General features: G+C 60.9%; 53 protein-coding genes and 1 pseudogene (1 of these 54 cut by a window edge). 25 read left to right on the forward strand and 29 right to left on the reverse strand.

Annotated elements, in window-relative coordinates:
- The 6 genes from C1X29_RS07205 to C1X29_RS07230 all read right to left on the reverse strand — a co-directional run.
- A protein-coding gene (locus C1X29_RS07205) for a TonB-dependent receptor (RefSeq protein ID WP_102717136.1) crosses the window boundary here: on the reverse strand, positions 1-2225 show its 5' portion. 205 nt of this gene lie to the left of the window's left edge; only the first 2225 of its 2430 coding nucleotides appear in the window; the start codon lies at positions 2223-2225; the stop codon falls past the left edge of the window.
- Positions 2226-2329: 104 nt separating this feature from the next.
- The gene (locus C1X29_RS07210; protein ID WP_102717137.1) at positions 2330-3319 is read right to left on the reverse strand and encodes a FecR family protein; all 990 of its coding nucleotides are present in this window, start codon (positions 3317-3319) and stop codon (positions 2330-2332) included.
- Positions 3316-3882 carry an RNA polymerase sigma factor gene (locus tag C1X29_RS07215; RefSeq protein WP_102717138.1) on the reverse strand — a complete coding sequence of 189 codons (567 nt, stop codon included), beginning with the start codon at positions 3880-3882 and terminating at the stop codon, positions 3316-3318. The genes C1X29_RS07210 and C1X29_RS07215 overlap by 4 nt, the downstream gene beginning before the upstream one ends.
- A gap of 1 nt (position 3883) precedes the next feature.
- On the reverse strand, positions 3884-4210 hold the full coding sequence (locus C1X29_RS07220) for a DUF3325 domain-containing protein (protein ID WP_085746973.1): 327 nt from the start codon (positions 4208-4210) through the stop codon (positions 3884-3886).
- The gene (locus C1X29_RS07225; RefSeq protein ID WP_102717139.1) at positions 4211-5800 is read right to left on the reverse strand and encodes a PepSY domain-containing protein; all 1590 of its coding nucleotides are present in this window, start codon (positions 5798-5800) and stop codon (positions 4211-4213) included. It lies immediately after the preceding gene.
- Positions 5797-6102, reverse strand: a complete 306-nt coding sequence (locus C1X29_RS07230; RefSeq protein ID WP_085746971.1) for a DUF3649 domain-containing protein — start codon at positions 6100-6102, stop codon at positions 5797-5799. Before C1X29_RS07230 ends, C1X29_RS07225 begins: the two co-directional genes overlap by 4 nt.
- Positions 6103-6277: 175 nt before the next feature.
- On the opposite strand from C1X29_RS07230, the gene C1X29_RS07235 reads away from it, so the two are divergent.
- From C1X29_RS07235 to fecA, 3 genes are all read left to right on the forward strand, one after another.
- Entirely contained in the window at positions 6278-6766 is a 489-nt protein-coding gene (locus C1X29_RS07235; protein WP_102717172.1) for a sigma-70 family RNA polymerase sigma factor, read from the forward strand.
- Positions 6763-7692 carry a DUF4880 domain-containing protein gene (locus C1X29_RS07240; protein ID WP_102717140.1) on the forward strand — a complete coding sequence of 310 codons (930 nt, stop codon included), beginning with the start codon at positions 6763-6765 and terminating at the stop codon, positions 7690-7692. The genes C1X29_RS07235 and C1X29_RS07240 overlap by 4 nt, the downstream gene beginning before the upstream one ends.
- Before the next feature lie 102 nt (positions 7693-7794).
- Positions 7795-10128, forward strand: coding sequence for a TonB-dependent Fe(3+) dicitrate receptor FecA (gene fecA, locus C1X29_RS07245; protein ID WP_102717141.1), 2334 nt, complete (start codon positions 7795-7797; stop codon positions 10126-10128).
- Positions 10129-10199: 71 nt separating this feature from the next.
- Here fecA and C1X29_RS07250 read toward each other — a convergent pair whose 3' ends face one another.
- Together C1X29_RS07250 and C1X29_RS07255 are read right to left on the reverse strand one after the other, a co-directional pair.
- Positions 10200-10607 carry an HPF/RaiA family ribosome-associated protein gene (locus C1X29_RS07250; protein ID WP_007957262.1) on the reverse strand — a complete coding sequence of 136 codons (408 nt, stop codon included), beginning with the start codon at positions 10605-10607 and terminating at the stop codon, positions 10200-10202.
- Positions 10608-10807: 200 nt separating this feature from the next.
- Entirely contained in the window at positions 10808-11755 is a 948-nt protein-coding gene (locus C1X29_RS07255; protein ID WP_011332523.1) for a LysR substrate-binding domain-containing protein, read from the reverse strand.
- A 135-nt stretch (positions 11756-11890) separates the two neighbouring features.
- On the opposite strand from C1X29_RS07255, the gene C1X29_RS07260 reads away from it, so the two are divergent.
- From C1X29_RS07260 to C1X29_RS07270, 3 genes are all read left to right on the forward strand, one after another.
- Positions 11891-13267, forward strand: coding sequence for an L-serine ammonia-lyase (locus C1X29_RS07260; RefSeq protein ID WP_102717142.1), 1377 nt, complete (start codon positions 11891-11893; stop codon positions 13265-13267).
- 63 nt (positions 13268-13330) lie between these two features.
- A complete protein-coding gene (locus C1X29_RS07265) occupies positions 13331-14632 on the forward strand; it encodes an HAAAP family serine/threonine permease (RefSeq protein WP_007957257.1) in 1302 nt (433 codons plus the stop codon).
- A 199-nt stretch (positions 14633-14831) separates the two neighbouring features.
- A complete protein-coding gene (locus tag C1X29_RS07270; protein ID WP_102717143.1) occupies positions 14832-15149 on the forward strand; it encodes a DUF3509 domain-containing protein in 318 nt (105 codons plus the stop codon).
- Here the strand turns inward: C1X29_RS07270 and C1X29_RS07275 are convergent.
- Positions 15146-15646, reverse strand: coding sequence for a phosphate-starvation-inducible protein PsiE (locus tag C1X29_RS07275; protein WP_102717144.1), 501 nt, complete (start codon positions 15644-15646; stop codon positions 15146-15148). The two genes, C1X29_RS07270 and C1X29_RS07275, sit on opposite strands and share 4 nt — an antisense overlap.
- A 293-nt stretch (positions 15647-15939) precedes the next feature.
- Here C1X29_RS07275 and C1X29_RS07280 point away from each other — a divergent pair.
- Positions 15940-16179 (forward strand): annotated as a pseudogene (locus tag C1X29_RS07280) (YebG family protein); the annotation flags it as partial.
- Between the two features lie 185 nt (positions 16180-16364).
- On the opposite strand, the gene C1X29_RS07285 reads toward C1X29_RS07280, so the two are convergent.
- Positions 16365-17384, reverse strand: a complete 1020-nt coding sequence (locus C1X29_RS07285) for a Glu/Leu/Phe/Val dehydrogenase dimerization domain-containing protein (RefSeq protein ID WP_085608113.1) — start codon at positions 17382-17384, stop codon at positions 16365-16367.
- A gap of 184 nt (positions 17385-17568) precedes the next feature.
- On the opposite strand from C1X29_RS07285, the gene C1X29_RS07290 reads away from it, so the two are divergent.
- Positions 17569-18372 carry a SirB1 family protein gene (locus C1X29_RS07290; RefSeq protein ID WP_102717145.1) on the forward strand — a complete coding sequence of 268 codons (804 nt, stop codon included), beginning with the start codon at positions 17569-17571 and terminating at the stop codon, positions 18370-18372.
- Here C1X29_RS07290 and C1X29_RS07295 read toward each other — a convergent pair.
- The 4 genes from C1X29_RS07295 to hmgA form a co-directional block, all read right to left on the reverse strand.
- Positions 18296-19693: an aromatic acid/H+ symport family MFS transporter gene (locus C1X29_RS07295; protein ID WP_102717146.1), complete on the reverse strand. Its 1398-nt coding sequence runs from the start codon at positions 19691-19693 to the stop codon at positions 18296-18298. The genes C1X29_RS07290 and C1X29_RS07295 overlap by 77 nt on opposite strands.
- An 81-nt stretch (positions 19694-19774) precedes the next feature.
- Positions 19775-20413: a maleylacetoacetate isomerase gene (maiA, locus tag C1X29_RS07300; protein WP_102717147.1), complete on the reverse strand. Its 639-nt coding sequence runs from the start codon at positions 20411-20413 to the stop codon at positions 19775-19777.
- A 12-nt stretch (positions 20414-20425) separates the two neighbouring features.
- Positions 20426-21730, reverse strand: coding sequence for a fumarylacetoacetase (fahA, locus tag C1X29_RS07305; RefSeq protein WP_102717148.1), 1305 nt, complete (start codon positions 21728-21730; stop codon positions 20426-20428).
- Between the two features lie 3 nt (positions 21731-21733).
- Entirely contained in the window at positions 21734-23029 is a 1296-nt protein-coding gene (hmgA, locus tag C1X29_RS07310) for a homogentisate 1,2-dioxygenase (protein WP_085746961.1), read from the reverse strand.
- A gap of 163 nt (positions 23030-23192) precedes the next feature.
- Here hmgA and C1X29_RS07315 point away from each other — a divergent pair, with 163 nt between their 5' ends.
- Positions 23193-23975 carry an IclR family transcriptional regulator gene (locus C1X29_RS07315; RefSeq protein WP_085746960.1) on the forward strand — a complete coding sequence of 261 codons (783 nt, stop codon included), beginning with the start codon at positions 23193-23195 and terminating at the stop codon, positions 23973-23975.
- 12 nt (positions 23976-23987) lie between these two features.
- On the opposite strand, the gene C1X29_RS07320 is transcribed toward C1X29_RS07315, so the two are convergent.
- The 4 genes from C1X29_RS07320 to C1X29_RS07335 all read right to left on the reverse strand — a co-directional run bounded on the left by C1X29_RS07320 (position 23988) and on the right by C1X29_RS07335 (position 33469).
- On the reverse strand, positions 23988-27437 hold the full coding sequence (locus C1X29_RS07320) for a DUF6543 domain-containing protein (RefSeq protein ID WP_102717149.1): 3450 nt from the start codon (positions 27435-27437) through the stop codon (positions 23988-23990).
- A gap of 161 nt (positions 27438-27598) precedes the next feature.
- Positions 27599-30145: a LuxR C-terminal-related transcriptional regulator gene (locus C1X29_RS07325; RefSeq protein WP_102717150.1), complete on the reverse strand. Its 2547-nt coding sequence runs from the start codon at positions 30143-30145 to the stop codon at positions 27599-27601.
- Positions 30146-30284: 139 nt separating this feature from the next.
- On the reverse strand, positions 30285-31652 hold the full coding sequence (locus C1X29_RS07330; RefSeq protein ID WP_102717151.1) for a DUF1329 domain-containing protein: 1368 nt from the start codon (positions 31650-31652) through the stop codon (positions 30285-30287).
- Between the two features lie 23 nt (positions 31653-31675).
- Positions 31676-33469 (reverse strand): DUF1302 domain-containing protein, encoded by a 1794-nt coding sequence (locus tag C1X29_RS07335; protein ID WP_102686885.1) that lies wholly within the window; start codon positions 33467-33469, stop codon positions 31676-31678.
- 709 nt (positions 33470-34178) lie between these two features.
- Here C1X29_RS07335 and C1X29_RS07340 point away from each other — a divergent pair.
- Together C1X29_RS07340 and C1X29_RS07345 are read left to right on the forward strand one after the other, a co-directional pair.
- Positions 34179-36350 (forward strand): S-type pyocin domain-containing protein, encoded by a 2172-nt coding sequence (locus C1X29_RS07340; RefSeq protein WP_256584329.1) that lies wholly within the window; start codon positions 34179-34181, stop codon positions 36348-36350.
- Complete coding sequence (locus tag C1X29_RS07345; protein ID WP_007957240.1) at positions 36347-36607, forward strand: hypothetical protein; 261 nt, start codon at positions 36347-36349, stop codon at positions 36605-36607. The genes C1X29_RS07340 and C1X29_RS07345 overlap by 4 nt, the downstream gene beginning before the upstream one ends.
- 44 nt (positions 36608-36651) lie before the next feature.
- Here the strand turns inward: C1X29_RS07345 and C1X29_RS07350 are convergent, their stop codons facing one another.
- The 5 genes from C1X29_RS07350 to C1X29_RS07370 form a co-directional block, all read right to left on the reverse strand.
- The gene (locus C1X29_RS07350; protein WP_085746954.1) at positions 36652-37563 is read right to left on the reverse strand and encodes an SDR family oxidoreductase; all 912 of its coding nucleotides are present in this window, start codon (positions 37561-37563) and stop codon (positions 36652-36654) included.
- Positions 37564-37715: 152 nt separating this feature from the next.
- Positions 37716-38618, reverse strand: a complete 903-nt coding sequence (locus C1X29_RS07355) for an alpha/beta fold hydrolase (RefSeq protein ID WP_102717153.1) — start codon at positions 38616-38618, stop codon at positions 37716-37718.
- Positions 38618-39400: a class II aldolase/adducin family protein gene (locus tag C1X29_RS07360; RefSeq protein ID WP_085746952.1), complete on the reverse strand. Its 783-nt coding sequence runs from the start codon at positions 39398-39400 to the stop codon at positions 38618-38620. The genes C1X29_RS07355 and C1X29_RS07360 overlap by 1 nt, the downstream gene beginning before the upstream one ends.
- Positions 39401-39532: 132 nt before the next feature.
- Positions 39533-40219 carry an LrgB family protein gene (locus C1X29_RS07365; RefSeq protein ID WP_102717154.1) on the reverse strand — a complete coding sequence of 229 codons (687 nt, stop codon included), beginning with the start codon at positions 40217-40219 and terminating at the stop codon, positions 39533-39535.
- Complete coding sequence (locus C1X29_RS07370) at positions 40209-40595, reverse strand: CidA/LrgA family protein (protein WP_085746950.1); 387 nt, start codon at positions 40593-40595, stop codon at positions 40209-40211. The genes C1X29_RS07365 and C1X29_RS07370 overlap by 11 nt, the downstream gene beginning before the upstream one ends.
- A 95-nt stretch (positions 40596-40690) precedes the next feature.
- Between C1X29_RS07370 and C1X29_RS07375 the strand changes: the two genes are divergently transcribed.
- Complete coding sequence (locus tag C1X29_RS07375; RefSeq protein ID WP_085746949.1) at positions 40691-41578, forward strand: LysR family transcriptional regulator; 888 nt, start codon at positions 40691-40693, stop codon at positions 41576-41578.
- On the opposite strand, the gene C1X29_RS07380 is transcribed toward C1X29_RS07375, so the two are convergent.
- Entirely contained in the window at positions 41568-42023 is a 456-nt protein-coding gene (locus C1X29_RS07380) for a flavodoxin (RefSeq protein WP_102717155.1), read from the reverse strand. The two genes, C1X29_RS07375 and C1X29_RS07380, sit on opposite strands and share 11 nt — an antisense overlap.
- Positions 42024-42176: 153 nt before the next feature.
- Here C1X29_RS07380 and C1X29_RS07385 point away from each other — a divergent pair, with 153 nt between their 5' ends.
- Both C1X29_RS07385 and C1X29_RS07390 read left to right on the forward strand, forming a co-directional pair.
- Positions 42177-42653 carry a PAS domain-containing protein gene (locus C1X29_RS07385; protein WP_085746947.1) on the forward strand — a complete coding sequence of 159 codons (477 nt, stop codon included), beginning with the start codon at positions 42177-42179 and terminating at the stop codon, positions 42651-42653.
- 54 nt (positions 42654-42707) lie between these two features.
- The gene (locus C1X29_RS07390; RefSeq protein ID WP_085608095.1) at positions 42708-43313 is read left to right on the forward strand and encodes a hypothetical protein; all 606 of its coding nucleotides are present in this window, start codon (positions 42708-42710) and stop codon (positions 43311-43313) included.
- Positions 43314-43316: 3 nt separating this feature from the next.
- On the opposite strand, the gene C1X29_RS07395 is transcribed toward C1X29_RS07390, so the two are convergent.
- On the reverse strand, positions 43317-44276 hold the full coding sequence (locus C1X29_RS07395) for a MerR family transcriptional regulator (protein WP_102717173.1): 960 nt from the start codon (positions 44274-44276) through the stop codon (positions 43317-43319).
- 213 nt (positions 44277-44489) lie between these two features.
- Here C1X29_RS07395 and C1X29_RS07400 point away from each other — a divergent pair, with 213 nt between their 5' ends.
- The 6 genes from C1X29_RS07400 (at position 44490) to C1X29_RS07425 (ending at position 47476) form a co-directional block, all read left to right on the forward strand.
- A complete protein-coding gene (locus C1X29_RS07400; RefSeq protein WP_085746946.1) occupies positions 44490-45059 on the forward strand; it encodes an antibiotic biosynthesis monooxygenase in 570 nt (189 codons plus the stop codon).
- Between the two features lie 56 nt (positions 45060-45115).
- Positions 45116-45826 (forward strand): dihydromonapterin reductase, encoded by a 711-nt coding sequence (gene folM, locus C1X29_RS07405; protein ID WP_102717156.1) that lies wholly within the window; start codon positions 45116-45118, stop codon positions 45824-45826.
- Positions 45827-45847: 21 nt separating this feature from the next.
- Entirely contained in the window at positions 45848-46408 is a 561-nt protein-coding gene (folE, locus tag C1X29_RS07410) for a GTP cyclohydrolase I FolE (protein WP_085746944.1), read from the forward strand.
- A complete protein-coding gene (gene folX / locus C1X29_RS07415; protein ID WP_007957207.1) occupies positions 46409-46780 on the forward strand; it encodes a dihydroneopterin triphosphate 2'-epimerase in 372 nt (123 codons plus the stop codon).
- Positions 46781-46848: 68 nt separating this feature from the next.
- Positions 46849-47145 (forward strand): DUF1244 domain-containing protein, encoded by a 297-nt coding sequence (locus C1X29_RS07420; protein ID WP_085608092.1) that lies wholly within the window; start codon positions 46849-46851, stop codon positions 47143-47145.
- The gene (locus C1X29_RS07425) at positions 47138-47476 is read left to right on the forward strand and encodes a HopJ type III effector protein (RefSeq protein WP_011332495.1); all 339 of its coding nucleotides are present in this window, start codon (positions 47138-47140) and stop codon (positions 47474-47476) included. The genes C1X29_RS07420 and C1X29_RS07425 overlap by 8 nt, the downstream gene beginning before the upstream one ends.
- A 202-nt stretch (positions 47477-47678) precedes the next feature.
- Here the strand turns inward: C1X29_RS07425 and trxB are convergent, their stop codons facing one another.
- Complete coding sequence (gene trxB / locus C1X29_RS07430) at positions 47679-48641, reverse strand: thioredoxin-disulfide reductase (protein ID WP_085746943.1); 963 nt, start codon at positions 48639-48641, stop codon at positions 47679-47681.
- 310 nt (positions 48642-48951) lie between these two features.
- Between trxB and cysZ the strand changes: the two genes are divergently transcribed.
- Entirely contained in the window at positions 48952-49704 is a 753-nt protein-coding gene (cysZ, locus tag C1X29_RS07440; protein WP_011332493.1) for a sulfate transporter CysZ, read from the forward strand.
- Between the two features lie 42 nt (positions 49705-49746).
- Complete coding sequence (locus C1X29_RS07445; protein WP_085746942.1) at positions 49747-50967, forward strand: glycosyltransferase family 1 protein; 1221 nt, start codon at positions 49747-49749, stop codon at positions 50965-50967.
- Here the strand turns inward: C1X29_RS07445 and C1X29_RS07450 are convergent.
- The 3 genes from C1X29_RS07450 to C1X29_RS07460 all read right to left on the reverse strand — a co-directional run bounded on the left by C1X29_RS07450 (position 50936) and on the right by C1X29_RS07460 (position 53287).
- Complete coding sequence (locus C1X29_RS07450; protein WP_064600676.1) at positions 50936-52039, reverse strand: NADH:flavin oxidoreductase; 1104 nt, start codon at positions 52037-52039, stop codon at positions 50936-50938. The two genes, C1X29_RS07445 and C1X29_RS07450, sit on opposite strands and share 32 nt — an antisense overlap.
- Before the next feature lie 157 nt (positions 52040-52196).
- Positions 52197-52679, reverse strand: coding sequence for a glutathione peroxidase (locus C1X29_RS07455; RefSeq protein WP_007959082.1), 483 nt, complete (start codon positions 52677-52679; stop codon positions 52197-52199).
- A 122-nt stretch (positions 52680-52801) separates the two neighbouring features.
- Positions 52802-53287, reverse strand: a complete 486-nt coding sequence (locus C1X29_RS07460; protein ID WP_011332490.1) for a peptidylprolyl isomerase — start codon at positions 53285-53287, stop codon at positions 52802-52804.
- On the opposite strand from C1X29_RS07460, the gene C1X29_RS07465 reads away from it, so the two are divergent.
- From C1X29_RS07465 to C1X29_RS07475, 3 genes are read left to right on the forward strand one after another with little or no spacing between them, the layout of a single operon-like run.
- Positions 53256-53594, forward strand: a complete 339-nt coding sequence (locus tag C1X29_RS07465; protein ID WP_085746941.1) for a DUF3565 domain-containing protein — start codon at positions 53256-53258, stop codon at positions 53592-53594. The genes C1X29_RS07460 and C1X29_RS07465 overlap by 32 nt on opposite strands.
- Before the next feature lie 60 nt (positions 53595-53654).
- Positions 53655-55754: a phosphate acetyltransferase gene (gene pta / locus C1X29_RS07470; protein WP_011332488.1), complete on the forward strand. Its 2100-nt coding sequence runs from the start codon at positions 53655-53657 to the stop codon at positions 55752-55754.
- Positions 55755-55758: 4 nt separating this feature from the next.
- Complete coding sequence (locus tag C1X29_RS07475) at positions 55759-56664, forward strand: acyltransferase (protein WP_102686875.1); 906 nt, start codon at positions 55759-55761, stop codon at positions 56662-56664.
- Positions 56665-56805: the final 141 nt, after the last annotated feature.

The raw sequence follows: 56805 nt of genomic DNA on the forward strand, positions 1-56805 counted from the left end.
GCGTTACCCGCTCGCTCACCGACATAGCGCGCGCCGGCGCCGACCCGAAGTTGATCGCCGCCGATCACGCTGCCGAAGTCATAGACCGCCGATAGCGAGCCAGTATTTTTCGCCACGTTTTGCAGCTTGTTGCCTTTGTAGTCTGGGTCTTCAGTGACCTCGGCGTCGGTGTAGGCGTAGCTGCCGATCATGCTCCAGCGGTCGCTGAGCTGGCCGGTCAGATCCACTTCCAGACCACGGGAACGCACTTCGCCGGCAGCGCTGTAAATCGTGGTCGGGCCTTCGGAATTGGCCACCAGCACGTTGCGTTTCTTGATGTCGAACAAGGCGATGTTGCCGGTGATGCGTCCCGGCATATCCAGACGTGCGCCCAGCTCCCAGGACTTGGCTTCTTCCGGCGCAATGCTGCCGTCGAGCACGGTACTGCTGCCGCTCAGCGGGGCGATGGTCGAGTTCGGTTTGAACGATTCGGTATAGCTGCCGTAGAACGACAACGCGTCGGTGTAGCGATATACAAGACCTGCGCGCGGCACCCACTTCTGGCCGTTGCTGTCGGTATTGGCCTTGAACGGCACGCCTTTGCCGGCGTACTGGTCGTACTCCTGGAAACGCCCGCCGGCCACCAGAATCCACTGGTCGTTGAGGTGGATCGAGTCCTGCAGGAACACCGAATCGCTGCGCAGTTCGTCGGTCTGCGCACTGTCCGCCGGGCTGACGGTGGTGCCTTCGACTTCGCGGCCGTAGACCGGGTTGACGTAGCTGAAGGTGCTCAGGCTTTTCTGGCGGATCAGGTCGGCGCGGTAGATCTTGCGGTACTCGTCATCGACGCCGAACACCAGGTCATGCTGCATGCCCAGCACGTTGACCTTGCCTTCGAGACTGGCGGTGGTGAAACGGTCGGTGCTGATCGCGCCTTGGGTGCCGTCCATGCTGCGGGTCAGGGTGCCTTTTTTGGTGTCGATCGCCGTTACGCGGACTTGGCTGGCGTCGTAGGTTTCGCGGTTCCAGCTGTAGCCGAAATGGGCTTTCCAATCGTCGTTGAGTTCGTGGTCGGCCTCGAAGTGATAGAGGTCAGAACGCCCTTCCATGTCGTTGAATTTCTCGTCGAGACGTTCGTTGCGCGAGATATCCAGCGGATGGTTGGTGCGCGGATCGATCAGGGTTCCACGATCGAATGGGGTCAGGAATTCGCGGTGCTCATAGGCAAACAACAGCTTGGTGCGCTCGCCATACCAGGCCAGCGACGGCGCGATCAGGGTTTCGCGATGAGTGCCGAAATTGCGCCAGTAATCTTCGTCTTCGTGGTCCAGCACCATGCGATACGCGAGGCCGGAATCCCCCAGCGCACCGGTGCTGTCGAAGGAGCCGCCGCTGCCATTCTTGCCGTCGCCGTAGGTCGAGCCGCGCAGGGTCAGCGCGTTGTACTGAGTCAGTTCAGGCTTCTTGCTGACCATGTTGACCACACCGCCCGGGTCCTGAATCCCGTACAGCAGCGACGCCGGTCCCTTGAGCACTTCGACGCGATCCACGGTCGCGTTCATGCCACGGCCCTGCACCACCGGCATGCCGTCGCGCATGATCGAGCCGTTGCGGTTGTCGCCGAAGCCGCGGGTCATCACCGAATCCTGGGTGCTGCCCAGCGTGTTGCCCTGGGTGATGCCGCTGACGTTGGCCAGTGCATCATCGAGATTGCGCGGTGCCTGGTCGCGAATGACCTGAGCCGGGATCACGTTGACGGTCTGCGGGATTTCCTGAAGCGAAGCGGAAGAGCGCATCACCGAACTGGTTTCCGGTGGCTGGTAGCTCATCGGCTGGTTGACCACCGAAGTGATGGTGGTCGCGCCCAGATTCAACGCACCTGCGGTCGGTTGCGGTTCGAGCGCCAGGGTATGGCTGTCGGTGCGGCGGAAGGTCAGGCCCGAGCCTGTGAGCAGACGTTGCAGCGCCTGTTCGGCGCTCATCTGGCCGTTGATCGCCGGTGCGGTCAGGCCGTAAGGCGCTTCATCGGTGTAGACCACGCTCTGCCCGGTGACGCGGCTGAAGTCGCTCAGGGCCTGAGGCAAGGGCTTGGCGGCCAGGGAAAAACTGAACTGCTTTTGTGGCTGACTGCTGACGGATTCAGCGGCCAGCGCCACGCTCACCGGCAACAGCGCCAACGCCGAAAAACTCAAGGCCGAAACGCCTAACCACTGTTTGACCGAACCCGATTTTGCCCTGGACTTCATTGCTCATGACCTGTGTAGAACCGCAACGGATGCGAATGACTCGCAGTTTCAGTCACTACACGGATGGCATCCGGGTTTACCTCACTACAAAGTTGAAAATATTTTCAGCGCAGGATGATCAGCTTGCCCAACACCTGATGTTGCTCGAATCCCAGCACCCCTTGCAGCGAATTCAGTACCGCTTGCGGATCCTTGCTCGGAAAGCTGCCGCTGACCTTGCGCGCGCCCAGCTCGTCATTGAGCAACACGATCCGTCCCGGGTAATAACGCCGCAAATCCTGCACCACATCGGCCAGCGTCGATTTGTAGTAAGTCAGCCAGCCCTGGCGCCACACCAGTTGCGCTTCGCTGTCCACGGCGTGGAGTTTTTCCGCGGTGCCTGCGCCGTACGCCACTTGTTGGCCAGCGGTCAGAACCTGCTGTTGGCCATCGCGGGATGGCGTCACGCCGACGCGTCCGGACAACACTGTCACCTGGGCACCTTGCGGTTGCAGGCGCACTTCGAACTGAGTGCCGAGCACCCGCGCCTGGCCCTTCTCGGCCTCGACCACAAAGGGATCGCCCGTGTGAGTCACGCTGAAAAATCCGGCGCCGCGGCGCAATTGCACATGCCGCTCGCCATGACTGAAATCCACGGCGATGGCGCTGTCGGCGTCCAGCGTCACCTGCGATTGATCGGCCAGGATCACGGTGCGGATCTCGCCCGGTGCCGACACGTAATCGGCGCCCAGATCATCGATCCAGCGCTGCGGCTGCCAACCTGTGCCGAGGCTGATCATCAACAACAGGCAGGCCGCCATGGCCAACGCGCCGGCCCAACGCCGGATCTGTGGACGACGCGGCCGGTCCATCGCATCGAGCAATCCCTGCAACGCCAGCGCGTCTTCGTCGGCCAAGGTGCGCGCCGGCCCTTCGCTCAATTCCCACACCACTTGCGCCTGGGCGTAGGCCTCGGCGTGGGCCGGATCAGCGTGCAGCCATTGACTGAACGTCAGTTGATCACCGGTGCTCGGTCGGTCATGCAGCAGGCTCAGCCAGGCGAACGCGGCCTGTTCCTGAGCGGGCGTCGGGATGACGCGGTCGGTGTGATTCACGGTGCTTTCCATGGCAGGCGTGGCGCGGGTTCGCGCAGGCTGGCCTTGCAGGCCTCGAGGGCGCGCATCATATGTTTTTCCACGGCGCTTTGGGACAGGCCCATGGCTTTGGCGATCTCGGCGTACTTGCGCCCGTGAATGCGATTGAGCAAAAAGATCTGCCGCGTGCGCTCGGGCAGCGCGCGCAACGCCGCTTCGACATGGCGCAAATCGTTGCCTGCTTCAAGTGCGGCTTGCGGTTCGCTGGCGCTGCTGTCCGGCTCCTCCGGTTGCCAGCCTTCGTTGACCCGCACCCGCGCGCCTTCGCTGCGCAAATGATCGATGGCGATATTGCCGGCGCAGCGCAACAGATAAGTGCTGAGTTCTTCGACCTGCACCAGCGGTCGACGCCAGAAACGCAGAAACAGGTCCTGCACCAGATCCGCCGCCGTCGCCCGGCAACCGACGCGCCGGCTCACCAGCGCTTCCATCTGCGAACGCTGGGACAGGAACACCTGAAGAAAATGCGCACGGGCGCCATGGGGTTCGCCGTCGCGATGCTCGGGAGGATGGCCGATCAACATGTCAGTTCAAGGCCCACGCAGCGACCGGGCTGGCGAGCAGGCTCAGTCCGGCCATGGTCAATGCCAAACGTGGTCGATAGGGCAACAACAGCACCAGAGTCAGCGCGCTGAGCATCAACACCGCGCACCAGTCGACCAGACCGAAGCTCCAGCCCTTCATGAAAACCGCCGCCCAGAGCGACAGCCCCAGCAACATCCAGCCTGCGAGCTTCAGACCTTGCCGACGGCGGGCCGAAGGTTTGTGGCCCAGCAGCTCTTCGTGATGCCGGGGCATCGCCAGGCACAGCGCGGTGAAAGCGGAATAACAGAGCAACAGCGCCAATAGCATTCAGTTCGCACCTTGCTCGAGGGTGATCGGCCGGGCCTTTTCGCGGGCTGGTTTTTTCACGCTGACGGTGTACCCGGCGCGCTGCATTTTTCGGGCAGCCCAGGCGAGGAAAAGGCCGCTACCCAGACACGTCAAGTCGAAACCGGCCAGGGCCCAGTCGCCTTCGGGCAATGTCACGCCGAGGTGATACGGGGAAGTCAAACCGTTAAGAAGCGGCACTGCGACAAACAGTGCGGCTCCCAGCGACAGCTGTTCGACCCAGGCCTTGCGGCCCGGTCGCGCCAGGGCGTGCACCACACTCAAACCCCAGGTGATGAAGAACGCGTTCACTTCCCAGTCGTCACGCCCGGCCAGACTCACCGGCAGCAGACGATTGGCCCAGAAGAACACGGCGACCGCTGCCACCAATCCGGCCATGCTGGCGATGTTCAGCACTTCCACCAGCCGCAGTTCGAAAGGCATCACTCCCGTCTTGGCGTGTTTGAGCTGACGCTTGCCGAGCCAGATCACCAGCCCGGTGCCGATCATCGCCGTGCCGGCCAGACCGCAGATGAAATACAGCCAACGCAGCACCGGCCCGGCAAAGTGCCCCATGTGCAAACCGTAGAAACTGCCGGCCACTGCCATCGCCATCGGCTGTTGAGATGGGGTGCCGATGATTTGCCCGCTGACGCCATTGAAAGTCACCGCGCTGCCGGCATCGTTCACCACCCGGTCGGAACCCGCACGGGACATCACCACCGAGGCGTTGGCATCGCCCGAATTGTTCACGCTGATACGCCCGACATGTCCACCCGACCATTGCTCGCTGGCCGACCGCAACAGTGGCGCCAGCGGTGCCAGTATCGCCGGTTGACCGGCAGGCTCGGGAACGTTGGCGGCGGGAAACACCTCGTCGTAAAACGCCCGGACATTGTTGCCGTACGAAGCCAGAATGCTCGCCGGCATCACCATCGACATGAAGATCACCAGGCTGCTGTAGGTGATCATCAGATGAAACGGCAGCACCAGCACACCCACCGCGTTGTGCCCGTCGAGCCACGAACGCTGGCCCTTGCGGGGGCGGAAGGTGAAGAAGTCCTTGAAGATTTTCTTGTGGGTAATGATCCCGGTGATCAGCGCGACGAACATCACCATGGCGGCAATCGTGGAGAGCCAGCGCCCCCACGGATAAGGCATTTGCAGCTGGAAATGGAAGCGGTAGAAGAACTCGCCGCCCATGCTTTCCCGGGCCTGCACTTCGGCGCCGGTTTGCGCGTCGAGAGTCTTGCTGATGAACTGGCCGCGCTCGCCGGGCCTGGCCGGGGCCGGTTGCCAACGCACACCCAGGCCAGGATCGCGGGCATCAGGCAGGTCGATCAACCAGCGTGAAGCACCGGCCGCGTGCTGTTGCAGGTAGGTTTGCGCCAGGGTCAGGCTGGCCTCGGCATTCAACGGGCGGGCGGGGATTTCCGGTTGCATCCAGTGACTGGTTTCATCCTTGAAATAGGCCAGGGTTCCGGTGAGGAAAATCGCAAACAACAGCCAGCCGAAAATCAGCCCGGTCCAGGTGTGTAGCCAGGCCATCGCCTGCCGGAAGCCCTCTTTCATGCCAGACCCAGACCGCGCGCAGCGCCGGAAACGGTGGCCAGAATCACGCTCGGCACCAGCAAACCGACCCACGCCGACCATGCGCTGCGACAGGCGAAACACCAGAGCACCGCCACCAGATAGACCAGAAACGAAACGGTCATGCCGGTCACGACCGCTTCGGCGCGGTTCAGCGGCAGCCACAGCGTCAGCGTGACACTGGCCAGCGCCGCGACCAGATAGCCGCCGAACACCGCCGCGAGCACCCGCGAAGTGACGGCCAGACGATAGGACATGGGAAGAGCGGCGAGTTTGGCTTTCATGTTTCGACCCTGAAACGGTTAACGCCCGGCCAACACGCCGAACGACAGGCGAGCAATATTAATGATAAATATTCTCATACGCAAAAGAGTCTGATTGCCGGCGGGCATTCACGACCCTACAATGCGAACCATTCTTGTTCTCTAACGCATCCCGCATGCGCCCGGAGTAATGCCGTTGTCGTCCGCCCATCCTGTCGAATCGCTGTATCAGGCCCACCACAGCTGGCTCACCGGCTGGCTGCGGCGCAAACTCGGCTGCCCGGACAGCGCCGCCGATCTGGCTCAGGACACCTTTATCCGAGTGCTGACCGCTCGCGAAACGCCGGTGATCATCGAGCCGCGCGCATTCCTCACCACCCTGGCCAAGCGCGTGCTGTTCAATCATTACCGTCGTCAGGATCTGGAGCGCGCCTACCTCGACACCCTGGCGCAGATGCCGGAAATGGTCGCGCCTTCGGAAGAAGAGAAAGCCATCATCCTGCAAACCCTGATGGAGCTGGATCAGTTGCTCGACGGTCTGCCGCGCGCGGTCAAACGTGCATTTCTGCTGGCGCAGGTCGATGGCCTGACCTATCCGCAGATCGCCGCCGAACTGGGCATTTCCGTGGCGACGGTCAAACGCCATCTGAATAAAGCGGCGATGCGCTGCTACTTCGCCCTGTGAATCCGCCGATGGATTTTTCCGCGCAGGTCGCCGAACAGGCGGTGCACTGGTTGCTGGAAATGCAGCAAGGTCAACTGAGCCCGCGTCAGCAACAAGCCTGGCAGCAATGGATCGACGCCCACAGCGAACACCGCCGTGCGTGGGAGCACATTCAGCGGGTCAATTCGCGGTTGCGCGGGTTGTCGTCGCCACTGGCCCACGCCGCGCTGAATGCGCCGAAGTCAGGCAGCCGTCGTCAGGCGCTGAAGTTGTTGCTGATTCTCGGCGCTGGCTCGGCGGTCACCTGGGGGATGCGCGAGCACAATCCGTTGCCATCGCTGCTGGCCGATTACCGCAGCCCGGTTGGTCAACGCCGCAAGATCTCGCTCGGCGCTGGCGGCCAATTGCAGCTCAACACCGCCAGCGCGGCGGATGTCCGGGGCGATGGCCTGATCCGTCTGCTCGAAGGCGAAATGCTGCTGACCGCCACTCAATCTTTCGAAGTGCAAACCGCGCAAGGCCTGCTGAAAACCCAGGGCGCACGAATAAACGTGCGACAGTTTGCCGACCGCACGCAGATTGCACTGTTTGAAGGTCGGGTCGAATTGAATGCGCAAGGTCGCGCGCCGATGCTGCTGCCGGTCGCCCGACAACTGAGTTTCAGCACCACCGGCGTCAGCGCGGCAAAACCGCTGGACGCCAACAGCGGTGCCTGGGCCGACGGCATGCTGGTGGCGGCGCACATGCGCCTTGGCGACTTCCTCGATGAACTGGGTCGCTACCGCCGCGGGCAGCTCCATTGCGATGCGAAAGTTGCTGAATTGCTGATCTCAGGGACTTATCCACTGGACGACAGCGAGCGGATTCTCGATCTGCTGGAAATCAGCCTGCCGGTGAGAGTGAAGCGTTTTACTCGCTATTGGGTGACGGTCGAAGCCAGAGCCTGATCGCTCCGCGCCCCTGTAAAAAATAAATGAGCCGTTTTTCAGATCTGGCGTGACAGAGAAGGAAAGCCCCCCCTTGATTCAACCTTCTCAGGACCGTCCTCCATGCACCCCACCCGCCTCACGCCGCTGGCCCGAACCCTGCGCAACCTTGTCCTCGGCGCCAGCCTGAGCTTCAGCGCCCTTCCCCATGCGCTGGCTGCCGACACCAAGGCTTACCACATCGCCCCGTCGTCGCTGGAGAATGCCCTCAACCAGTTCGGCCGCGAAGCCGGTGTGCTGATTTCGTTCGGCTCGCAGGTTACCAGTGGTGTGCAAAGCCGTGGCCTCGAAGGTAGCTACACAACCGAGCAAGGTCTGAATGCACTGCTTGAAGGCACCGGTCTGCAAGCTCGCGCCGAAGGTGGAAATGCCTTCAGCCTGCAACCGTCGAACGACAGCGCCCTGGAGCTGGACACCTCGAAAGTGGTCGGCGACTGGCTCGGTGAAGCCGCACAGGTCAACGTCTTCGAACATCCCGGTGCCCGTGACGTGATCCGCCGCGAAGAGTTCGAACGCCAGGGCGCGACCCAGGCCCGTGATGTGCTCAACCGCATTCCCGGCGTCAACGCCCCGGAAAACAACGGCACCGGCAGCCACGACATGGCGCTGAACTTCGGTATTCGCGGCCTCAACCCGCGCCTGGCCGCACGTTCGACGGTGTTGATGGACGGCATTCCGGTGCCGTTCGCGCCTTACGGTCAGCCGCAGTTGTCGTTCGCGCCGATCAGCATGGGCAACATGGACGCCGTGGACGTGGTGCGCGGTGGCGGCGCCGTGCGTTACGGCCCGCAGAACGTCGGTGGCGTGGTCAACTTCGTGACCCGGGCGATTCCGGACGAGCCGACCGTGAAAGGCGGTTTCCAGACCGAAACCAGTCCTTCTTCCAGCCATGACGGCTTCAAGACCAGCGCCAACCTGCTGGCCGGCGGCACCAATGCCAACGGTCTGGGCGGCGCGTTGCTGTACTCCGGCACTCGCGGTGGTGACTGGCGCGAACACAGCGATACGGAAATCGACGACCTGATCCTCAAGGGCAAATACCAGCTCGACGAGGCCAACAGTTTCAACGCCATGGCCCAGTATTACGAAGGCAAGGCCGACATGCCCGGCGGCCTCAATGTCGCCGATTACGATGCCGACCCGTATCAGTCGACCCGGCCGAAGGACCAGTTCTGGGGCCGTCGCACGATGTTCAATTTCGGCTATCGCTATCAGGAAGATCGCCGCGAGTTCACCGCCAATACCTTCTTCACCAAGACCCTGCGCAGCGGCTATCTGGATCAGGGCACGTTCCTGTCGCTGTCGCCGCGCGAATACTGGGTTCGCGGTCTGGAAACCCGCTTCGCCCAGGGCTTCGATCTCGGCGCCACCAGCCATGAAGTCGGCGTCGGCTATCGCTACATCAACGAAGCCGGTCACGAACTGCGCTACCGCACGCCGATCGCCAGCAACGAATACCCGACCACCAACAGCCGCAACGACCGCGACACGCGCGGCGGCACCGAGGCCAATGCGTTCTTCGTCGATGACCGGATCGACATCGGCAAGTGGACCATTACGCCGGGCGTGCGCTACGAGATGATCGAGTCGCAGCAGACCAACAACCTGACCAACGTCAAATACAAAGGTGACTACAACACCGCGCTGCCGGCGCTGAACGTGCTGTATCACCTGACCGACAGCTGGAACCTGTACGCCAATACCGAAGGCTCCTTCGGCAGCGTGCAATACAGCCAGATGCCCAACCGCGTGAGCAGCGGCGAAGTGAAACCGGAGAAGGCCCGCACCTGGGAAGTCGGCACCCGTTACGACAACGGCGCGCTGCGAGCCGAGATCGGCGCGTTCCTGATCAACTTCGACAACCAGTACGAAAGCAACCAGACCAATGATTCGGTGATCGCACGTGGCGAAACCCGCCATCAGGGCATCGAGACCAGCGTCAATTACGCTCTCGACGACTTGAGCCCGGCGCTGGCCGGCTTCGATGTCTACGCCACTTACGCCTATGTCGACGCAACCATCCGCGAAGACGGGCCGAACAAGGGCAATCGTGTGCCGTTCTCGTCCAAGCACAAAGGCACAATCGGCGTCGGTTACACCGAAGGGCCGTGGAAACTCAACCTGGACAGCAGCTTCCAGAGCGACCAGTTCGCCGACAACGCCAACACCTCGAAAGAAAGCGCCGACGGCAGCACCGGCAAGATCCCGGGCTACATGCTGTTCAGCAGCCGCGCCGGTTATGACTTCGGCCCGCAGCTGTCGGACCTGAACGTGGCGGTGGGGGTGAAGAACATCTTCAACACCCAGTACTTCACCCGTTCGTTCGATGACAACAACAAGGGCAAATATGTCGGTGAGCCGCGCACGGTGTACGTGCAGACCTCCGTCGCTTTCTGACCCCCGCTGAAAACAGAAAGGGCCTGCAATTGCAGGCCCTTTCTCATTGGGTGGCTTGGAAAATCAGCGCATCAACTGTTGATCGCTGCCTGTTCGTTCTCGTCAAACTCCTCCGCCAACAGCTTGTCATTGGCTTTGCTTGTGAATGGCACCACGGCGGCTCGCGGTTTGCCGCGCAGTTTGCCAAACAGGTGCTCCAGCGCGTGCTCCAGTTTTTCGGCTGCACCATCGATCGCCTGTTCCAGCGAATCGGCTTTGTGGGTGACGGAAATCGGTTGATGGCCTTTCGGCCGCGCTTCCAGTTGGCAGCGCAAGTCATGGGGACCCGGCTTTTCACCGTTCTCGTCGCTCAGATGGACTTCGACACGGGTCAGGTCTTCCTCATAACGGTCGAGCGTGCTCTCAATTGTGGTGCGTACCCACTCCTCCAGTCGTTTGCTGCTTTGAATATGGTTGTCGCTGTTGACTTGGATTTGCATAGTTCATCCCTTATTTCAGCTAGCTCGCAAGAGGCCTGGAACAGGATTTCGTGACCTCTTGATTACAACAATCGGCCCGCCGGACGAACATTTCAACCCCTTAAAAAAGATAAATATTCATTCGCAAAAAAAGCCGGACAACCGAGTAAAGCGCTGGTAAGGTCGGGAGTTGGGTCGCCCCGCCCCTCCGAAAAATCTGCTCACAATTGGCCATCACCCAACGGGTGCAGGCTGCGGAAAATCCCCGCCTCTTCCACCAGCCAGTCATGCACCGCCCGCACGCCCGGATGGCTCAACGCCCCCGGCGCGTAGAGCAATACATAGCGTTTGTGATTGGGCACCGAAATCCCGAATGGCACGATCAACGTCCCCCGCTCCAGCTCATCGTTGAGCAACGTGCGTCGGGCAATCGCCACGCCCATGCCGGCAATCGCCGCTTCGATGGTCAGGTGGTTGCGATTGAACGTGTGCCCGCGCCGCACATCGGCACCCTCGAAACCGATGGCATTCAGATAAAACTCCCACTCCGCGTATTCATAGCTGCCGCGCCAGGCGGTGATGTCATGCAACAGCGGGAAGTGCACCAGATCCGCCGGCCCGTGCAGCGGCGGCCGCCCGCGCAACAGACCCGGCGCGCACACCGGGAAAATCTGCTCGTCGAGCAAGGCTGTGGATAACAGGCCCGGATAACTACCGTCGTTCAGGTCGATGGCCAGGTCGAAATCCCCCTCATGCAATGGCACGCTGCTGTCCTCCGCCACCAGCCGCAACTGGATGTCCGGGTAACGCTGTTGCAGACGCGGCAGGCGCGGGGTCAGCCATTTGCTGAGGAACGATGGAATCGAGCGCACCCGCAGAATCCCGCTGATCATCCCCGCATCCAGCCGACGCAATTCCGCGTCGATGCTGCCGTAAGCCTCGTTGACCGTGATCGCCAGTCGCTGCCCTTCCGCGCTCAGCTCCACACCGCGCGCGCGGCGATGAAACAGGCGAAAGCCAAGACGTTCTTCCAGCTGTCGGATTTGCTGACTCACAGCCCCCGGCGTGATGTGCAGTTCCTCGGCACAACGGGTGAATGACAGGTGCCGCGCGGCACAGGAAAACACCTGCAGCCAGACGTAAGTCTGGGCGTGCAATTGACGACTCATGGTTTAGTCCTGCTAAAGGCTTACTTAGGAAGTTTCGTTAGTCACGTTGAAGCGAGGTAGGCAGTATCGCCGACATTGCGCTTGTCCTACAAAAAATGGCAGCGATTCCTACTCCATTGCTTGTAAGGGTTTAGCATGGCTATCAGTGTTTTCGATCTATTCAAAGTCGGCATCGGCCCGTCCAGTTCCCACACTGTCGGCCCGATGCGCGCTGCGGCGACCTTCGCCCAGGCGCTGATCGACCAGCATTTGCTGAACGATGTGCAGCGGGTGGAAATCCGTTTGTACGGCTCGCTTTCGGCCACCGGCGTCGGCCATGCCACTGACCGTGCAACGGTCATGGGCCTGATGGGCGAATGGCCGGACAGCATCGATCCGTCGACCATCGAGCCACGCATCCAGCAACTGCGCGAGACCGGCCAACTGTCTCTGGCCGGTGAACGTTCGATTGCCTTCAACTGGCAGCACGATCTCCTGCTGCTGGACGAGAGCCTGCCCTACCACCCGAACGCCATGTCGCTGACAGCCTTCGGTGCATCCGGGCAACTGTTCGAGCAAACGTACTACTCGGTCGGCGGCGGTTTCATCATCGAAGCGGCCGAAGCGGAATCGGGTGTGGCGCCGGCCGGCGACGTCGAGTTGCCTTACGAATTCTCCAGTGCCGTCGAACTGCTGGCGCTGTGCAAGCAGCACAACCTGCGGGTTTCCGAACTGATGATGGCCAACGAACGGGCCTGGCGCAGCGACGCCGAGATCCGTCAGGGCCTGTTGCACATCTGGTCGGTGATGCGCGAGTGCGTCGAGCAAGGCCTGCGTCACGAAGGCGTCCTGCCAGGCGGTCTGAATGTTCCCCGTCGTGCGGCGAAATTGCACCGCAGCCTGCTGGAAATCGGCAAGCCGAACGTCATCAGTTCGACCCTGTCGGCGATGGAGTGGGTCAACCTGTTCGCCCTCGCCGTCAACGAAGAGAACGCCGCCGGCGGGCGCATGGTGACTGCACCGACCAACGGTGCCGCCGGGATCATCCCGGCCGTTCTGCACTACTACATGAAATTCAATCCAGACGCGTCCGACGATGACGTGGTCGCCTTCTTTCTGGGCGCGGCAGCGGTCGGCATCCTGTGCAAGAAAAACGCCTCGATCTCCGGCGCCGAAGTCGGCTGCCAGGGTGAGGTCGGTTCGGCCTGCGCGATGGCCGCTGCAGGTCTGGCCGATGTGCTCGGCGCCACTCCGGAGCAACTGGAGAACGCCGCCGAAATCGGCCTGGAACACAACCTCGGTCTGACCTGCGACCCGGTCGGAGGGCTGGTGCAGGTGCCGTGCATCGAGCGCAACGCCATCGCTGCGGTGAAGGCGATCAACGCCACGCAAATGGCCCTGCGCGGCGACGGCAAACACTTCATTTCCCTCGACCGGGTGATCCGCACCATGCGCGATACCGGCGCCGACATGCATGACAAATACAAAGAGACTTCACGGGGCGGCCTGGCCGTGAGCTGGGTGGAGTGCTGAGGAGCACTCCCTGACCGCCCGTAACACGTGAGCCCGAGCAAGAATAATAACGAGGCAAAAACGATGACCGATGTACGCACACCTGCTGCCGAAAATCCCGCTGTAGACCGCACACGCAACAACGAAACCGCCCACAAGGGCTGGAGCAAATTCGACACCACCTGGATGCTCGGCCTGTACGGCACGGCCATCGGTGCCGGCACCTTGTTCTTGCCGATCAACGCCGGTGTCGGCGGCTTCTGGCCGTTGCTGATCCTGGCGTTGCTGGCTTTCCCGATGACCTTCTTCGCGCACCGGGGCCTGACCCGCTTCGTGCTGTCGGGCCGCTCCGGTGACATCACCGAAGTGGTGGAGGAACACTTCGGCATCGGCGCCGGCAAACTGATCACGCTGCTGTATTTCTTCGCGATCTTCCCGATCCTGCTGGTGTACAGCGTGGCGCTGACCAACACCCTCAGCAGCTTCCTCGAACACCAGTTGCACATCGCCCCGCCGCCACGTGCGGTGCTGTCGCTGGCGCTGATCCTCGGCTTGATGGCCATCGTCCGCTGTGGTCAGAGCGTGATCGTCAAAGCCATGAGCGTGCTGGTGTATCCGTTCGTCGCCGCGCTGCTGTTGCTCGGCATCAGCCTGATTCCGAACTGGAACGGCGCATTCTTCGCCAGTGCTCAAGAACCGATGGAAATGTCGGTGTTCCTCAAGACCCTGTGGCTGGCGATCCCGGTGATGGTGTTCTCGTTCAACCATTCGCCGATCATTTCCGCCTTCGCCGTCGAGCAGAAACAACGCTACGGCGACCAGGCCGAACGCAAGAGCAGCGGCATTCTCGCCATGGCTCACGGCATGATGGTGGTGACGGTGATGTTCTTCTGCTTCAGCTGCGTGCTGGCACTGTCGCCGGCGGATCTGGCAGCGGCCAAGGCGCAGAACATTTCGATCCTGTCGTACCTGGCCAACCACTTCCAGACTCCGGTCATCGCTTACGCCGCGCCGCTGATTGCGCTGGTGGCGATCACCAAATCCTTCCTCGGCCACTACATCGGCGCCAGCGAAGGCTTCCAGGGCATGATCGTCAAAAGCCTGCGCAGCCGTGGCCGGGTGATGTCGGCGAGCTGGCTGAACCGTGCGACCGCGCTGTTCATGATCCTCAGCTGCTGGGCCGTGGCGACCTTCAACCCGAGCATCCTCGGCATGATCGAAACTCTTGGCGGGCCGGTGATAGCCTGCCTGTTGTTCCTGATGCCGATGTACGCGATCCGCCGCGTGCCGGCCTTGCGCCAGTATTCGGGCCAGGTGTCCAACGTATTCGTGGTGCTGATCGGCCTGATTGCACTGTCAGCGATCATCTACTCGGTTCTGCCCTGAAACGGGCCGCAAACGAAGAAGGCGAGCCATGGGCTCGCCTTCTTTTTGGCCGGATTCATTGTTCGACAATATTCCCGGCATGTCCCTTGCTACATCGCTGAAGGAGACAGGACCACGGAAGGGCCGATGGTCAGGTTTGGCGAACCAACCCGATCAAGGCCGGTCAACAACTGCACGTTCAATCAGGCGGTGACGCATCATGGACAATCCTTTTCAGATCATTACCGATGCCTTCGCGCCGGACTATCAGATCAACCTGAGCATTCAGGGCCTCGACGGCAGCATCATGCTGACCCTCTCCAATGGCGGCCGGATCGTCGCCAAACGGATGATCAGCGCCGAACAGCGCAACGATCCCAAGCGCCTGAAGCGCCTGGTTCAGAGCATTCAATTCGGCATCGCCATCGAGCAGGGTCACAGCGCCATGGCGATCCTCGATGCCATGACCCGCGGCGACGGAATCGCTCCGCCACCGCGTCAGGCCAAACATCAGCCCCGGCCAGCCGCCGGCCTTTAAAGTTCGCCCTTCTCCACTTCCGGATGTTCACTGGAACCCGTGCCGATCTTGCGGTGCGGGTTCTCGATTTTCACCGAAGGGAATTGCGACGAGGCGTAACGCACCACCAGAATCGAGAACGCCAGCAGCAGAATCCCGCCGCACAGGTAGATAATGCCCATGTCCGGCGGGTTGTGGTGCGAGACGTTGGAGATCAGCAGGCGGGTCAGTGCGGTGATCGCCACGTAGATCAGGAAGCGCACCGGCATGTGGTTGGTCTTGAAATAAATCCCGACCATCGCCCCCAGTTCCAGATAGATGAACAGCAACAGAATGTCATCGATCTTGATGCGCCCTTCCTCGAGCATCCCGAGAAATTCCATCACCGCCGCCCACGCGGTCACCGCACCAATGGCGAACAGCGCCAGATAGTGGAAGGTCTCGACGAACAGGTTGCCCAGGGACTCGGCCAGTTGGTGCACGTTTTGCCGCAGTTTCTCGGCCCAGTTGATTTTCACGTTGAAGATTCCTTAGCCCGGTTCGAGCGGATGTTGCTTGCTGGACGTGACGGTTATTGCACACGTACGCAGATGCATGCAGAAAAGAGGCCACGCCATCATGGCGAGGCGGCACGAAACCCGCGCCGTGGCGTTTGGTCGCACCTGTGCGCAGGCATCGGGCTGACAAAATCCGAATCCGGTCTACATTGAAAAGCCACTACCCAAAGCGCAGGGATTCGCTTATCCTTTTCGCTGTATATAGATACAGTAGTCGCAAAGACAACTTAATGTGAAGGCATGTGAGGTGGTGAATGGCCGTCGAAGTGGTATACCGCAGCAGCCGAGATCTGGAGCGCTTGTTCATGGATAAAGCCGAAGCTGACCGTCATGACAAAATGCTCGAACTGGCCGAACTGTTGGCCGAAGTGCTGGAAAAAGCCGTTCCTTCGTTGAGCGAGCAGCAAGTGGAAGAAGTCGGGATCTTCATGGCGAAGAACCGCGATGTGTTCGCCCGGGCGTTCAAGAGCCAGCCTGATGCACTGTCGGAGCTGATCAACGCACCGGCGGCACCGGTTGTGGCAACCGAGCCGGCAGACGTGGCCGAACCGGCAGAAGCGCCAGCCAAACCTGCCAAAGCGGCGAAGGCTGCGAAGTAAGCGACACTTGGATTGAAGCCTCTGAATTGAATAGCCCCTGAGTTGAAAGACTCGGGGGCTTTTTCATGCCCGGACAAACCTCAGCGGTACAACACCTTCTCCGCCAGCTCGTCCGCCACCCGCGCGGGTGAACGTTTTTCCGCCTGGGCGTGGGCGAAGACTTCAGTCAGGCGCGAACTGATCTTCGACAGGTGCGCGGTGATGGTCGTCAGTTCTTCGCCCCGATGCTTGAGGGAAACGTAGATCAGACCGCCGGCATTGATCACATAATCCGGCGCATACAGGATTCCGCGCCGTTCGAGTTGATCGGCGACATCCAGGTGCGTCAGTTGATTGTTGGCCGAGCCTGCCACCGCCGAGCAGCGCAACTGGGTGACCGTGTGGCTGTTGAGCACACCGCCCAAACCGCACGGCGCGAGGATGTCGCACGGCGTGCTGAGCAACGCGTCGTTGGCAATCGGATGGGCGTTGAGCTGTTCCATCGCCAGTTGCACCTTGCCGTGGTCGATGTCGCTGACCAACAGTTCGGCACCGGCTGCGTGCAGCTGTTCAGCGAGGGCATAACCGACGTTGCCCAGCCCCTGAATCGCCACGCGCAAGCCTTCGAGGTTATCGCTGCCCAGCCGCGCCATGGCTGTGGCACGAATTCCGGTGAACACGCCCATCGCCGCATGCGGCGCGGGGTCGCCAGCCGAAGTGGTGCTGGTGACATGCTGGGTCTGCTGGGCGATGCAATCCATATCCGCCACTGACGTGCCGCTGTCGATGGCAGTGATGTAGCGCCCGTCGAGCTGATCGATGCAACGGCCGAAGGCTTCGAACAAGGCGCCGCGGTTTTCGACATGGGCCGGCCGCACGATCACGGCCACCCCACCGCCCTGGGCGAGACCAGCCAATGCGGCCTTGTAGCTCATGCCCTGGGCCAGGCGTATGGCGTCCTCGACCGCGGATTCGTCGTTCGGATAGGCGAGATAACGACACCCGCCCAGGGCTGGCCCGAGGCGACTGTTATGAATGGCAATGACCGCCTTCAATCCGGACACCGGATCAACGCTAAGGTGCAGCGATTCCAGGCGAGTGCTTTGCATGAGAGCGAACATCGGCAGGCTCCCGAATCACTTCTGGTAGACGCCAGTATAGGCTTGCGCCTGAAAATTGCTGAAGCGCACGGGAATAAGGCCCGACAGCGACCAATGCGTTGCGGCATAACCCGATGGCAGAGCGGCCCGGCACTGGACGAATGGCAAAGACGGGGCTAAAACGAGGCATGCCCCGGAGATTGAGATGAGTCCGCGCCAACGTTTCTTCGAGTGTCTGCACCGTTCACCGCCCGCGCTGTTCGAAGCGGCGTTGTGGATGGCTGCCGAGCACGACAAACAAGCCGATCCCGAAGCGCTGTTGCAGGAATTCAAGGAACTGCAGCAGCGGGTCAGCTATGGCTTGCCGTTGCTGCCGGTCAGCGAGCTGGCGCAACCGTTGCTGCGGCGCATGACCGATCTGGGGTTTGCCCAGGATGATTTCGTACCGCTGCGTCCGCAGGCCGCAATGGTGCACAAAGTCATGCAGACCAAACGCGGCCAGCCGCTGGCGCTGGCATTGATCGCCCTGGAACTGGCTCGTGGCCTGGAGATTCCGCTGGTGGGCGTGAACTTCCCCGGGCATTTCCTGCTGAAGGTTCCCGGGGCCGATCACCTGCTCGATCCGTGCGGCGGACGGCGCCTGTATCCGAACGACTGCCGCGAACTGCTGCACCGCCAGTACGGCCATCAGATGAAACTCAACGCCGACCACCTGCTGACTGCCGAACCGATGCAGATGCTTCAGCGTCTGTCACGCAACCTGCGCCAGCTGCACCTGACCCACGACGACTTCATCGCGGCGCTGATCGATGCCGAGCGCGTGCTCGAACTGGGCAACGCCAGCGCCGCCGACTATCTGGCCCGGGCCAGTCTGTACCAGCGCCTCGATTGCCCGAACGCCGAGCGTTTCGATCTGGAGCACGCGCTATTGCTCAGTGACGACCCGATTCAGCGACTTCGCCTGACGGAACGGCTGGGGCATCTGCCGCCGAACGCGGTTGTCCACTGAACAGCGCAGTGGCTGGCGAACGCACCTGAATGATCAGCAACGCCGCAATCACCGCCGGAATCGCGCAGAAGAAGAAAATCTGCTCCACCGGAATGTGCATCGCCAACAACAGGCTGCCGAACAGCGGCCCGAGAATCGAGCCGAACCGCCCTACTCCCAATGCCCAGCCGGTGCCGGTGGCGCGCACGTGCGCCGGATAGAAATTGCTGGCGAACGCGTTGAGCGTCAGTTGCCCGCCGATGATGCAAAACCCCGCCGCAAACACACAGGCCACCAGATAACGCGGATTGTCGTGATTCAGGCCCAGCAGGATCGTGCACACCGCCGCGCCAGCCAATACGCCGGACAACAGTCGTACTTTGCTTTTCAAACGGTCGGCGAACCACGCCATGCAAATTGCGCCGAGCGTGCCGGCGAACAGGAACATCGACGTCACCAGGTTCGCTTCATTGAGTTTCAAGCCACTTTCCAGCAGCAGTGACGGCAGCCAGCTGATCATGAAATACAGCAGGATCAGGCTCACGAAAAACGTTGCCCAGATCAGCAAGGTCGGGCGTGCGTAACCGTTGCGGAACAACTCCACCACGGTCAGTTTGCTGCCCTGCTCGCGTTCGTTCTGCTCGACCGATGCGGCCGGTGGCTGCCAGTCCGGCAGCATCCGCGCGGTGACTTTGCGCAGGCGTGCGTAGGGCGGCGCGTCACGCAGCAGTCGTGGCAAGGATTCCGGCAGCATCCACCAGAGAAACGGAAACAGCAGCAACGGCGTGACACCGCCGGCGAGGAACACTGCCTGCCAGCCGAAACGGTCGATGAAACCGGCCGCGACAAAACCACCCGCCGCACCGCCGAATGAAAAGCCGCACGCCGCCAGCGTGACCATCAACGTGCGCAGGCGAGGCGGTGAATATTCCGACATCAACGCCATGGCGCTGGGCATCGCGCCGCCCATGCCGATGCCGCAGATGAAGCGCGCGATCATCAGGGTATTCAGGGAATCGGCGAACACCATCAGGACGGTGAGACTGGCGTAGATCAGCACGCAGGCGAGCAGAATCCGTCGAACGCCGAAGCGGTCGGCCAGCGGCGTCACGGCGAGAGAGCCGAGGGTCAGACCCAGCAAGTTGGCGCTGAACACCGGGCCGAACGCGGATTTTTCCAGACCCCAGTCCTGCGCCAGCGCCGGCACCACGTAACCGAGCACCTGGGCGTCATAGCCGTCGGTGACCAGCAGTAAGGCAAGAAGAATCAGGAGTAACCACTGAAAGCGGGACACAGGACGGGCGTCGAGTGCCGCCCGGAAGCTGGCAATCTGGTTGTGCATCGCAAGGTACCTGTTTTGTTTTTATGATTTTTTGCGGGTAACCGGAATGGCTCCCGTGCGCTGCACGGGAGCCATCAAACGCTACTTCGGGGTGTCCGGCTGATTCGCCGGATGCGCCGCAATGAACGCCGGATGCTCAGCGGCCAACGCGGCCACCCGACGAATCCGTGGAAACGCCTCCAGCGAAACGTTGAACCGCTCGGCCGCGTACAGCTGTGGAATCAGGTACACGTCCGCCACGCACGGCCACTCGCCGAAACAGAAGCCGCTGTCGCCGATCAACTGCTCCACCGTCGCCAGCCCCTGACTGATCCAGTGGCCGATCCACTCGTTCACCTGCGGCTCGTCATGCCCCAGACCGCGCAGGCGATTGAGCACGCTGACGTTGTGCAACGGATGCACATCGCAGCCGATCACCGCCGCGACGCCGCGCACCTGGGCGCGGGCAACAAGGTCTTCGGGCAGCAACGGCACCTGTGGATAACGTTCCTCCAGATACTCGATGATCGCCGGCGACTGAATCAGCAACTTGCCTTCGTCAGTGCGCAGCGCCGGAACCCGACCCTGAGGATTGATCGCCAGGTACGCCGGTTGCCGATGCTCGCCACCCGGCGGTGCGATCAAATTGACCGGCAATGCCTGGTAGTCGAGGCCCTTGAGTGCCAGCGCGATCCGCACCCGGTACGACGAGGTGGAACGGTAATAGGTGTAGAGGTCCATGAGCCGCTCCTGTCAGCGCGCCGCCAGCAGGGTGCCACGGCATTCGCCGAAGCCGATCGAGGCAAAACCTTCGCGGGCGCAGCGGGCGCGCAGGATGATTTCGTCGCCGTCTTCAAGGAACTTGCGCACTTCACCGGACGCCAGTTCGATCGGCTTTTTACCGCCCTCGGTGATTTCCAGCAGGCTGCCGAACTGACCGTTTTCAGGGCCGGACAAGGTGCCCGAACCGAACAGGTCACCGGCCTGCAACTGGCAACCGTTGACACTGTGGTGCGCAACCATTTGCGCGACAGTCCAGTACATGTAGCGGGTGTTGCTCAGGGTCAGGCGATGGGCCGGCAGATTCTGCTCGCGCATTTTCTCGGTGAGCAGCAGCACTTCCAGCTCGATGTCGAAACCACCACTCTCCTGATCGCGCTTGTCGAGCAGGTACGGCAGCGGCTGCGGGTCACCTTGCGGACGCGCCGGCTGCGCGGTACGGAATGGCGCCAGCGCTTCGGCGGTCACCACCCATGGCGAGACACTGGTGATGAAGCTCTTGGACAGGAACGGGCCGAGCGGCTGGTATTCCCAGGCCTGGATGTCACGGGCGGACCAATCGTTGAGCAGGCAGAAACCGGCAATGTGTTCAGCAGCGTCACCGATGGCGATCGGCTCGCCCATCTCGTTGCCCTGACCGATCCAGATCCCCAGTTCCAGCTCATAGTCCAGCCGTGCGCACGGGCCGAAGGTCGGCTCGGTCGCGCCGGCCGGCAGGGTCTGGCCTTTCGGGCGGCGCACGTCGGCACCGGAGGCGCGCACGGTAGACGCACGACCGTGGTAGCCGATCGGCACGTGTTTGTAGTTCGGCAGCAGCGGGTTGTCCGGACGGAACAGTTTGCCGACGTTCTGCGCGTGTTCGATGCCGACGTAGAAGTCGGTGTAGTCGCTGATGCGCGCCGGCAGGTGCAGCTGGCAATCGGCAGCCAGCGGCAGCAGTTTCACGCCCTGGGCTTCAATGTTGCCGCGATGAGTGCTGCCCTCGCTGAGCAGTTCCAGCAGACGTTCGCGCAAGGCAACGCGGGCGTCGCGGCCGAGTTCGAAGAACGCGTTCAACTGACCGCCGCGCATGGCTTCGACAGCACTGCGCGCGACGCCGTCGAACAGACCGGCCTCCAGCGCCACTTGCAGATCGAAGATGTGTTCGCCAATCGCCACGCCCGCGCGCGGTGCCGAGCCGTCGATGCTGAACACGCCCAGCGGCAGGTTCTGCAGCGGGAATTCGGTGTGGTCGTTGGCCGAAGCGACCCAACTGCGGGTGATGGAATTCTGAGTCATGGGTTATCTCCGGGTCGGGTCGAACGTGGCGGGCAGCGTGGCCCAGCAGGCGTCGTAAGTGGATTGCAGTTGCGGGCAGTCGAGGGCGAAGCGGCTTGGGCGCAGCACCTGGCTGGTCTCGAACATGAAGGCCATGGTGTTGTCGATCTTGGCCGGCTTGAGGTCCGCGTTGATGGCTTTGGTGCAGGTCTCGCCGTCCGGGCCGTGGGCGCTCATGCAGCTGTGCAGGGACGCGCCGCCGGGCAGGAAGCCTTCGGCTTTGGCGTCGTACTCGCCCTGGATCAGGCCCATGAATTCGTTCATCAGGTTGCGGTGGAACCACGGCGGACGGAAGGTGTTCTCGGCCACCATCCAGCGCGGCGGGAAGATCACGAAGTCGAGGTTGGCCAGGCCGTGGACGCTGGTCGGCGAGGTCAGCACGGTGAAGATCGACGGATCCGGGTGATCGAAACTGACGGTGCCGATGGTGTTGAAGCGGCGCAGGTCATATTTGTACGGCACGTTGTTGCCGTGCCAGGCGACCACGTTCAGCGGCGAGTGATTGAGTTCGGTGCCCCACAACTGGCCGAGGAACTTCTGCACCAGGGTGGTCGGTTGTTGCAGGTTTTCGTAGGCGGCCACCGGGGTCAGGAAGTCCCGCGGATTGGCCAGGCCGTTACTGCCGATCGGCCCCAGATCCGGCAGACGCAATGGCGCGCCATGGTTCTCGGCGACGTAGCCGCGCGCTTGCGGATCTAGCAGTTCGACGCGGAATTTCAGGCCCCGTGGCAACACGGCGATTTCCAGCGGCGCCACTTCCAGTACACCCAGTTCGGTGGCGATGCGCAGGCGCCCGAGTTGCGGCACCAGCAGTAGCTCGCCGTCGGCGTTGAAGAAAACGCGCTCCATCGAACGGTTGGCGCAGTAGTGATAGATGCTGATGCCGGCCGGTTTTTCGGCGGCGGAGTTGGCCGCCATGCTCACCAGACCGTCGATGAAATCGGTCGGTTCGGCCGGGATCTCCAGCGGGTTCCAGCGCAGGCGATTGGGGGTCACTTCACCCAATGGTCCGCCCGCCAGTTGCCGCTCCAGTTTGACGAATGCCGGGTGATTGGCCGACGGCTGGATCCGGTACATCCACGTGCGCCGCGCTTCACTACGGGTCATGGTGAACGCGGTGCCGGAGAACAGTTCGGTGTACAGACCGTAAGGGGCTTTCTGCGGGGAGTTCTGGCCGACGGGCAGTGCGCCGGGCAACGCTTCGGAGCTGAATTCATTGCCGAAACCGGACTGGTAAGCCAGGGCTGAATCGAGGTTCATGGAGCCTCCTGAACAGGGAGTCGGCATGGCCGGACGCTCTGGATCGGAGGTCTTGGCACGCCGGGGTTATTTTTATCGTAATTCAATTACGCATAACGTAATTTGCTCGCTATCCAGCGTCAAGCTATAAAGACGCCCATTCGTTCCGAGACACGGCAGCACCATGGAAAAAACCAGCGACAGCAACGGCAAACAGAAAGTCCGCTCCGCCGAAGTCGGCACCGACATCCTCAAGGCCCTGGCCGAGTTGTCGCCGTCCACTTCGCTGTCGCGTCTGGCCGAACATGTGCAGATGCCCGCGAGCAAGGTTCACCGTTATCTGCAGGCCTTGATTGCCAGCGGTTTCGCAGAACAGAACACTGCCACCAACCACTACGGTCTCGGCCGTGAAGCGCTGCGCGTGGGCCTCGCTGCTCTGAACAGTATGGACGTGCTGAAAGTCGCCGCTCTGCCGCTGGCCGAGTTGCGCGACGAACTCAACGAAACCTGTTTCCTGGCGGTGTGGGGCAATCAGGGCGCGACCGTGGTGCACATCGAACCGGCGGTGCGCGCGGTGACGGTGGTGACGCAATTGGGCTCGGTGTTGCCGCTGCTCAGTTCCTCCACCGGTCTGGTGTTCGGCGCTTATCTGCCGCACCGGGAAACCGACGAATTGCGCGAACAGGAAATCGCCAGCGGCGGCCATCCGCTGGCAGACGAAAAAGCCTATGCGGCGTTGTGCGAGCAGATCCGCGAACGCGGTCTACATCATGTCCACGGCTTGCTGATGCCCGGCGTCGATGCCCTGTCGGCACCGGTGTTCAACGCCCTCGGGCAGGTCGCGGCGGTACTGACTATCGTCGGCCCGACCTCGCTGTTCCACGCCGACGAAAACGGCCCGGCGGCGCAGCGGTTACTGGCTGCGACGCGGGCCGTGAGCTGGCGGATGGGTTATCAGCCAGATTGATGAGGCAAGGGGTCAGCCGATGATTCGGGTTTTACTGTCCGCGATCACATAGGGAGAAGCCACGGCGGTGACATAACCAATGCCCACTGGCACCCCGGTCGCGGTCGATACGATCTCGGAAATATCCTTGACTCGCGACAGCAGCCCCACCGCCGAAACAGATCCGCCAACGCCAGCCACAATCCCCACATACAGGAGAATGGAGCTTCTCCAGGCCGAGGCGAGATGGTTCTTGCCGGCTTCGTCATCCCCCAGGCTGTAGGCAACGATGCCCTGGACGATCGACCGTGTGATGCGCACGATGCTGTTCACCAATCCCACCGGCGGGACAAACAGCGAGACGATATCCACCGCAAGCTCGGTGATCACCATGACCGTGTTCCAGAAACGCTCGGCAGGTGTGGTGGTTTGATAGTCAACGTCGCTGAGCACACGGGAAATCATGCTGTCGAATTCGAACTTGAAATGGGTCACTACAGAACTGTTGTTCAACGCCGGGGTTGGGAGAGCGCCTGACGCGTTCTGGCAGCGAATGACAAAGTTCTGTACGACACTCCTGTGTTCGAGCCTGGTCAGTGCAATAACGTGATTTCCCAGGTCGGCGTCCTTGAGCCCCAGTGTCAAGGACTCCAGCGGACGGAAACTCATGCCATCCGGAGCCTTCGGAATATAGACCAGCAGCTGCAGTTTCCCTGCCACCCGGCGTCCAAACGTATAAGCGCCCTCGATGCGTCGCCCTTCAAGAACCAGCGTGTAAATACCGTCCTGCGGGGTAGTGCCCGGCTTGAACGGATCCAGTTCATGAGGACGGTCATGATCGAGCCCGTCGACCAGTCCCGCCAGCCAGTTGAACTGTTCGGCGGACAAAGAGCCCTGCATCTTCTGGGTCAATGCCGCCCTGAGCATTTCGTTCTGCTTGAGCTTGCAGAACAGTTTCGCCTTGAGATCCAGCGACGCGCCGTTGGCGAAACGGTCGACCAGATGCCACTCATACATCATGCCCGGCCGCAAACCGATCAACGATTTGACGACCGTCGCATTCAGACCGCCCAGTGAAGAACCCTCCCTGGAGACGAATGCCACCTGATCATCGTCTGGCCAAAGCTGCCATTGAATGAAGAGATGGGTGAGCGTCATCCAGTCCTGCCCTCTCACCTTGACATCAACGCGATCAGGATCGATCAACGGGTGGTTCGGGTCAGAACGACGCAGATGACTGTTCAACCGTTCCATCACCTGGTCTCGTGAAAAAGAAACCAACGTGGGGATATTAAGCTCCTCTTTCGAGAGTTCGTAGAGCGCCCTGAAATCCGTGTTCAATCGGGTAAGCATCTCGCGATCGCGCGCCGCCGCACTCCTGTACCAGGCAGGAGTAGCCACCTGTTCCTCGGCAATTTCCCAATCGATGATTTCATGAATGGCCCCCATCAGCGGCCCGTCTTCGTGCCCCCGGTTCCACTCCACCAGGGTGACACCGCCCCACCACCATGGCTGAAACACAGGGCCCGGTTCGTCATAAGAGAGCTCGTCTTTCACGAAAGCTGCGCGGTCCTTGCTGAAAGCCTGACCGGTCAGGAATTCACGATCACGTGGCTCGAATCCCCAAGAGATGAACTGGCGCTTCAACCCCGTCAGATCGGAGAATTCGTACCACTGCTGCCCGGTCGGGGCACCCGGCGCATACAGCACATGTAATTGACGGTCTGGCGCAGCTCCCCTTGCACGAAACGCAATCATGTCCCTGAACGGCCTGTAGCGCTGACGAAACGCAACGCCAAACGCTTCGACTCCCGGGTCCCCATACAGATACCGCTGCACCATGTTCTGTGCTTGCGGGCCGATGTGTTTTTGCAGGACGGCGGCGAAGTGGCTGAGCGCAATTTCCTGCCCCAGGACTTCGCGCATGGCTTCGCGGATCCGCGCCTGTGCGAATCGCTGATTGCGCTCACTGGCATATTGCACACGCAGATCAAACTGGCGGATGGCGAGTTCGATACTGGAAGCCGTCAGTCGCGGATTGTTGTGAAAGGCTTCGAGCTTGATCGTGTAGGGAGCCGCCGTGTCATGCACGCCGTACATGAACAACTGCGTCAGGGTTTTACGCTCGACATGTTCGATACGCCGAGTGCCCATGCGCAACGAATGTTGCACTGTCACCCAGACAGTATCAGGGTCCACTCGCCGGGTATCGCCCGCGCTGATGTGGGTTTCGACAGCACCGCGCACGTAGTCCTGAAAAGAAGATACCCCTTCCATGGCCTCATGCAGGCACACCTGCCCCCTGAGCAGTTCCTTTTCCAGAGAGGCGAACATTTCCTGATGGTTGGCGGTGGCATCCTTCAACCATTGCGGCCGGGCGTTTCGGTTCATCAGGGCCAGTAGTCTGGCGACCCGCCCCCGGGCAGCGTCGATGACCGCCTGCTGCTGAAGGGCGCTCTCGACCGAACGCACGAGAGCAGGCCGATCCCCGCCCGGCGCCTGTAACCGGCGAAGATGGTAAGCAACGTCGCGTTGTTGTTTTTCAAGAAGCTGGGCGGTGAGGGTCTGGAAGATTTCGCCTTGAATGTTCAGGTAACGGATATCCGGAACGCTGCCGACCTGCTCGGCATCTTCCTGTGAAACGCTCCTGAGCAGTTGTGCCCGGGTTTCTGCATTGCCCAGGCGTTGCTGCAACGCTTGATGCATCAAGGCGGCGGTGCGGAATGTTTCCAGGCCGTTCACGGAGGTGTAGAGCACTACCCATTCGTCATCGTCCAGAACCAGTTCGGGGATAGAGCGCCCCGTGAGGTAGGTGACAAAGCAGCCGGCCAGCGTTGCGAATCGACCATTTTCCAGTTGCAGTGAAAGACTGTAGGCCGGAGTCAAAGATGTGCCCTTGATAAAAACGGCATAGCTTTCCTCTACCTCCGGCCGAACGCCTTGCATCTGCACCGTCGCACCCAATTCCTGCCAGAACAGCGCTGCATGGACATCCTGCAGCTGACGCCGGCGCGAAGCCAGCTCGCGCCCCTTGTCGTCCTTCCCCGAAGAAGCAGCCCAGTATTGCGCCAGCAAAGGTGTGTATTTCTGCGCCAGCGCCCCCAGCACATTACCGATCAAGGAACCGACGGCGACCACATCCAGCCCGTGAATCCGGTCCTCTTCATCCGTGGAGTCAGGCCAATCGAAGACGCCGTACAGACTGGCGTCATAGACGGGCGCATTACCGGACATCAGGCACTGCATGAACACGTCCATCAACAACCCGGTCGGTTGCGGATTCACAATCCCTGGACGCTGGGCGGTAATGTACGTTTTGCTGATATAGATATCCGGCGATAACTGTTGAAGTTCCTTTAACACCAGATCCTGTAAAAGCGATTTGAACGACGGTAGTGCACCCAGTAAACCTTCCAGGTCGTCCCTGTGCTGATTGATTTTATTCAGATGCTTTTCCGCCGAGAAACTTTCCACTGCGCTCATGATAAAACTCCGTTATTACACGCATTAACAGGACGACAAAACATCGCCCAAGCTGTGCAAACAACTTAACCGGAGTAAAACCAACAAAAACACCCACTATCCTTTGCAAGACATTTAAAGGATCAAACTTAAAAAAAACCAACACACTGATTAAATGACGATTAACAACATAAACCCAGCATTCTAGCGCGCGCCACGGCATGCGTACGGCGTTCGACGCCCAACTTTGCATGAATCCGCCGGACATGAGTTTTAACGGTATGCAACGAGATGAACAACTTGTCCGCTATTTGTTTATTGGAACTTCCCGCCGCAATCAACCCCAACACTTGCGACTCTCTCAAACTTAATGAATTTTCACTCTCGCCACTTTCAGAAAACTGATGTCCGGATAATGATTCAGATCGAATAACCGTCGCGGCATCATCGAACTTCATGACCAGGCACTGCAAGTTGAACTGGCAGGCCAGCATGCGGCCCTTGTCGAAATACTGCCGGGCAGATTCCCGATCATTGAGAATTGATGCCACCTCGCTCATTGCCAGCAGCAACTCGGTTTCCAGAACAATCATCCGGCAAGACCGAGCCTGCTCGAGCAGAGACTGCAATCGCAGCACGGGCTGCTGCGTCTGCCCCAAACGGGTCTCGGCCAGAATCAGCAAACACTCGATACGCGGAATCAGTTCCAGCGTTGCCGGCGGCGCCTGCCGTGCCCGCGGGCCACGATAATGCCTGAGCACTCGACTCAACGCTTCGCGAGCCAGTTCTGGCCGCCCTTGTTGCAGCCAGAATTCACTGCTGAGCTGCAGCAGAACGCCGCGATAGACCGTGTCCGGAATCTGCCGCTGCTGCATGAGCCGCTCGGCATCACGCAGACGCATGAACGCCTGCGGGTAATCGCCCTGATCGGCGGCCAGTTGCGCCTGCCCCAAAAAGCCATAAAGCACCCGCTTGTCAAAGCTGCACAGGCAATCGTCGAGCCCTTGTTGAAAGAATCCGGCGGCCCGATCCTGCTGTCCCATGCTCAGCGCCAACCGCCCGCGACGCAGGGCAATACGGCCCAGCAACGGCGTCGGCCGCTCGACAGACAAGCCGAGCATGTCGCAAAGATTGGCCAGCAATTCTTCGGCACGAGCCGACGCGCCCCGTTGCTCCAGCAGTTGGGCGTGATCCAGTTCCAGCAACGCTTCGAACAGCAATGAACCCTCAGCCCGGGCCAGGCACAGCGCTTCACGATTGATCGAATGAGCCAGCTCCAGATCACCGCACAGCAACGCCTGCTGAGTGCGGCCCGACAGGCACAAAAGACGCGCCGCCCAGGCCTGCGGCGAAAGATCGTTCAAGGCCTGCTCGAAATGCTCGCGCGCCTCGTCCATGTGCCCCTGCAAATGCAACAGCCAGCCTTGCTGAGCCTGCCAGCGGGCGATCAATTGCCGTTGCTGACCCGCCGACGGCGGCGGTAGAAAACGCGACAGTTGCCCGATGCAATCCGCCGCCTGGGCAAAACGTCCGGCGAACAGCAGCGCTGCCGTGATCAGCCCGACCAGTTGCGCCGAACCCAGCAGCAACTCCTCGCCGCGCTGCTCGTAGAGACGCAGTAGCAACACAACAGTCTGCTCCTCGAACAGGTGCTCGAAGCTGAAGTGCTGCAGCAGGCTCACCGCGACCTCGTACTCTTCGGCCAGCAACGCCTGTTCGAAGGCGCATTTCCAATGCTGCCCGGCAGCAAACCATTGGCAGGCCCTGCGATGCCAGGAACGTCCGGCCGACCAGGGTTCGTCGCGCATCAGACGCGATAGCGGAGCGCACACCTGCAACCAGTCCGGCGATCCTTGCCAGGGTTCGATAAAACACCCGAGCGTTTGCAGCGTGCGCATCCACTGCGCCCCTTCGCCGGCACCGAACAGGTGATCGCACAGACTGGCGTTGAACCGCGGCAAATGTGCCAACACCCGCCAGGCCTCTGCCAGCTCCGGGCTCAAACCACTGAACAGTTCGTGTTGCAGATAGTCCAGCAAGGTGTCCATGCGTTGCTGCGGCAAGGTCTTTTGCGACCAGTCGCATTTTTGCATCAACAGGATCCGCACCCCGGCGCACCACCCACCGCTGCGCTGGAGGATTCGCCCGGCTACGTCGTCGGCCTGGGCTGGCGGAAGGTGCCGCAACAATTGCGCGATCTCGCCACGACTCAACGCCAGCGCCGCGCGTTCGCACTCGTACAAGGCATCATCGAGCAGCAGGCGCGGCCAGTTGCATTGCGGGCGCCGACGGGTGCCGATCCACCAGGTGACGGCAGGGCTGGCAAGCGCCAGCAGGCGGTCGAGGAGCGCATCCAGCGCCGGGTCTTCAACACGGCAGTAATCGTCGAGAAACACCCAGACCGGCGAGGACCGGCGCGCCAGTTCATTTAGCAACGACGACTCATCCGCCGCTGCCAGCCCGAATGCCTGCGCCAGTCGCTCGCAAAATGCCGCGACACTTATCGACATGCCCGCCAGCGGCAGCCAGCACACCGTGCATTCGAGGGGCGCCTGCAACAGGCATTCGGTGAACAGCGTGCTCTTGCCACTGCCGGCCGGTGCGCAGATCAGCCGGACCCGTGCCGAGGACTCCAGCAATGATGCAGTCAGACGTGGACGTGGAAGATGATGAGCCGAGAGTCTGGGCAAGAATCCCGGACGATCCGGAGCGTGGGTCATGGCGGTCATCGGGTACGCCTTTTTATCGTTGTACGCTCACCCTAGTCCTCTCCCCGGTGCTTGTTGACGAGTATTCAGTACGCTGATTGGCGCCCATAAAAAAGGCGACCGTATGGTCGCCTTTTGCCTTGCCAATGTATCGAAACCCTTACCTCACGCCCTCGGCGCGCAGGGCCGACGGGGTGTAGTCGGCGGCCTTGGCTTCGAAGCCGAATTCGAAGCTGTGCTTCTCTTCGTTCTTCATCCCCAGGGCAATGTAGCGGCCGGCGATGATGTCGTAGAGCGCTTCGAGGGTGTAGGCCTGGGCCTGGTGATCGTAGTAGTACTGCGCGTGTCCCTCGGCCACTCGCCACAGCTGCCCGCGACCGTCGTAGTGATCGGCCAGCGCCACCTGCCAGCTGTCCTCGTCGATGTACATGTGGCGCTTGGCGTAGATGTGCCGTTCGTTCGGTTTCACCGTGCCGACCACTTCCCAGACCCGGTGCAGTTCATAGCGGGTCAGGTCCTGGTTGATGTGCCCCGCCTTGACGATGTCGTCGTACTTGAGACTCGGCGAGTCGAGCTTGTAGCTGTTGTACGGAATGTACATTTCTTTCTTGCCGATCAGTTTCCAGTCGTAGCGGTCCGGCGCGCCGGAAAACATGTCGAAGTTGTCCGAGGTGCGCAGGCCGTCGGCAGCGGTGCCCGGCCCGTCATAGGCGACCTGCGGCGCACGCCGCACCCGGCGCTGCCCGGCGTTGTAGATCCATGCCAGGCGAGGTTCGTTCACCTGATCGAGGGTCTCGTGCACCAGCAGCACGTTACCGGCCAGACGCGCCGGCGCTGTCACCGACTGTTTGAAGAAAGTCAGAACGTTGGCGGCTTTTTCCGGATCGAGATCCTTCATCAGTTGCGGCACGGCGATCTCTTCTTCAAAGCGGATCGGCGTGTAGCTGCCATTGGTTTGCGGGGTCACCTGCGTGATGATCCGCCGCAGGTTGCCGCCGTGATAACGGGTGATGTGGTTCCACAACACCTCGACGCCATTTTTGGGAATGGGGAACGCGTAGTAGCGGTTACCGGTGAAATTGGCCAGTCCGTTGCCGTCGTTGATGCTGGTGACGTTGAGTGCGCTGCGTTTGGCCGACTCGTAGATTTCCGGCGGTGCGGCCACGGTGCGATGGGTCGGGTAGACCGGGATTCTGTAGGTTTCGGGGTAGCGTTTAAACATCGCCACCTGACCGTCGGACAGCTTGTCCTTGTACTTGTCGACGTTGGCGGCGGTGATGGTGAACAGCGGTTTTTCGCTGGCGAACGGGTCAGCCAGAAAGCCCTTGCTGTCGACCGCACCCGCGTTTTTCGGGATACCGCCGGTCCAGGCCGGAATCGAGCCGTCGGCGTTACCGGCCTTCTCGGCGCCCAGCGGCGTCAGGCTGGTGCCTAACTTGTTGGCCTCTTCCGGCGATACCGCCGCGATCACATTGGCAGCCAGCAGGCTCAGGGCCAGAACACCGCATTGCAGAATCATCTTGCGCATTGCATTCATCCTTCTCGGGCAGATCAGAAGTTCACACCGAAGCTCAGGGCCACGAAGTCACGGTCTTCGAGGGTGTTGTAGTCACCGCCGAAAAAATCGGTGTAACTCAGGCTCGCGGTATAGGTGTTGCGGTAGTCGGCATCGACCCCGACGCTGACGGCCTTGGCGCCTTCGTTGAACAGACCGTTGGGGCCATAACCGGCGACGTCGTGGGACCAGGACAGGTTGGGCTTGAGGTTGATCCCGCCGATCACGTTGGCGTAATCGAGGATCGCCCGGGCGCGATACCCCCAGGAGGTGGAGGTGACGAAACCGTCGGTGTCACCGCCGAAACCGTACTGGCCGTAGACCGAGTCACGGCCGTAACGCAGCTTGCTGCGCGACTCCAGGCCGCCAACCCGCACCACCGCCGCTTCGCCGACCAGGGTCAGACGCTGAGCGCCCCAGACCTGATCGAAAAAGTGCGTCAGCGTGCTCTGGATCTGGGTCACTTCCTTGCGTCGGTAGCCCTTGTTGTCAGCACCCGGCGAGGTAAGCAGCGGCGACGCGGCACCGCCGGCAATCGGATTGAGCAGCGCAAGGGTCAGGTCGTTGGTGTTGACCTGCACCGGCGCGTTAGGGCGATAGCTGATCTCGCCGGTCCAGGCGGTGCCGGTCGGCAGCGTGGTAGAGAAACTCGCGCCATACAGGCGGATGTCTTCCGGGTATTCGAGGTAGTACTGACCACGCCCGAGCATCACGCTTTGCGCCAGTCCCGATCCACTGCCGGGCGCCAGCCGGTTGGCGATCCCGACCATGCCCGGCAAGGCCGCGAGGGTCGACAGGCCGGCGGTGCTGGTGCCAACCGTCGGCGTGCGGCTGTGATAGTTCATGAAGTAGAGGCCGTACTCGGTGTCATCGCCGAGCCAGCGCAACGCCGTGCCCCATTGCCCGGAATCCCGCGCATCGCGGTCGCCGCCACGGGGCACGATCACGCCTTCGCGGGTCACCTGGATCGGCTGGCCAAAGGCTGCCGCCAGCGGCGCCAACGGGGCGATCGCCGGGCTGCCGACGGTGTAACCGTTGTTGCAACCGTCCGCCGCCACGTCGACACCGAAGAAGGTGCCGCAGTTGTCGAGGACGGTCTGATCCCATTCCAGTTGATAGAAGCCTTCGACCGTCAGTTGGTCGGTGAGCCCCTGAGAGGCGAACAGCATGTTCACCGGAATCAGCCCTTCCTTGATCTCCGCACCTGGCCGGCGAAACGCCGAGACGTCGATCGGGTTGATGCTGTTGATCGAGTTGCCGATGAAGGTACTTTCGCCCCAGCTCACTACTTGCTTACCGGCACGCACGGTGCCCGGCAGGTCGGCGATGGAGTAGTTGTGATAGACGAACGCATCGAGAATCTGCGCGCCGGAAGACTTCGCGCCTTCCTTGCGACCCTTGTCACTGATCTGTTTGAACTCGCGGTCTTCGTCCTTGAGTTCGAAGTCGTACCAGTACTTGCCGCGCACGAACACACCGGTGTCGCCGTACTTCAGTTCGAGGTCGTGGATGCCTTTGAAGATCTTGGAAAAGGTCTCGCCCTTCTTGAAGTTCAAACGCCCGTCATCACCGGTGGAAGACTGGCCGGTCCCGCCGTTGACAGTCCCCACCAGCGACTTGTCGGCATCGCGCATGCCCCAGCTCGCACCGACCGACAGCGACGAATCGAAGGTGCCTTCGATTTCCCCGATATTGAAAGCGACCGCGTGCGCCTGGGCACAGCAACCCAAGGCCACCGCAGCGGCAAGCGCGTGCGGTGTGAAGATGGCGCGCATTGTTGTTTTTGTCATGCGTCTTCCCCGGTGAGTGACAGAAGACCCCACCCTACTGCCGCCACGCAGGGACGATAAGCGCACCAAGGAGGTATTCACACTGTCGCTCAAAAGGATGAATCCCCGCCTGCAGCAAGGCTTTGCGCCCGCCATGAACAGGCTGGATGGATCACTATCAACGCAACGGATAATGACGACCCCGGTGCGCGCCACTGTTACATGCCCCGTAACAGTGCATGTCCGGAATCGCTATTTTTCCCTGAGGCGCCAGCCCTTATTCTGAGCCGGCTTTCACGGCAGACCGCCAGTAAGCACGAAGTCCACGACCGAGTCGTTGGCAATGATTTCTGATCGATCGAAGCGTTTTTCGATCCATCGCCCCGGTGTTCACTGACGTTGATTTGTAGCTCCTTGATCCAACGTCTTACCTTGGCCGCTGCGTTTGCAGCGGCCTTTTTTATGCCTGCTGAAAAGCCGAACGCCCTATCTTTCGAACAACTTCGAAAACAATGTCGGACATTTCCTCTTGCACCAAAGAAATATGACCTGAACGTTGAAAACCCAGGAACCCTCTTTCAAAACGAAACACCATTACTTACGGAGCTCTCGGATTTTGTAACCAGAGTTTTGTTGTAACTTGAAGCACCTCAAACATTCGCTGGCGACACAGGCGCCGCTTTCAACGGCACCATTTTGCCAGTGAGCCAACACGCACATTCAAAAGGATATGAATATGCAGAAACCTCCACCCTTTGTATTAACAGAGGCTGTCCATACGACAGCAATTGCACCGCCAAACACTCCCATCATTCGCGGGACATCCCCTGTTCTGCCCCATAGCGGCACGTTTGGCATCCCACATAACGTTGTAGCCAGTTCGCGGGAGTTCACTGCTGCCAAACTAAAGATTGAACAGGACTTTCAATCTCAGAACCAACAACTGGTGCAATCGATTGAGCAGGAACTCGCCGCAACACGTCTGGAAGGCAATACCCATCCGCTTCCTCCCGCGCAAGCAATCACTCGAGAGCTAGGAGTACGCCACACACTTATTGCTAGAAAGACCGCTCAACTTCATCAAAAAAATATTCTTGTTAACCATTTTTTTGGGGAGACGCCACTCAATAAGGACTTCCATGTTTTTTATCGACAAGCGCAGAACATGGATAGCAACGTCAGGCCTCGTGGTCTTGCCATGCAGGCTTGGGCGACCTCGTACAGAGCCGCCCACGAAGCGATCTTGCTGACGCAATCCATCGCCATACTTAACCAGCAACAGGTCGGAGTACAAAAATGGCTGGCCGCCGTGCAGGCCAATGATCAAGAGCGAATAGCGGCTGAACAGCAAGCGCAAAGAGCGGCGGCCGAACTGGCGCGCATCAATGAACAGGCACGACTCGCAGCACTGGCAGAAACTGCGCGTCGGCAAAAAGAACAGCAGGAAATTCAGGCGCGTGAACAGGCGCGCGTTGCAGCGCTGCTCGAGGCGCAAAGGCTGGCGGATGAGCTGGCACAAATCGCCGCCGCAGCCGCTGCGCGACAAGTCGCCGCCGAGCAGGCACGCCTGCAAGCGCAAGCCGAAGTTCAGCGCCGCGAAGAGGAACGCCGGCAACTGGCTGAAAAAACACGTCGGGAAAAGCAGCAGAAAGCGCTGAGAAAAGCACAAAAGAAACAGCGAAAAAAAGCACGCAAGATCGCCAGGGAGCAGGCGCAACGGCAAGCCGAAAACGCCAAAACCGGACAACCTCCGCTCTTTGCCAATGCGGGTTCGATGGCCGCTTTGGGTCCCACCTTTACCGGCCCGCTCGGCGTTTTTGGCAACAACCTGGCCACGACTCTGGCGCTCAGAACTTCGCTGCAAACGGCGGTTTCTTTGGCGCTGGCTGCCATCTCCACTGCTGCCGCACCGGTGATCGTCGGGTTCGCGGCGTTGCTCGCCCCTTCAAAACTAGGGAACAGCGACCTGTATTCGGCCAGCGTTCCCTTGTCAGACCTCGCACCGGATCTGAATGAAGATCTTCATCACGTGGCGGCCGTCGGGGGAACAGTCGATCTGCCGGTCAGGCTGGGCTCGTCGACGATCGGCGACAAAGTCGAATTCGTCGTAGTCACGACGGACGGAGTGACAGTCCCCGCCCCTGTTCCCGTGAGAGCCGCTCGCTTCGACGCCAGTAAAAACGTCTACGTTTCCACCGCCAGCGACACCAACGGCCCCACGCTGACCTGGACGCCGTTGGTACAGCCACAAGATACCTCGACCCACCTGCCGCTGGCCGATAACGATCCTCCGGTCTACGACGGTGCTGAAGTTGTTCCAGACGAGGGACGGATCGATCCGTTTCCCGAGCTGGATCGGTATGGGTTTGGCGGGTTTATCACGGTCTTTCCAACTGAGTCCGGATTGTCGCCGTTGTATGTGGTTTTCAGCAGTCCCTATGAGGGAGGCGTTGAAGGTGGCGAGCACAGTGGCCGCGCGTTTAACCCCGAGGAAACAGGTGGACCAATTCTTGACTTGGAATGGTCCCCTGTAACTGCAACATCAGAAGGAGCAAGCACTGTGCGACTACACATCTCAAGATTTCCTGAATCGGCCGCCAATAAGGTAATGATTGATCGCCTGGAAAAAATCATCAGCGGAGAGCTTGAGATAACGGATACAGACAAGCGCTTCTACACTCATGAGTTGAGAGAGCTAGAAAGATTCAGAGCCTTGGGATATGGGGATAACGAACGACCTGATCCGAACTCTCCTGTGTGGAACAATGTTCACACAGCAACGCTGGAAGACTTCAAACTCAAAGACGATGCTTCGCTGCTGTACACACCTGAAGCGCTGGCCGCCGACGCAGAACAAGTGGAACTCGAATACCAAAGGTTGTTGAAGGAGATGTGGAAATGAATACTGTCGAACAAATCGTAAAAAACGAGTCCCTTGATGACATCGTTGCAGTGTTCGCGTTGATCAAAGCAAATCCACATCTGGACAGGATGATCAGACTCTATAACCGTGACATCCTCAAAGAGTATGGCGCACTCGAAAACGCCTACTCCCGCCTCTTCGCCGCCGGGGTACTTGCTCTCGGAGAGCACGGCCTGGCGATCAAAGGCCCGAACTGGTCCCCACCAAAATTCATGATCGAAAACAGATACACCTGATCGGCAAATCGGCCACCAGGCTCTCACCTAGTGGCCACTTCAGGTTACAACGAATACTTCTGCAGATTCCCCATCATTTCCTTCAGCGCTTCGATGTTGTCCTTCGGATGCGCCGCGCCTTCGAAATCACAGATCTGCTGCCAGTGCGCCGCGACGTCTTCCGGGGAAAACCCGACGCGAGGATCGAACCCGGCACCCAGGCTGCGCTCCCAGCGCACCTTGCCCATCCAGCCGCCGCCGACTTCGAACAGGCCGGAAGTTTCCTGGCATTGTTCGCTGGCCAGGTACACCACCAGCGGGCTGACCAGCTCCGGTTTGAGTTGTTCGAACACTTGCGGCGGGATCAGGCCTTCGGTCATGCGCGTGCCGCCGGTGGGGGCGATGGCGTTGACCAGGATGTTGTTCTTGCGACCTTCGATGGCCAAGGTACGGGTCAGGCCGTAGAGGCCGAGTTTGGCCATGCCGTAATTGGACTGGCCGAAGTTTCCGTAGATGCCCGAGGTCGATGCGGTGAAGATCACTCGCCCATAATTTTGCTCACGCAGGTGCGGCCATGCGGCACGGGTCACTTTGTAGGCGCCTTCGACGTGGACGCGATAGACCAGATCCCAGTCGGCGTCTTCCATTTTGTGGAAGGTCTTGTCACGCAGGATCCCGGCGTTGTTCACCACCACATCGACGTGGCCGAACACATCGAGCGCGTTCTGCACCAGTTTGTCGCCGTCGGTGACCGAGTCATGGTTGGCTTCGGCGATGCCGCCGGCCTCACGGATTTCCGCTACCACGCGGTCGGCAGCCGAAGCGTTTGCGCCTTCGCCCTGGGTTGAACCGCCGAGGTCGTTGACCAGCACTTTGGCGCCCTGTTTGGCGAACAGCAAAGCGTGAGCGCGTCCCAGGCCACCACCGGCTCCGGTGACGATCACGACTTTATCTTCGAAACGCACAGACTCATTCATCGGGGCAACTCCAGCAGACCTGAGGGACAGTGTCCCCGAGTGTCAGGCACGACGCGTTCGGTCACAACGAACACGGCTGGGGCTGAATGGTGCGCGATAAGGCTGGGGGATGATGAAAACGTGCCGCGGCGCCCGGCGCCTGCGGCACGAACTCAGGAACACGCCACCTTACGCGGCGGCAACACGAAGTGATCGCGAAATTCGAGGTAGTGCTTGAGCACCTGCACCGGCGCTTCGGTTTGCGGGTAGTGGCCGATGCCCGGCAACAGCACGGTGTCCGCGTCGGGAATCAGCTCGCGATAACGCTCGACCATGTGCGCGCCGGAAATCGGATCGACCTCGCCATCGATCACCCGCAACGGCACCTCGCCGCGCTGCATCGCTGCGACCCAGCGATCACGCTGGACCCTGCGCTCGGGAATGTAGTGGATCAGCTTGTGCATGACTCGCGGCCCGCGATTGCATTCGATCAGGCTCCAGAAATCATCCATCTCGCTTTCGCTGGGCCGGGTGTCCGGGCCGAAGATCTGCCGGAAACTTTTTACCAGCGCATCGCGGGTAAACGCCCGGCCGATCATCCAGCCCAACGGGCTGAGCAACAGTTTTTGCGTCAGCAGCGGCCGATGGGTTTCCGGGAACAGACCGCCGTTGAGGAACACGCAACTGGCGACCTCGATCAGGTCTTCGTAATGCCGGGCCAGCAGTTCCTGGGCAACGCTGTCGCCGTAGTCGTGGGCCAGAATGTGCACCGATTGTTCGACCTGCAGATGCGCCAGCAAAGCCTGTTGCAGATCGGCCTGCTCCAGCAGGCTGTAAGTGTGATTCAGGGGTTTGGCCGAGTCGCCGAAGCCGAGCATGTCGCAGGCAATCACCCGGTAGCGCTGGGACAGCGGTTGCCACAGGTAATGCCAGTCCCAACTGGCCGTCGGAAAGCCATGGATCAGCAGCAGCGGTTCGCCCTGCCCGGCCGTCCAGTAGCGGATCGGCTGACCATGGAAGACAAAAGTCTGGCTGCGTTTGCGCCAGGCACTCAGAGGGATCTCGGCGAGAGGCATTAGAGTTTATACCCCGGGTCTTGTTTATCGAGTTTGCGCAGCAGCGCCGGCCAGGCCAGCGCGCCACCCATGCCTTGAGCACTTTTGGTGACGCCGGCGATCATCGCCTTGGCGCCTGCCAGAATCTGCGGTTCGATGGCGATCAGTTCGGCACCGCCGGTCTGCGCCATGACCTGAATGTCGCAGGCGCGCTGGAAGGTGAACATCATCAGGAACGTGTCGGCGATGGTGCCGCCACAGGTCAGCAGACCATGGTTGTGCAGCATCAGGAAATTGCAGTCACCGAGATCCGCCTGCAACCGCGCTTTCTCTTCATGGTTCAGGGCCACACCTTCATAGGCATGAAAGGCCAGGCTCGACAGCACGAACAGCGATTGCTGACTGATCGGCAACACGCCCTGCTTCTGCGCCGACACCGCGACACCGGAAGCGGTGTGGGTGTGCAGCACGCAGGCCACGTCGTGCCGCACTTCGTGCACGGCGCTGTGGATCGTGTAACCGGCGGGATTGATCTCGTAAGGGCTGTCCATGAGTTTGTTGCCGGCCTGGTCGACCTTCACCAGACTCGAGGCGGTGATCTCATGGAACATCAGGCCGAACGGGTTGATCAGGAAATCTTCGGTGCCGGGCACCTTGGCGGAAATGTGGGTGAAGATCAGATCGTCCCAGCCATGCAGCGCAACCAGACGATAACAGGCGGCCAGATCGACCCGGGTCTGCCATTCCGCGGCACTGACCTGGTCTTTGACGTTCACGGACGAAGGGACGGGGGCTACGCTCACTGTATGCACCTCTGCGTTCTTATTGTTTTTGCGTGTGTCAGCAGTCTAGTCAGCCATGGACGGCCGCGTAGTTGCATTGGCAGCCAGCTTGATGACTGAACGAGTCAGCCACGCAAACAGCTTGGATCCATGTCAAAGCAACGACGCCAACAAAGGCGCGGCGAACAGATTGAGCAACCCCGTCAGCACCATCACCAACCCCGCCACCGAACCTTCCTCGCCGCCCACTTCATGGGCCCGGCTGACCCCGGCACCGTGCGCACCGACGCCGAACAATGCCCCGCGCGCCAGGGCGCTGCGCAGCGGCAGCCACTTGAGCAGCACACCGCCGAGCATGGCACCGAACACTCCGGTGAACATCACGAACACCGCTGTCAGCTCCGGCACGCCACCCAGGTCCTGCGCCAGCGGCATGGCGAACGGTGTGGTGATCGAACGCGGCACCAGCGACAGCGTCACCGAACTGTCCAGCGCCAGTGCTTTCGCGAGGCCGAACGAAGTGCCGATCGACGCGGCGCTGCCGGCCAGCATGCCCAGCAGCAACGCCGACCAATGCCGCGCCAACAAACGCCGCTGCTGCCAGATCGGCACCGCAAACGCCACGGTGACCGGCCCGAGCACCAGCATCAGCCAATGGGTGTTACTCGAATATTCGGCGTAAGCGGTGTGCAGCGGCACGGCAAGCGCCAGCAGCAACGCAGGGACCAAAATCAGGGGCGACAGCAAGTAGCGCCCGGTCCGGCGATACAGCCAGCGACTGAACAGATAAGCCAGCAACGTGAATGCCAGCCAGAACATCGGCATCAGCTCAAGCTTCATGGGACCGCCTCAGGCGCACGGCCAGCTCCACGGTGAACGCGGTCACCAGCATCACCATCAGCGTACTGGCGGCGATCACCAGCAGAATCCGCCAGCCGTCGTCACGCAGCAATGCGCCGTAATCCAGCAGGCTCATCAGCGCCGGAATGAAGAACAGCAGCATCTCCGCCATCAACAAGCCTGCGCCCATTTGCAGCGCCGCCGGTTTGACCCAGCCAAGCGCAAAGCCCAGCAGCAACAGGGCCATGCCGATCACGCCGCCGGGAATCGGCCAGGCCAGCCACGCTGCGATCTGGCAGCCGAGCAGGTAGAGAGCAAGCAGGACGGCCAGTTCGGACAGCAGGCGGGAGAAGTATTTAACGGTCGAGGCTTTCATCGGTGGGCTCCTTTCAGGTGCCTATTTTACGAACCCGACTGCCATCTCCGAAGCGAATTGTTAGACTCAAAGCCATTCCAATATGGAATCAGGCCATGGAATTCAAACAGCTCAAAAGCTTCGTCGAAGTGATGCACCAAGGCGGCTTCACCCAAGCCGCGAAGACCCTGCACATCAGTCAGTCCGCCGTGAGCAAGCAGATCGCCCAGCTCGAACAGAGCCTCGGCACCCCATTGCTCGAACGGCTGGGTTCGCAAATACGCCTGACCGCCGCCGGCAGCGTGGTGCTGCAACGGGCAGAAGGCATGCTGCGGTTGCGCAATGAATTGCTCAGCGAACTGGATGATCTCAGCCATCTGGCACGCGGCGAGCTACGTCTCGGGCTGCCATTGCTCGGTAGCGATGCATTGTTTGCCGGGCTGTTCGCCGAATACCGACGGCGTTACCCGAACATCAGCGTGCAGTTGCTTGAAGGCGGCAGTCGCAATATCGAACAGGCGGTGCTCAGCGGGGAGCTGGAGTTGGGCGGCAGCCTGCTGCCGAAAGATCCGCAGTTCGACTTTCAGCCGTTCTGCGATGAACCGCTCGATGCGCTGCTACCGGTGGATCACCCACTGGCTACAAAAGGTGAAATCGGTCTGGAGGAACTGGCCGATACGCCGTTCCTGCTGTATCAGCGCAGTTTCGTGCTCAACGATCGTTTGCTTCAGGCGTGCCAGCAGATGGGCTTCACGCCGAAGGAAGGCGGGCGCAGCGGGCAGGCGGATTTTCTCGCGGCGCTGGTCGCCGCCGGGCAAGGCGTGGTGTTGCTGCCCAGCGTGGTGGCGCGCGGACTGGTGCGGCCAGGCGTGGTTCGCCTGACCTTGAACGCGCCGGATTACTTGCGCTGGGACATCGCTTTCATCTGGCGCCGGGGCGCCTATCTGTCGAAGGCTGCACAGGCCTGGCTGGCGCTGTTGCGTGAACGCGGGATCAGCCCTTGAGCGTGGCGATCAACTGTTCCAGCCAAGGCTCGGCGTCGGTTTCCGGGGTAACGCTTTCGCTGGCGTCGATGCGCAGCATGTCCTGTACTTCGCGCACACCCAGTTCGCCGAACAACTCGCGCAATTGCTCGCCGCCGCCGCAGAACGTGTCGCCGTAACTGGCGTCACCCAAGGCGATCACCGCGCCAGGCAAACCACGCCAGGCCGCCGGCAATTGGTCGCGAATCGCCGAATACAACGGTTGCAGGTTGTCCGGCAGCTCACCCATACCGGTGGTCGAAGTCACGCCGAGCAAGGCTTCAGGGCCAAACGCCTGGAGATCGGCAAGGCTGGCGCGGGCGTTGTAGAAGGTTTCAAAACCGGCGGCGTTCAACAGGTTCTGAGCGTGGCGAGCGACTTCTTCGGCCGTGCCGTACACGGAGCCGGAGAGGATGGCGACTTTCATCAATCTGATCCTGAAACTGAAAAAAAGAGCGGCGATAGTAACAGCCAGCGGCGCTCTGTTGCGATTGGCTCTCGATAAGCGCTGATGGCCAGTAGACAGCGCCGGTCGATCTTCTAGAATGCCTGCCACCGAAATCCTTGTAAGGCTTCATACATGATCAATGCCAGTCTGCTGCAAATGGTGATCAACGCGTCGAACGAAGGGATCGTGGTGGCAGAAAAGGAAGGCGATCAGGACAACATCCTGATCTACGTGAACCCGGCTTTCGAAAAAATGACCGGCTACACCCGCGAAGAAATTCTCTATCAGGACTGTCGCTTCCTGCAGGCTGGGGATCGCGACCAGGCCAGTCTCGGGGTAATTCGCGAGGTTTTGAGAGAAGGCGGCTCATGCCGGGAAATCCTGCGTAATTATCGCAAGGATGGCACGCCGTTCTGGAACGAGCTGTCCCTGTCCACGATTAAAAATGCCGATGACGGAATGACCTATTTCGTGGGCGTGCAAAAAGACGTCACCGTTCAGGTCAAGGCCCAGCAGCGGGTTGTGCAACTGGAAGCCCGGGTTGCGGCGCTGGAAGCCGAACTCGCAGAACTGAAAGCGACGAACGGCGCAAACAAAACCGCGAACTAATTGTCATTAACTACAATCACCAAAGACTTTGTAATTATTCATTTCGAGTTAGCCATGCAGCGTGACGCCCTCCTGACCCAGGATGAGCTGGATTTCATCCAGACCATGCAACACAACCCGCAACTGAATGTGCGGGATGCGACGTCGAGCCTGCTGGTCAATGGTGGTTCGCAGATCCGTGATCTGCTCACGCGTCTGGCGGCCCATGAGCAAGTCACCATCCAGGCCAACTTCGAAAATCAGCAGATGACTTTCCCGCTGCATCTGGTGGAAGACGAGTTCCACGCTCTGCACCTGCGCCTGGGCGTACCAAGCATCTATGAAGACGGGCCGATGGTGCGCCCATGGCGCCTGACTCTGGAAGAACCCGTGGCACTGGAAAATGCCAAGGGCCAGCCCGGTACGTTGTGGGTGCATGAGGTTTCGCACAAAGGTGTGCTGCTGGAAGTGCGCAACAAGACCAAACCGCCGAAGCATTTTGCGTTGTGGTTCAGCCCGTCGGGCTACGAGCGGATTTCCCTGCGCGGGACGTTCGAGCGGGAAACCGAAAACGGCTTTTATGCTTACGAGCTAAGCCAGAGCGATGCCGACGAAACCGAGCGTCTGCGCCAGTTCATCCTGCAACAGCATCGCCTGACCCACCCTGCCCTGCACACCTGACTCTCAGGTATCCAGCGTCCCTGCCAGGAACTGATTCATGCGCTGGCGCATGGTCGCCCCTTCGTTGCCCAGACAGCCAACCGATGATCCGGCCAGGCTGTCCTGCGCCAGATCGGCAGCATCGCCTGCCAGCATCAACTGACAATCCAGACTCAAGGCCAGACGATTCAGACGTCGCGGCAGCTCTGCGGTCGGCGCATGATTGGAAAACAGCACCAGAGCCTGGGGCCTGGTCTTTTCGCACACCAGCGTCAGCTCATCGAACGGCTGACCGGTGGTGAGCACACGAACGCCCGCGTCATTGCCGCTGAGAAACAGCGCCGCCACCAGCAATTCAAGCTCACGACATTGACCGGCCAGCGCGCTGACGATCACCTTGCGCGGTTGCGAGCCGCGCAGCACGACGATGCGCTGCAGCACCTTCGCTCGCAGAAAACCATCGAAGAACAGCCACTCGCTGGTCTGCCCGAACGCGTCCTGACGCTGGAGCATTTGCAGCCACAGCGGCATCAGGATGTCCTGAAACACTACGGGCAAGGCATAGGAGGAGAAAATCTGTCCGTAGACCCGGTCGAGCAACTGATCGTCGAACGAGCTGACTGCCTGCCGGACCTGTTCCTGCCACTGGAGGTAGTCAGCCTGCACCAGGTCATCGGGAATTAAGTGGGCCAGCACCTTCATCGGCTCGGTCTTGGCGAGGATCCTGCCGATCTTGCTCACGGCGACACCCCGATCGATCCAGTCGACGATGCTGCGAACGCGCTCGATATCGGTCATGGAATACAAACGATGCCCACTTTCGGTGCGTGTCGGCTCGATCAAACCATACCGACGCTCCCAGGCGCGCAACGTGACCGGGTTCACGCCGGTCACGCGCGACACTTCGCGAATCGGGAAAAGCTCCTCGCGCTCCAGCGCAACAGATGCCTGCGAAGCAGGGCGAACGTCTGTAATGACAGGCATTTGGGCGGACACGTCCTTGTTGGCGAAGTTGGATCCCATTCTACTCCGGATGCCCCTCCCCGGTTCAACCGACAAAATGAGACGAAAGTCTCTGGTTTTGTCACGATAATCAGGAATAATCCTTGCTTGTCGAAAAACGCAGCCCTCTACCCCGGCGCTGCGTCAGGCGAAACTCCTACCCGGAGCGACGCAAATGCAATACGGAGATACACAATGTCTACTTCCCCCGTCACGCTGATGGTCGCGCGTCGTGTCGCCAATGGTCGTTATCAGGATCTGATCGCCTGGCTGCGAGAAGGCGAACAACTGGCCACCGACTTCCCCGGTTATCTCGGCTCCGGCGTACTGGCCCCGCCTCCCGGCGACGATGAATTCCAGATCATCTTCCGCTTCGTTGACGAACAGACCCTGCACGCCTGGGAACACTCGGCATCGCGCACCGCCTGGCTGGCTCGTGGCAGCGATCTGTTTGCTCACCCGACGGAACATCGGGTCAGCGGAATCGAAGGCTGGTTCGGTGCAGCTGGCGCACGTCCTCCTCGCTGGAAGCAAGCGGTGGCGATCTGGCTGGCGTTCTTCCCGGTGTCGCTGCTGTTCAATTTCGTGCTGGGCCCGCTGCTCGCGGAAATGAGCCTGTTGACGAGGGTCTTCATCAGCACGCTCTGCCTGACCCCGTTGATGGTCTACTTCTTCATTCCGCTGTCGACCCGCCTGCTGGCCGGCTGGCTCAACCCGGCGCCTGCACGCCCGCTGCCTGCCGCACCCTCCACGCAAAATCGCTGAAGCCGTCGCTCGCGTCGCTGTTATAGTTTTTGCTCTGACTTCGACGCGAGCCGTACATGACTTCTCACACAGCTCCCATCCTCATCACCGGCGCCGGCCAGCGGGTCGGCCTGCATTGCGCGCAGCGTCTGCTGGAAGACGGTCATCGGGTGATCTTCACCTACCGCAGCGAACGGCCGGGTGTGAAGGCATTGCGGGATCTGGGCGCCCTCGGGCTGCACGCGGACTTTTCCAGTGAAGCCTCGATCCTCGCGTTCATCACCGAACTGAAGACCCACACCGACAGCCTGCGCGCCATCGTGCACAACGCCTCGGAATGGCTGGCGGAAATCGGTGACGGCGAAGCCGAAGCCTTTAGCCGGATGTTCAACATCCACATGCTGGCGCCGTACCTGATCAACCTGCATTGCGCCGAACTGCTGCAACGTTCGAGTCCTGCCGACATCATCCACATCAGCGATGACGTCACCCGCAAGGGCAGCAGCAAACACATCGGCTATTGCGCCAGCAAGGCCGGGCTCGACAGTCTCACGCTGTCCTTCGCCGCGCGCTACGCGCCGTCAATCAAGGTCAACGGCATCGCGCCAGCCCTGCTATTGTTCAATCCCGACGACGACGCGGCGTACCGCGCCAAGGCGCTGGCCAAGTCCGCGCTGGGCATCGAACCCGGCAGCGAAGTGATTTATCAGAGCCTGCGCTATCTGCTCGACAACCCGTATGTCACCGGCACGACCCTGACCGTCAACGGCGGGCGGCACGTCAAGTAATACGCCCCGCGAGGATGCTCCATGACCCGTTCCCTGCCCGAGAATTACCGCGAGATCCTGATCGGTCTCGGTGAAAACCCTGACCGCGAAGGACTGCTCGACACGCCGGTGCGGGCGGCCAAGGCCATGCAGTACCTGTGTCACGGCTACGAACAGAGCGTCGACGAGATCGTCAATGGCGCGCTGTTTGCCTCCGACACCGACGAGATGATCATCGTCGCCGACATCGAGCTGTACTCGTTGTGCGAACATCACCTGCTGCCCTTCATCGGCAAGGCCCATGTGGCTTATATTCCGACGGGCAAGGTGCTGGGGCTGTCGAAGATCGCGCGGCTGGTGGACATGTTCGCCCGCCGCCTGCAGATCCAGGAAAACCTCACCCGCCAGATCGCCGAGGCGGTCCGGCAAGTCACCGATGCCGCCGGTGTCGCGGTGGTCATAGAAGCCCGGCACATGTGCATGATGATGCGCGGTGTCGAGAAACAGAATTCGACCATGAACACCTCGGTCATGCTCGGCGCCTTCCGCGAGTCGAGCAACACCCGCCAGGAGTTCCTGCAATTGATTGGACGGAGCAAGTAAATGCCACAACTTCAACCGGGAATGGCGCGCATCCGGGTCAAGGATCTGCGCCTGCGCACCTTCATCGGGATCAACGAGGACGAAATCCTCAACAAGCAGGATGTGCTGATCAACCTGACCATCCTGTACGCCGCGCAGGAAGCGGTGCGAGACAACGACATCGACCACGCGCTGAACTACCGCACCATCACCAAGGCGATCATCGCGCATGTGGAAGGCAACCGTTTCGCGCTGCTCGAACGCCTGACCCAGGAGCTGCTGGATCTGGTGATGGCCAACGAATCGGTGCTGTACGCCGAAGTCGAAGTCGACAAGCCGCATGCCTTGCGTTTTGCCGAGTCGGTGTCGATCACCCTTGCCGCCAGCCGCTGAACGTGTCTGGCGCTACGGGCGTCAGACTTTTATCATCAGCGCCACGATTTGACTGCACAGAGCCCATCATGACCGAGCAACAACGCCTCGAACTCGAAGCCGCCGCCTTCCGCCGGCTGGTCGCCCACCTGGACAGCCGCAAGGACGTGCAGAACATCGACCTGATGAACCTCGCCGGGTTCTGCCGCAACTGCCTGTCCAAGTGGTACAAGGCCGAGGCCGACGAGCGCCAGATCGAGGTCAGCCTCGACGATGCCCGTGAAGTGGTTTACGGCATGCCGTACGCCGACTGGAAAGCCCAATATCAGCAAGAAGCCAGCGCCGAACAGCAAGCGGCGTTCGCCAAAGGAAAACCCAATGAGTGATCTGAACACACTGCGCGCCAGCCTCAAGAGCGGCGAACACGTTTTTGCCGACACCCTGTCCTTCATCGCCGCCGGTTACGACTACCAGCCTCAGGCGTTCAACAACGGCGGCGTGGAAAACGCGGCCGGGCAGAACGAAGGTTCGTGCAAGACTTTGGGTCTGGCGCTGCTGGAAGGCTTGAGCGACGAAGAAGCGCTGCTGGCGTTCGGCGAACACTACCGCTCGGTCGTGGCAACGCCTGAAGGCAGCGATCACGGCAATATCCGTGCGCTGATCCAGCACGGTCTGGCGGGCGTGAAATTCGAAGCGCAACCGCTGACCCGCCGCTGAATCCCGACACAACACTATCCCTGTCAGATCGTTCCCACGCTCCGCGTGGGAATGCAGCCGGGGACGCGGAGCGTCCCAAGGACGCAGAGCGTCCAGATGAGGCATTCCCACGCAGAGCGTGGGAACGATCATTGTCGTGGTGCCTGTGAATAATGGGCATGAAAAAACCGGCCAATTGGCCGGTTTTTTTGTGTCTGCGTTCTTAGAACGAAACGTTCTGCAGATCGTCCAGGTAACGCTCGGTGTCCAGTGCCGCCATGCAGCCGGCGCCGGCCGAGGTGATGGCCTGACGGTAAACGTGGTCGGCCACGTCGCCGGCAGCGAAGATGCCTTCGACGCTGGTCGCGGTGGCGTTGCCTTCACGGCCGCCCTGAACCACGAGGTAGCCGTCCTTCAGCTCCAGCTGACCTTCGAACAGCGAGGTGTTCGGGGTGTGGCCGATCGCGATGAACACGCCGTCGACCTTGATTTCGTCGAAGCTGCCGTCGTTGTTCTTCAGACGCGCGCCGGTCACGCCCATGTTGTCGCCCAGCACTTCGTCCAGGTTCGCGTTCAGTTTCAGCTCGATCTTGCCTTCGGCCACACGGGCGTTGAGCTTGTCGATCAGGATCTTCTCGGCGCGGAAGGTTTCGCGACGGTGGATCAGGGTGACCTTGCTGGCGATGTTGGCCAGGTACAGGGCTTCTTCGACAGCGGTATTACCGCCACCGACCACGGCCACCGGCTTGTTGCGATAGAAGAAACCGTCGCAGGTCGCGCAGGCCGAAACGCCTTTGCCCATGAACGCTTCTTCCGACGGCAGGCCCAGGTAACGAGCGCTGGCGCCAGTGGCGATGATCAGCGCGTCGCAGGTGTAGGTGCCGCTGTCGCCGGTCAGGCTGTATGGCTTGGAAGCGAAGTCCACAGCGTTGATGTGATCGAAAACGATCTCGGTTTCAAAACGCTCGGCGTGCTCGCGCATGCGCTCCATCAGCACCGGGCCGGTCAGACCGTGGACGTCGCCCGGCCAGTTGTCGACTTCGGTGGTGGTGGTCAGTTGACCGCCGGCCTGCATGCCGGTGATCAGCAGCGGCTTGAGGTTGGCACGGGCAGCGTAGACGGCAGCGCTGTAACCGGCAGGGCCGGAACCGAGGATGATCACTCGCGAATGACGGACTTCAGACATGAACCTGCTCCTGTTGACCGGCCAAGACACCTGGCCGGACGCCGGACTGCCGGCGGGAATAAAAAAGGACTGTGGATAACCTTGGGGAAGGCATGAGCTCGACAGTCCTGTAAAAAGTTGGGTGCAGCGTATCGAGGGGGGCAAGATTAAGGAAATACGGTTTAACAATCCAGCTCATAGGTGGTCTCTATGCCGACACACTGACGAGATGGACGTCTTTGTTACAGTGAATGTCCATCCCGCCGCCGCGCTTTCACAGGTTCTGCAAAGTCGGTAAGGTCGGCGCGTTTTCCCTTGTTCGGAGCACCTTATGCCCGCCCCTGTTCTGTCCGGCCCGCAATACCTGCGCGAAGGCCTCAAACTGGTCTTGAGCCCTGGCCTGCGCCTGTTCGTGCTGCTGCCGCTGGCCATCAACCTGGTGCTGTTCGTCGGATTGATCTATCTGGCCGGCCACCAGTTCAGCCTGTGGGTCGACACGCTGATGCCGTCGCTGCCCGAGTGGCTGAGTTTCCTCAGCTACATCCTGTGGCCGCTGTTTGTGGTGCTGGTGGCGTTGATGGTGTTTTTCACCTTCACCATGCTGGCCAACGTGATCGCCGCACCGTTCAACGGTTTCCTCGCGGAAAAAGTCGAAGTGGTAGTGCGCGGCACCGACGACTTCCCGGCCTTCAGCTGGGGCGAACTGATCGCCATGATCCCGCGCACCCTGGCCCGGGAAATGCGCAAGCTCGGTTACTTCCTGCCCCGGGCGATCGGCCTGTTCATCCTCTCGTTCATCCCGGTGGTGAACATCGTCGCCGCACCGCTGTGGCTGTTGTTCGGGGTATGGATGATGGCGATCCAGTACATCGACTACCCGGCGGACAACCACAAGCTGGGCTGGAACGAAATGCTCGCCTGGCTGCGCCAGAAGCGCTGGCAGAGCATGAGCTTTGGCGGGATCGTTTATCTGGTGTTGCTGATTCCGGTGGTCAACATCCTGATGATGCCGGCCGCCGTGGCTGGCGCGACACTGTTCTGGGTCCGCGAACGGGGTGCCGAGAATCTTGTGACGCAACGCTGAGGCCGCGTCACAAATCCATCATCCGAACGTCACAACCACGACATGGCCTCAGCCGACACTGAGGTCATGACGACAGCTCTACATATCACCCTCATCAGCGAAACCTTCCCACCGGAAATCAACGGCGTGGCCAATACCCTTGGCCGCTTGTGCGACGGCTTGCGCGCACGCGGGCACCGGGTGGAACTGGTGCGACCGCGTCAGGCTGACGATCCTCAGCGCAGTGAAGATGACTCGCTGCTGCTGTGCCGGGGCTGGCCGTTGCCGGGTTATCCGGGGTTGCAATGGGGCCAGTCGTCGATGCACAAGTTGCTGCGGCGCTGGACGCGCCAGCGCCCGGACGTGCTCTACATCGCCACCGAAGGTCCGCTCGGGCTGTCGGCCTTGCGCGCGGCGCGCCGTCTGGGGATTGCCGTGGTCAGCGGCTTTCATACCAATTTTCAGCAATACACCCACCAATACGGGCTGGGATTGCTGACGCGCTTGCTCACCCACTACCTGCGCTGGTTTCACAATCGTTCGGCCATGACTCTGGTGCCGAGCGTCAGCCAGCGCCTGGAGCTGGAGCGTCGGCACTTCGAACGCCTGGCGCTGCTGTCGCGGGGTGTCGACAGTCAGTTGTTTCACCCGGCCAAACGCCTGAATGCCTTGCGTGAGCAATGGGGTCTTGGCGAGCAGGACATTGCTGTCATTCACGTAGGACGCCTGGCGCCGGAGAAAAACCTCGGCCTGCTCAAGCGCAGTTTCGAAAAGCTCGCCGGTACGTATCCACAACGCAACCTGAAGCTGATCGTGGTCGGCGACGGACCGCAACGAATGGCACTGGAGAAGGAACTGCCCGAGGCGATTTTCTGCGGCTCGCAACGGGGCGAAGCACTGGCAGCGCACTATGCGTCGGGGGATGTGTTTCTGTTTCCGAGCCTGACCGAAACCTTCGGCAACGTCGTGCTGGAAGCGCTGGCCTCAGGCCTTGGGGTGGTGGCTTACGATCAGGCCGCGGCGGCCCAGCATATTCGCCATGGCTACAACGGCGTGCTGGCGATGCCCGGGGATGAGGAGGCGTTCTGCGAGGCAGCGGCGTGGCTGCTGGAAGAAGACGAAAGGTTGCGCTGCGTACGCCTGAACGCACGCCAACACGCCAGCCGCCAGGGTTGGGCGGCTATCGTCGAACAGTTTGAAAACCATTTGCTGGGGGCTTGCCGCGACCTGCGCGACAAGCCGCCCACGGCGATCAAACCAGCGTCATCAACGCCTCACGGCTGAACGGCAGAATGTCCTGCTCGCGGCCTTCGCGCACTTTCTGCGCCCAGTCCGGATCGACCAGCAGCGCACGCCCCACCGCCACCAGATCGAACTCGTCGTTGTTCAGACGCTCCAGCAGTTTTTCCAGACTGGCCGGTTGCGCGACCTTGTCGGTGTTGACCATGAACTGCAGGAACTCGCCATCGAGGCCGACGCTGCCGACGGTGATGGTCGGTTTGCCGGTCAGCTTGCGTGTCCAGCCGGCCAGGTTCAGGTCGGAACCGTCGAATTCCGGCTCCCAGAAACGGCGCGTCGAGCAATGGAAAATGTCCACGCCAGCGTCGGACAACGGCTTGAGGAATTCACCCAGCGCTTCGGCGGTTTGCACCAGACGCGCGGTGTAGTCCTGCTGTTTCCACTGCGAGAAGCGGAAGATGATCGGGAAACCTTCGCCCACCGCCGCACGCACAGCCTGAATCAGCTCGATGGCGAAACGCGAACGGTTGGCCAGGCTGCCACCGTATTCGTCGGTGCGCTGGTTGCTGCCTTCCCAGAAGAACTGGTCGATCAGGTAACCGTGGGCGCCGTGGATTTCCACGCCGTCCATGCCGATGCTTTGGGCATCTTTCGCCGCTTGGGCGAAGGCTGCGATCACGTCCTGGATGTCCTGTTTGGTCATGCCGTGTACGACGACCTGACCGTCCTTGAGTTTTTCCGACGGGCCGTAACCCGGCACGCTTGCGTCCGGCTCGGTGCCCAGACGGCGCACATTGCCGACGTGCCACAGTTGCGGAACGATCTTGCCGCCTTCGGCGTGCACCGCGTCGACGACTTTTTTCCAGCCGGCCAACGCCGCTTCACCGTAGAAGTGCGGCACGTTCGGGTAACCGTTGGAAGCCTGGTGGCCGACGGTGGTGCCTTCGGTGATGATCAGGCCGACACCGGCCGCCGCGCGACGACGGTAGTACTCGATCACTTTGGAATTGGGCACACCGCCTGGAGAAAACGAACGGGTCATCGGCGCCATGACCACGCGGGTCGGCAGTTCGAGGGCACCGAGCTGGAACGGTTTGAACAGGGCTTGCACGGGCATGGGAGGCTCCACGAAAAATTGATCGACGGGCATGCGATTCATATGACGGCGATAATATGCGGAGTTCCAATCAACCGATAGCACTATTGATCTGAATGATTAAGGGTCAAAAGGCAGGCGAAAAAAATCGCAGCGCGAGGGCTGCGATTTTTGTGTTTCAGCTCAGGGCTTTTTCAATCGCCGTAATCACCGAAGGATCATCCGGCGCCGTGCGCGGCGAGAATCGGGCCAGTACCCGACCGTCCTTGCCGAGCAGGAATTTCTCGAAATTCCAGGTGATGTCACCGGGAAACTCCGCGCCCTCGCCCGCCAGCAGGCGGTAGAGCTGATGACGATCGTGACCGTTGACTTCGAGCTTTTTCGACAACGGAAAACTCACGCCATAGTTGAGGCTGCAGAATTCCTGGATCTCCTGCTCACTGCCCGGTTCCTGACCGGCAAACTGGTTGCACGGCAGGCCCAGCACACTGAAGCCTTTGCCTTTGTATTGCTGATAAAGGTTTTCCAGCGCCGCGTACTGTGGGGTCAAGCCGCATTTGGAGGCGACGTTGACCACCAGCACGACTTGGCCCTTGAAGGGTGCCAGCGGTAGCTCCTGACCATCCAGGGCTGTCAACTTAAGGTCGTGAAAAGCACTCATGACGAACTCCAGATTCCCGTTTTCTACTCGAAACAGCCACTTGGCGAGGCCACCAAGGACAGCCGCGGACTAAAAAGGCGCCCTCGGGCGCCTCTCCAGTACTCGAAGCTTAGCGCAGAAAATCAGTGGTGATGGCCACCTTCGCCATGGACGTGACCATGAGCGATTTCTTCCTGGCTGGCGTCACGGATGGCAACGACCTTCACTTTGAAGTTCAGGCGCTGACCGGCCAGCGGATGGTTGCCGTCGACAGTGACATCGTCGCCGTCCAGGTCACGAATGGTGACGATCTGCATCTGGCCGTCCGGCGCCGAAGCGTGGAACTGCATGCCGACTTCCAGCTCGTCAACGCCTTCGAACATGCTGCGGCTCAGGGTGCTGACCAGTTCAGCGGCGTATTCGCCGTAGGCATCTTCCGGCTCGACGGACACTTCCAGATCGTTACCGACTTCTTTACCTTCCAGGGCTTTTTCCAGGCCCGGGATGATGTTGCCTGCACCATGCAGGTAGACCAGCGGAGCGCCGCCGGCGGAGCTGTCGATGACCTCACCAGCGTCGTTGGTCAGGGTATAGTCGATGGAGACAGCCTTATTGGCGGCGATCAGCATGGGGCGAGACCTTTTGCATAAGAATGAAGAACGGACAAGTCTAAACAAGGATTTGCCCGAAAGCGAACAGAACCCGGACAGACGGGATCGATTGGCGCCCGTGACCGTCACCGGATTCCATCAGGACGAGGACGGCCACTGGGTCGCCGAACTGTCCTGCGGCCACACCCAGCACCTGCGCCACCAGCCGCCGTGGCAGTCGAGAGCATGGGTGCTGGACGCAATGCAACGTATTGAAAAAATAGGCCAACCCTTTGCTTGCGGTTGGTGCGCTCAAGGCTCGGTTAGCGATAACCTTGGCGACTGAAATTCGGCAGATCGGCACACAGAGGCGATCGCCATTGCCATGCACCCTTAGAGAATCCGCATGCAAACTTTTTTTATCGCGCCCACCGATTTTGGTGTGGGTCTGACCTCCATCAGCCTTGGGCTGGTGCGCACGCTGGAGCGGGCCGGGCTGAAAGTCGGCTTCTTCAAACCGATCGCCCAGCCGCATCCGGGCGACACCGGCCCTGAGCGCTCCACCGAACTGGTGGCCCGCACCCACGGCCTGAAACCGCCGCAGCCACTGGGCCTGGCCCACGTCGAGCGGATGCTCGGCGACGGCCAGCTCGACGAGTTGCTCGAAGAAATCATCACCCTCTACCAGCAGGCCGCCATCGGCAAAGACGTGCTGGTCGTCGAAGGCATGGTGCCGACCCGCAGCGCCAGCTACGCCGCGCGGGTCAACCTGCACCTGGCCAAGAGCCTGGATGCCGAGGTGATTCTGGTCTCGGCCCCGGAAAACGAAGTGCTGACCGAACTGTCCGGCCGCGTCGAGTTGCAGGCGCAACTGTTCGGTGGACCGAAAGACCCGAAAGTCCTCGGCGTGATCCTCAACAAGGTCAAGACCGACGAAAGCATGGACGCCTTCGCCGCGCGTCTGAAAGAGCATTCTCCGTTGCTGCGCACCGGTGATTTCCGTCTGCTCGGCTGCATTCCGTTCCAGCCCGAACTCAACGCCCCGCGCACCCGCGACGTCGCCGACCTGATGGGCGCCCAGGTGCTCAACGCCGGCGACTACGAAACCCGGCGCATGACCAAGACCATCATTTGCGCACGCACGATGCGCAACACCGTGGACCTGCTCAAGCCCGGCGTGCTGGTGGTGACCCCCGGCGATCGCGACGACATCATCCTCGCCGTCAGTCTCGCCGCTATCAACGGCGTGCCGCTGGCCGGCCTGCTGCTGACCAGCGATACCCTGCCGGATCCGCGCATCATGGACTTGTGCCGTGGCGCGTTGCAGGCCGGTCTGCCGGTGCTGTCGGTGAGCACCGGCTCCTACGACACCGCCAACCTGCTCAACGGCCTGAACAAGGAAATCCCCGTCGATGACCGCGAACGCGCGGAGATCATCACCGACTTCGTCGCCAGCCATCTGGACGCCAACTGGTTGCACCAGCGCTGCGGCACGCCACGGGAAATGCGCCTGTCGCCGGCGGTGTTCCGCTATCAATTGATTCAACGCGCGCAGGCCGCCAACAAACGTATCGTTCTGCCCGAAGGCAGCGAGCCGTTCACCGTGCAAGCAGCGGCGATCTGTCAGGAACGCGGGATTGCCCGTTGCGTGCTGCTGGCCAAACCGGCAGACGTTGAAGCCGTGGCCAGAGCCCAGGGCATCACGCTGCCGCCGGGGCTGGAAATCCTCGACCCGGACCTGATCCGCGAACGCTACGTCGAACCGATGGTCGCCCTGCGCAAGAGCAAAAGCCTCAACGCGCCGATGGCCGAGCAGCAACTGGAAGACACCGTGGTGATCGGCACCATGATGCTCGCGCTGGATGAAGTCGACGGCTTGGTCTCCGGCATCATCAACACCACCGCCAACACCATCCGCCCGGCGCTTCAACTGATCAAGACCGCGCCGGGCTGCACGCTGGTGTCGTCGGTGTTCTTCATGCTGTTCCCCGAGGAAGTGCTGGTCTACGGCGACTGCGTGATGAACCCGCACCCGAGCGCCAGCGAACTGGCCGAAATCGCCCTGCAAAGCGCCGACTCGGCTGCCGCCTTTGGCATCACCCCGCGCGTGGCGATGATCAGCTACTCCAGCGGCGAATCCGCCACTGGCGAGGAAGTCGAGAAGGTCCGTGAAGCCACCCTGCTCGCCCACGAACAACAGCACTCGCTGCTGATTGACGGGCCGTTGCAGTACGACGCCGCCGCCAACGAAACCGTGGCCCGGCAACTGGCGCCGAACAGCCAGGTGGCCGGTCGCGCCACGGTGTTCGTGTTCCCCGACCTCAACACCGGCAACACCACCCACAAAGCCGTGCAGCGCAGTGCCGATTGCGTCAGCCTCGGCCCGATGCTGCAAGGCCTGCGCAAACCGGTGAACGATCTGCCGCGCGGCGCGCAGGTCGACGACATCGTCTACACCATCGCCCTGACCGCGATTCAGGCTGCCAACCGACCTCTGGATATCTGACCCGATGCTGGCTTTCCTCCCTGCCACCCTGCGCGGCGTGATCGCCGCGCTGCTGCTGGCGCTGAACACGATCCTGCTGTGCTCGTTCCTGTTTCTCGTGGCGCTGATCAAAGTGCTGCCGTTCGACCTCGCACGCCGCGCCTCGCGCTGGCTGATGAGCCACACCCACGAAGCCTGGATCAGCAACAACAAAGGCTGGATGAACCTGGTGCGCCGCACCCGCTGGCACCTCAGCGGCCTGCAAGGCCTGGACTACCAGCACTCGTACCTGATCACCAGCAACCACCAGAGCTGGGTCGACATCCTGGTGCTGCAATACGTGCTCAACCGACGCATCCAGCCGCTGAAGTTCTTCCTCAAACAGGAACTGATCTGGGTCCCGGTCATCGGCCTGGCGTGGTGGACACTGGGCTTCCCGTTCATGAAGCGCTATTCGAAGGCGTACCTGGAAAAACACCCGGAAAAGAAAGGCAAAGACCTGGAAACCACTCGCAAGACCTGCGCGAAATTCCGCGACAACCCGGTAGGCATCTTCAACTTCGTTGAAGGCACACGCTTCACCGAGGGCAAACACGCGCAGCAGCAATCACCGTTCAAATACTTGCTCAAACCAAAGGCCGGCGGCATTGCCTTCGTACTGGATGCGATGGGCGAACAACTGGAATCGATCGTCAACGTCACCATCCACTACCCCGGCGGACGCCCTGGCTTCTGGGACCTGCTGTGCGGCAACGTCCGAGACGTAGTAGTGCACTTCGAAGAACTGAAAATCCCACCGCAGTACATCGGCAAAAACTACGACCAGGACGGCGAATACCGCCTGCAATTCCAGGGCTGGATCAACCAATTGTGGCAAGACAAGGATGCGCTGCTCGAGCAGATGCACCGCGAATATCCCAACCGACGCTGATCCCCCCTGTGGGAACACCTGACAGAAATTGGTCGTCTGTCAGGCCGCCATCGCCAGCAGGCTGGCTCCCACAGGAAAACAGTTCGCTTTCAGTTTTTGGCTTTTCGCCTCACACCACTCAACACAATGAGCGTTAGCTCG

Source organism: Pseudomonas sp. GW456-12-10-14-LB2, assembly GCF_002884345.1.
GTDB classification, from domain to species: domain Bacteria; phylum Pseudomonadota; class Gammaproteobacteria; order Pseudomonadales; family Pseudomonadaceae; genus Aquipseudomonas; species Aquipseudomonas paraglycinae.

Coding starts and splice junctions, on each gene's coding strand:
- C1X29_RS07255 (WP_011332523.1), bottom strand. CDS start 11,755: ATGAGTCGTCAATTGCACGCCCAGACTTACGTCTGGCTGCAGGTGTTT.
- C1X29_RS07225 (WP_102717139.1), bottom strand. CDS start 5,800: ATGAAAGAGGGCTTCCGGCAGGCGATGGCCTGGCTACACACCTGGACC.
- C1X29_RS07335 (WP_102686885.1), bottom strand. CDS start 33,469: ATGACAAAAACAACAATGCGCGCCATCTTCACACCGCACGCGCTTGCC.
- fahA (WP_102717148.1), bottom strand. CDS start 21,730: ATGACTCAGAATTCCATCACCCGCAGTTGGGTCGCTTCGGCCAACGAC.
- C1X29_RS07425 (WP_011332495.1), top strand. CDS start 47,138: ATGAGTGATCTGAACACACTGCGCGCCAGCCTCAAGAGCGGCGAACAC.
- folE (WP_085746944.1), top strand. CDS start 45,848: ATGACCCGTTCCCTGCCCGAGAATTACCGCGAGATCCTGATCGGTCTC.
- C1X29_RS07315 (WP_085746960.1), top strand. CDS start 23,193: ATGGAAAAAACCAGCGACAGCAACGGCAAACAGAAAGTCCGCTCCGCC.
- C1X29_RS07465 (WP_085746941.1), top strand. CDS start 53,256: ATGGAGACAGCCTTATTGGCGGCGATCAGCATGGGGCGAGACCTTTTG.
- C1X29_RS07370 (WP_085746950.1), bottom strand. CDS start 40,595: ATGAAAGCCTCGACCGTTAAATACTTCTCCCGCCTGCTGTCCGAACTG.
- folX (WP_007957207.1), top strand. CDS start 46,409: ATGCCACAACTTCAACCGGGAATGGCGCGCATCCGGGTCAAGGATCTG.
- hmgA (WP_085746961.1), bottom strand. CDS start 23,029: ATGAACCTCGATTCAGCCCTGGCTTACCAGTCCGGTTTCGGCAATGAA.
- C1X29_RS07215 (WP_102717138.1), bottom strand. CDS start 3,882: ATGTTGATCGGCCATCCTCCCGAGCATCGCGACGGCGAACCCCATGGC.
- C1X29_RS07260 (WP_102717142.1), top strand. CDS start 11,891: ATGGCTATCAGTGTTTTCGATCTATTCAAAGTCGGCATCGGCCCGTCC.
- C1X29_RS07325 (WP_102717150.1), bottom strand. CDS start 30,145: ATGACCGCCATGACCCACGCTCCGGATCGTCCGGGATTCTTGCCCAGA.
- C1X29_RS07220 (WP_085746973.1), bottom strand. CDS start 4,210: ATGCTATTGGCGCTGTTGCTCTGTTATTCCGCTTTCACCGCGCTGTGC.
- C1X29_RS07285 (WP_085608113.1), bottom strand. CDS start 17,384: ATGTTCGCTCTCATGCAAAGCACTCGCCTGGAATCGCTGCACCTTAGC.
- C1X29_RS07390 (WP_085608095.1), top strand. CDS start 42,708: ATGCAGCGTGACGCCCTCCTGACCCAGGATGAGCTGGATTTCATCCAG.
- cysZ (WP_011332493.1), top strand. CDS start 48,952: ATGCCCGCCCCTGTTCTGTCCGGCCCGCAATACCTGCGCGAAGGCCTC.
- C1X29_RS07365 (WP_102717154.1), bottom strand. CDS start 40,219: ATGAAGCTTGAGCTGATGCCGATGTTCTGGCTGGCATTCACGTTGCTG.
- pta (WP_011332488.1), top strand. CDS start 53,655: ATGCAAACTTTTTTTATCGCGCCCACCGATTTTGGTGTGGGTCTGACC.
- maiA (WP_102717147.1), bottom strand. CDS start 20,413: ATGGACCTCTACACCTATTACCGTTCCACCTCGTCGTACCGGGTGCGG.
- C1X29_RS07355 (WP_102717153.1), bottom strand. CDS start 38,618: ATGCCTCTCGCCGAGATCCCTCTGAGTGCCTGGCGCAAACGCAGCCAG.
- trxB (WP_085746943.1), bottom strand. CDS start 48,641: ATGTCTGAAGTCCGTCATTCGCGAGTGATCATCCTCGGTTCCGGCCCT.
- C1X29_RS07375 (WP_085746949.1), top strand. CDS start 40,691: ATGGAATTCAAACAGCTCAAAAGCTTCGTCGAAGTGATGCACCAAGGC.
- C1X29_RS07450 (WP_064600676.1), bottom strand. CDS start 52,039: ATGCCCGTGCAAGCCCTGTTCAAACCGTTCCAGCTCGGTGCCCTCGAA.
- C1X29_RS07400 (WP_085746946.1), top strand. CDS start 44,490: ATGTCTACTTCCCCCGTCACGCTGATGGTCGCGCGTCGTGTCGCCAAT.
- C1X29_RS07380 (WP_102717155.1), bottom strand. CDS start 42,023: ATGAAAGTCGCCATCCTCTCCGGCTCCGTGTACGGCACGGCCGAAGAA.
- C1X29_RS07445 (WP_085746942.1), top strand. CDS start 49,747: ATGGCCTCAGCCGACACTGAGGTCATGACGACAGCTCTACATATCACC.
- C1X29_RS07420 (WP_085608092.1), top strand. CDS start 46,849: ATGACCGAGCAACAACGCCTCGAACTCGAAGCCGCCGCCTTCCGCCGG.
- C1X29_RS07385 (WP_085746947.1), top strand. CDS start 42,177: ATGATCAATGCCAGTCTGCTGCAAATGGTGATCAACGCGTCGAACGAA.
- fecA (WP_102717141.1), top strand. CDS start 7,795: ATGCACCCCACCCGCCTCACGCCGCTGGCCCGAACCCTGCGCAACCTT.
- C1X29_RS07320 (WP_102717149.1), bottom strand. CDS start 27,437: ATGAGCGCAGTGGAAAGTTTCTCGGCGGAAAAGCATCTGAATAAAATC.
- C1X29_RS07295 (WP_102717146.1), bottom strand. CDS start 19,693: ATGCACAACCAGATTGCCAGCTTCCGGGCGGCACTCGACGCCCGTCCT.
- C1X29_RS07230 (WP_085746971.1), bottom strand. CDS start 6,102: ATGAAAGCCAAACTCGCCGCTCTTCCCATGTCCTATCGTCTGGCCGTC.
- C1X29_RS07290 (WP_102717145.1), top strand. CDS start 17,569: ATGAGTCCGCGCCAACGTTTCTTCGAGTGTCTGCACCGTTCACCGCCC.
- C1X29_RS07330 (WP_102717151.1), bottom strand. CDS start 31,652: ATGCGCAAGATGATTCTGCAATGCGGTGTTCTGGCCCTGAGCCTGCTG.
- C1X29_RS07250 (WP_007957262.1), bottom strand. CDS start 10,607: ATGCAAATCCAAGTCAACAGCGACAACCATATTCAAAGCAGCAAACGA.
- C1X29_RS07350 (WP_085746954.1), bottom strand. CDS start 37,563: ATGAATGAGTCTGTGCGTTTCGAAGATAAAGTCGTGATCGTCACCGGA.
- C1X29_RS07475 (WP_102686875.1), top strand. CDS start 55,759: ATGCTGGCTTTCCTCCCTGCCACCCTGCGCGGCGTGATCGCCGCGCTG.
- C1X29_RS07455 (WP_007959082.1), bottom strand. CDS start 52,679: ATGAGTGCTTTTCACGACCTTAAGTTGACAGCCCTGGATGGTCAGGAG.
- folM (WP_102717156.1), top strand. CDS start 45,116: ATGACTTCTCACACAGCTCCCATCCTCATCACCGGCGCCGGCCAGCGG.
- C1X29_RS07460 (WP_011332490.1), bottom strand. CDS start 53,287: ATGCTGATCGCCGCCAATAAGGCTGTCTCCATCGACTATACCCTGACC.
- C1X29_RS07270 (WP_102717143.1), top strand. CDS start 14,832: ATGGACAATCCTTTTCAGATCATTACCGATGCCTTCGCGCCGGACTAT.
- C1X29_RS07265 (WP_007957257.1), top strand. CDS start 13,331: ATGACCGATGTACGCACACCTGCTGCCGAAAATCCCGCTGTAGACCGC.
- C1X29_RS07345 (WP_007957240.1), top strand. CDS start 36,347: ATGAATACTGTCGAACAAATCGTAAAAAACGAGTCCCTTGATGACATC.
- C1X29_RS07340 (WP_256584329.1), top strand. CDS start 34,179: ATGAATATGCAGAAACCTCCACCCTTTGTATTAACAGAGGCTGTCCAT.
- C1X29_RS07395 (WP_102717173.1), bottom strand. CDS start 44,276: ATGCCTGTCATTACAGACGTTCGCCCTGCTTCGCAGGCATCTGTTGCG.